The sequence below is a fragment of the Selenomonas sp. oral taxon 136 genome, assembly GCF_001554015.1.
In the GTDB taxonomy this organism is placed as follows: domain Bacteria; phylum Bacillota; class Negativicutes; order Selenomonadales; family Selenomonadaceae; genus Centipeda; species Centipeda felix.
On sequence record NZ_CP014239.1, the window covers coordinates 1,870,486 to 1,928,156 of the forward strand.

At 57.4% G+C, this 57,671-nt stretch carries 49 protein-coding genes and 3 pseudogenes (2 of these 52 only partly in view); 43 read left to right on the top strand and 9 right to left on the bottom strand.

Annotated features, from left to right (window positions below; translation table 11 throughout):
• Together gap and AXE86_RS08995 are read left to right on the top strand one after the other, a co-directional pair.
• Window positions 1–1,009, top strand: the 3' portion of a protein-coding gene (gene gap, locus AXE86_RS08990; protein ID WP_061946376.1) for a type I glyceraldehyde-3-phosphate dehydrogenase. The gene continues 5 nt to the left of window position 1, outside the view; the window shows 1,009 of its 1,014 coding nt (coding positions 6–1,014); the start codon falls outside the window, past its left edge; it ends in the stop codon at window positions 1,007–1,009.
• A 151-nt stretch (window positions 1,010–1,160) separates the two neighbouring features.
• The gene (locus AXE86_RS08995; RefSeq protein WP_061946377.1) at window positions 1,161–2,378 is read left to right on the top strand and encodes a phosphoglycerate kinase; all 1,218 of its coding nucleotides are present in this window, start codon (window positions 1,161–1,163) and stop codon (window positions 2,376–2,378) included.
• A gap of 5 nt (window positions 2,379–2,383) precedes the next feature.
• On the opposite strand, the pseudogene AXE86_RS13385 reads toward AXE86_RS08995, so the two are convergent.
• Window positions 2,384–2,534 (bottom strand): annotated as a pseudogene (locus AXE86_RS13385) (secretion protein HlyD).
• 42 nt (window positions 2,535–2,576) lie between these two features.
• Between AXE86_RS13385 and tpiA the strand changes: the two are divergent.
• The 7 genes from tpiA to AXE86_RS09030 all read left to right on the top strand — a co-directional run bounded on the left by tpiA (window position 2,577) and on the right by AXE86_RS09030 (window position 11,677).
• Window positions 2,577–3,326, top strand: coding sequence for a triose-phosphate isomerase (tpiA, locus tag AXE86_RS09000; protein WP_061946379.1), 750 nt, complete (start codon window positions 2,577–2,579; stop codon window positions 3,324–3,326).
• Between the two features lie 99 nt (window positions 3,327–3,425).
• The gene (gpmI, locus tag AXE86_RS09005) at window positions 3,426–4,982 is read left to right on the top strand and encodes a 2,3-bisphosphoglycerate-independent phosphoglycerate mutase (RefSeq protein ID WP_061946382.1); all 1,557 of its coding nucleotides are present in this window, start codon (window positions 3,426–3,428) and stop codon (window positions 4,980–4,982) included.
• A 269-nt stretch (window positions 4,983–5,251) separates the two neighbouring features.
• A complete protein-coding gene (locus AXE86_RS09010; RefSeq protein WP_061946384.1) occupies window positions 5,252–5,611 on the top strand; it encodes a YkvA family protein in 360 nt (119 codons plus the stop codon).
• Window positions 5,608–7,743 carry a DNA topoisomerase III gene (locus AXE86_RS09015; protein WP_061946387.1) on the top strand — a complete coding sequence of 712 codons (2,136 nt, stop codon included), beginning with the start codon at window positions 5,608–5,610 and terminating at the stop codon, window positions 7,741–7,743. The genes AXE86_RS09010 and AXE86_RS09015 overlap by 4 nt, the downstream gene beginning before the upstream one ends.
• Before the next feature lie 169 nt (window positions 7,744–7,912).
• The gene (locus AXE86_RS09020; protein WP_061946389.1) at window positions 7,913–9,007 is read left to right on the top strand and encodes a DEAD/DEAH box helicase; all 1,095 of its coding nucleotides are present in this window, start codon (window positions 7,913–7,915) and stop codon (window positions 9,005–9,007) included.
• Window positions 9,008–9,035: 28 nt separating this feature from the next.
• On the top strand, window positions 9,036–10,379 hold the full coding sequence (locus tag AXE86_RS09025) for a hemolysin family protein (RefSeq protein WP_061946391.1): 1,344 nt from the start codon (window positions 9,036–9,038) through the stop codon (window positions 10,377–10,379).
• Between the two features lie 2 nt (window positions 10,380–10,381).
• Window positions 10,382–11,677: a hexokinase gene (locus tag AXE86_RS09030; protein WP_198145313.1), complete on the top strand. Its 1,296-nt coding sequence runs from the start codon at window positions 10,382–10,384 to the stop codon at window positions 11,675–11,677.
• Window positions 11,678–11,756: 79 nt separating this feature from the next.
• Here the strand turns inward: AXE86_RS09030 and AXE86_RS09035 are convergent, their stop codons facing one another.
• Window positions 11,757–12,827: an IS30 family transposase gene (locus tag AXE86_RS09035; RefSeq protein ID WP_061946395.1), complete on the bottom strand. Its 1,071-nt coding sequence runs from the start codon at window positions 12,825–12,827 to the stop codon at window positions 11,757–11,759.
• 230 nt (window positions 12,828–13,057) lie between these two features.
• Between AXE86_RS09035 and AXE86_RS09040 the strand changes: the two genes are divergently transcribed.
• From AXE86_RS09040 to AXE86_RS09105, 14 genes are all read left to right on the top strand, one after another.
• Window positions 13,058–14,095 carry an IS30 family transposase gene (locus AXE86_RS09040; protein ID WP_061946397.1) on the top strand — a complete coding sequence of 346 codons (1,038 nt, stop codon included), beginning with the start codon at window positions 13,058–13,060 and terminating at the stop codon, window positions 14,093–14,095.
• Between the two features lie 283 nt (window positions 14,096–14,378).
• On the top strand, window positions 14,379–14,642 hold the full coding sequence (locus tag AXE86_RS09045) for an HPr family phosphocarrier protein (protein WP_061946399.1): 264 nt from the start codon (window positions 14,379–14,381) through the stop codon (window positions 14,640–14,642).
• 46 nt (window positions 14,643–14,688) lie between these two features.
• The gene (locus AXE86_RS09050; protein ID WP_061946401.1) at window positions 14,689–15,951 is read left to right on the top strand and encodes a PTS galactitol transporter subunit IIC; all 1,263 of its coding nucleotides are present in this window, start codon (window positions 14,689–14,691) and stop codon (window positions 15,949–15,951) included.
• A gap of 16 nt (window positions 15,952–15,967) precedes the next feature.
• Window positions 15,968–16,999, top strand: a complete 1,032-nt coding sequence (locus tag AXE86_RS09055; protein WP_061946404.1) for a 2-hydroxyacid dehydrogenase — start codon at window positions 15,968–15,970, stop codon at window positions 16,997–16,999.
• A gap of 8 nt (window positions 17,000–17,007) precedes the next feature.
• A complete protein-coding gene (locus AXE86_RS09060) occupies window positions 17,008–17,763 on the top strand; it encodes an SDR family NAD(P)-dependent oxidoreductase (protein WP_061946406.1) in 756 nt (251 codons plus the stop codon).
• Between the two features lie 22 nt (window positions 17,764–17,785).
• Window positions 17,786–19,315, top strand: a complete 1,530-nt coding sequence (locus tag AXE86_RS09065; protein ID WP_061946409.1) for an FGGY-family carbohydrate kinase — start codon at window positions 17,786–17,788, stop codon at window positions 19,313–19,315.
• On the top strand, window positions 19,308–19,871 hold the full coding sequence (locus AXE86_RS09070; protein WP_061946411.1) for a glycerol-3-phosphate responsive antiterminator: 564 nt from the start codon (window positions 19,308–19,310) through the stop codon (window positions 19,869–19,871). Before AXE86_RS09065 ends, AXE86_RS09070 begins: the two co-directional genes overlap by 8 nt.
• A gap of 23 nt (window positions 19,872–19,894) precedes the next feature.
• On the top strand, window positions 19,895–20,779 hold the full coding sequence (locus AXE86_RS09075) for a class II fructose-bisphosphate aldolase (RefSeq protein WP_061946413.1): 885 nt from the start codon (window positions 19,895–19,897) through the stop codon (window positions 20,777–20,779).
• 64 nt (window positions 20,780–20,843) lie between these two features.
• Entirely contained in the window at window positions 20,844–21,884 is a 1,041-nt protein-coding gene (locus AXE86_RS09080) for a 2-hydroxyacid dehydrogenase (RefSeq protein ID WP_061946415.1), read from the top strand.
• A gap of 196 nt (window positions 21,885–22,080) precedes the next feature.
• Complete coding sequence (gene secG, locus AXE86_RS09085; RefSeq protein ID WP_006691031.1) at window positions 22,081–22,293, top strand: preprotein translocase subunit SecG; 213 nt, start codon at window positions 22,081–22,083, stop codon at window positions 22,291–22,293.
• A gap of 196 nt (window positions 22,294–22,489) precedes the next feature.
• Window positions 22,490–23,251 carry an alpha/beta hydrolase gene (locus AXE86_RS09090; protein WP_061946417.1) on the top strand — a complete coding sequence of 254 codons (762 nt, stop codon included), beginning with the start codon at window positions 22,490–22,492 and terminating at the stop codon, window positions 23,249–23,251.
• A 20-nt stretch (window positions 23,252–23,271) separates the two neighbouring features.
• Window positions 23,272–25,965: a ribonuclease R gene (gene rnr, locus AXE86_RS09095; protein WP_061946419.1), complete on the top strand. Its 2,694-nt coding sequence runs from the start codon at window positions 23,272–23,274 to the stop codon at window positions 25,963–25,965.
• 9 nt (window positions 25,966–25,974) lie between these two features.
• Window positions 25,975–26,448: an SsrA-binding protein SmpB gene (smpB, locus tag AXE86_RS09100; protein WP_050341290.1), complete on the top strand. Its 474-nt coding sequence runs from the start codon at window positions 25,975–25,977 to the stop codon at window positions 26,446–26,448.
• Between the two features lie 23 nt (window positions 26,449–26,471).
• Window positions 26,472–27,827 (top strand): amino acid permease, encoded by a 1,356-nt coding sequence (locus AXE86_RS09105; protein ID WP_061946421.1) that lies wholly within the window; start codon window positions 26,472–26,474, stop codon window positions 27,825–27,827.
• Window positions 27,828–28,075: 248 nt separating this feature from the next.
• Here the strand turns inward: AXE86_RS09105 and AXE86_RS09110 are convergent, their stop codons facing one another.
• Window positions 28,076–28,726, bottom strand: coding sequence for a Crp/Fnr family transcriptional regulator (locus AXE86_RS09110; RefSeq protein ID WP_061946422.1), 651 nt, complete (start codon window positions 28,724–28,726; stop codon window positions 28,076–28,078).
• 142 nt (window positions 28,727–28,868) lie between these two features.
• Between AXE86_RS09110 and AXE86_RS09115 the strand changes: the two genes are divergently transcribed.
• The 9 genes and pseudogenes from AXE86_RS09115 to AXE86_RS09155 form a co-directional block, all read left to right on the top strand.
• Window positions 28,869–30,131: an NCS2 family permease gene (locus AXE86_RS09115; protein ID WP_061946423.1), complete on the top strand. Its 1,263-nt coding sequence runs from the start codon at window positions 28,869–28,871 to the stop codon at window positions 30,129–30,131.
• A gap of 63 nt (window positions 30,132–30,194) precedes the next feature.
• Window positions 30,195–30,905 (top strand): purine-nucleoside phosphorylase, encoded by a 711-nt coding sequence (gene deoD, locus AXE86_RS09120; protein ID WP_009754101.1) that lies wholly within the window; start codon window positions 30,195–30,197, stop codon window positions 30,903–30,905.
• A gap of 18 nt (window positions 30,906–30,923) precedes the next feature.
• The gene (locus tag AXE86_RS09125) at window positions 30,924–32,108 is read left to right on the top strand and encodes a phosphopentomutase (protein WP_061946424.1); all 1,185 of its coding nucleotides are present in this window, start codon (window positions 30,924–30,926) and stop codon (window positions 32,106–32,108) included.
• Window positions 32,109–32,121: 13 nt separating this feature from the next.
• Window positions 32,122–33,444, top strand: a complete 1,323-nt coding sequence (locus tag AXE86_RS09130) for a pyrimidine-nucleoside phosphorylase (protein ID WP_061946425.1) — start codon at window positions 32,122–32,124, stop codon at window positions 33,442–33,444.
• Window positions 33,445–33,552: 108 nt separating this feature from the next.
• The gene (locus AXE86_RS09135) at window positions 33,553–34,671 is read left to right on the top strand and encodes a NupC/NupG family nucleoside CNT transporter (protein ID WP_257721075.1); all 1,119 of its coding nucleotides are present in this window, start codon (window positions 33,553–33,555) and stop codon (window positions 34,669–34,671) included.
• Window positions 34,672–34,957: 286 nt separating this feature from the next.
• On the top strand, window positions 34,958–35,626 hold the full coding sequence (locus tag AXE86_RS09140) for a hypothetical protein (RefSeq protein ID WP_061946426.1): 669 nt from the start codon (window positions 34,958–34,960) through the stop codon (window positions 35,624–35,626).
• Between the two features lie 116 nt (window positions 35,627–35,742).
• Window positions 35,743–36,114 carry a DUF488 domain-containing protein gene (locus tag AXE86_RS09145; protein WP_061946428.1) on the top strand — a complete coding sequence of 124 codons (372 nt, stop codon included), beginning with the start codon at window positions 35,743–35,745 and terminating at the stop codon, window positions 36,112–36,114.
• Window positions 36,115–36,305: 191 nt separating this feature from the next.
• Window positions 36,306–37,232 carry a sugar-binding domain-containing protein gene (locus tag AXE86_RS09150; protein WP_232294870.1) on the top strand — a complete coding sequence of 309 codons (927 nt, stop codon included), beginning with the start codon at window positions 36,306–36,308 and terminating at the stop codon, window positions 37,230–37,232.
• A pseudogene (locus AXE86_RS09155) lies at window positions 37,153–37,458 on the top strand (SDR family oxidoreductase); the annotation flags it as partial. The gene AXE86_RS09150 and the pseudogene AXE86_RS09155, both read left to right, overlap by 80 nt.
• Before the next feature lie 87 nt (window positions 37,459–37,545).
• Here AXE86_RS09155 and AXE86_RS09160 read toward each other — a convergent pair.
• Window positions 37,546–39,057 (bottom strand): Na+/H+ antiporter NhaC family protein, encoded by a 1,512-nt coding sequence (locus tag AXE86_RS09160; RefSeq protein ID WP_061946430.1) that lies wholly within the window; start codon window positions 39,055–39,057, stop codon window positions 37,546–37,548.
• A 481-nt stretch (window positions 39,058–39,538) separates the two neighbouring features.
• Here AXE86_RS09160 and AXE86_RS09165 point away from each other — a divergent pair, with 481 nt between their 5' ends.
• On the top strand, window positions 39,539–41,674 hold the full coding sequence (locus tag AXE86_RS09165; protein ID WP_071884722.1) for a methyl-accepting chemotaxis protein: 2,136 nt from the start codon (window positions 39,539–39,541) through the stop codon (window positions 41,672–41,674).
• An 84-nt stretch (window positions 41,675–41,758) separates the two neighbouring features.
• Here AXE86_RS09165 and AXE86_RS09170 read toward each other — a convergent pair whose 3' ends face one another.
• Window positions 41,759–42,712, bottom strand: coding sequence for an AEC family transporter (locus AXE86_RS09170; RefSeq protein ID WP_061946432.1), 954 nt, complete (start codon window positions 42,710–42,712; stop codon window positions 41,759–41,761).
• 244 nt (window positions 42,713–42,956) lie between these two features.
• Complete coding sequence (locus AXE86_RS09175; protein WP_061946434.1) at window positions 42,957–43,913, bottom strand: AEC family transporter; 957 nt, start codon at window positions 43,911–43,913, stop codon at window positions 42,957–42,959.
• Between the two features lie 250 nt (window positions 43,914–44,163).
• Between AXE86_RS09175 and AXE86_RS09180 the strand changes: the two genes are divergently transcribed.
• The 8 genes from AXE86_RS09180 to eno all read left to right on the top strand — a co-directional run bounded on the left by AXE86_RS09180 (window position 44,164) and on the right by eno (window position 52,654).
• Window positions 44,164–45,519 carry a phosphomannomutase/phosphoglucomutase gene (locus tag AXE86_RS09180; RefSeq protein WP_061946436.1) on the top strand — a complete coding sequence of 452 codons (1,356 nt, stop codon included), beginning with the start codon at window positions 44,164–44,166 and terminating at the stop codon, window positions 45,517–45,519.
• A 17-nt stretch (window positions 45,520–45,536) separates the two neighbouring features.
• Complete coding sequence (locus AXE86_RS09185; RefSeq protein WP_061946438.1) at window positions 45,537–46,991, top strand: glucose-6-phosphate isomerase; 1,455 nt, start codon at window positions 45,537–45,539, stop codon at window positions 46,989–46,991.
• A 113-nt stretch (window positions 46,992–47,104) separates the two neighbouring features.
• Window positions 47,105–47,644: a hypothetical protein gene (locus AXE86_RS09190; RefSeq protein ID WP_061946440.1), complete on the top strand. Its 540-nt coding sequence runs from the start codon at window positions 47,105–47,107 to the stop codon at window positions 47,642–47,644.
• A gap of 5 nt (window positions 47,645–47,649) precedes the next feature.
• Window positions 47,650–48,936: a type II secretion system protein GspD gene (locus AXE86_RS09195; protein WP_061946442.1), complete on the top strand. Its 1,287-nt coding sequence runs from the start codon at window positions 47,650–47,652 to the stop codon at window positions 48,934–48,936.
• A 29-nt stretch (window positions 48,937–48,965) separates the two neighbouring features.
• Window positions 48,966–49,637, top strand: coding sequence for a response regulator (locus AXE86_RS09200; RefSeq protein WP_039981432.1), 672 nt, complete (start codon window positions 48,966–48,968; stop codon window positions 49,635–49,637).
• Between the two features lie 67 nt (window positions 49,638–49,704).
• Window positions 49,705–50,016 (top strand): immunity protein Tsi6 family protein, encoded by a 312-nt coding sequence (locus AXE86_RS09205; RefSeq protein WP_061946444.1) that lies wholly within the window; start codon window positions 49,705–49,707, stop codon window positions 50,014–50,016.
• Window positions 50,017–50,084: 68 nt separating this feature from the next.
• Window positions 50,085–50,864 carry a ZIP family metal transporter gene (locus AXE86_RS09210; protein WP_061946446.1) on the top strand — a complete coding sequence of 260 codons (780 nt, stop codon included), beginning with the start codon at window positions 50,085–50,087 and terminating at the stop codon, window positions 50,862–50,864.
• Between the two features lie 485 nt (window positions 50,865–51,349).
• Window positions 51,350–52,654: a phosphopyruvate hydratase gene (gene eno / locus AXE86_RS09215; protein WP_009754124.1), complete on the top strand. Its 1,305-nt coding sequence runs from the start codon at window positions 51,350–51,352 to the stop codon at window positions 52,652–52,654.
• A gap of 72 nt (window positions 52,655–52,726) precedes the next feature.
• On the opposite strand, the gene AXE86_RS09220 is transcribed toward eno, so the two are convergent.
• On the bottom strand, window positions 52,727–53,239 hold the full coding sequence (locus tag AXE86_RS09220; protein ID WP_061946447.1) for a nitroreductase family protein: 513 nt from the start codon (window positions 53,237–53,239) through the stop codon (window positions 52,727–52,729).
• A gap of 173 nt (window positions 53,240–53,412) precedes the next feature.
• Here AXE86_RS09220 and AXE86_RS09225 point away from each other — a divergent pair, with 173 nt between their 5' ends.
• Complete coding sequence (locus AXE86_RS09225) at window positions 53,413–55,200, top strand: M48 family metallopeptidase (RefSeq protein WP_061946982.1); 1,788 nt, start codon at window positions 53,413–53,415, stop codon at window positions 55,198–55,200.
• Here AXE86_RS09225 and AXE86_RS13395 read toward each other — a convergent pair.
• Together AXE86_RS13395 and AXE86_RS09230 are read right to left on the bottom strand one after the other, a co-directional pair.
• A pseudogene (locus AXE86_RS13395) lies at window positions 55,201–55,323 on the bottom strand (secretion protein HlyD); the annotation flags it as partial.
• A 95-nt stretch (window positions 55,324–55,418) separates the two neighbouring features.
• Window positions 55,419–56,597: an MFS transporter gene (locus AXE86_RS09230; protein ID WP_061946449.1), complete on the bottom strand. Its 1,179-nt coding sequence runs from the start codon at window positions 56,595–56,597 to the stop codon at window positions 55,419–55,421.
• Window positions 56,598–56,732: 135 nt separating this feature from the next.
• On the opposite strand from AXE86_RS09230, the gene AXE86_RS09235 reads away from it, so the two are divergent.
• Window positions 56,733–57,671, top strand: partial view of an MFS transporter gene (locus tag AXE86_RS09235; RefSeq protein WP_198145258.1) — the 5' portion only. It continues 225 nt past the right edge of the window; only the first 939 of its 1,164 coding nucleotides appear in the window; it begins with the start codon at window positions 56,733–56,735; its stop codon lies off the right edge, out of view.

Genomic DNA, 57,671 nt, shown 5'->3' on the forward strand with positions numbered 1-57,671 from the left:
AGTAAAAGTTGCTATCAATGGATTCGGTCGTATCGGTCGTCTCGCCTTCCGTCAGATGTTCGATGCGCCCGGCTATGAGGTCGTCGCAATCAACGATCTGACGAGCCCGAAGATGCTCGCCCATCTCCTGAAGTATGACTCCACGCAGGGTCGTTATAAGTATGCAGATTCCGTTGAGGCCGGTGAGGACTCCATCACGGTCAACGGCAAGAAGATCAATATCTATGCACAGGCGGATGCTTCGCAGATCCCCTGGGGCAAGCATGACGTCGATGTCGTCCTCGAGTGCACGGGATTCTATACGGCAAAGGCAAAGGCTGAGGCACATCTCAAGGCCGGCGCAAAGAAGGTCGTCATCTCTGCTCCTGCGGGCAACGATCTCCCGACGATTGTCTTCAACGTCAACCACAAGACGCTGACGAAGGCGGACAAGGTCATCTCGGCGGCATCCTGCACGACGAACTGCCTTGCACCGATGGCAAAGGCACTGAACGATCTCGCTCCGATCAAGAGCGGCATCATGACGACGATCCATGCCTATACGGGCGATCAGATGCCGCTTGACGGCCCGCAGCGCAAGGGTGACCTGCGCCGCAGCCGTGCAGCAGCAGTCAACATCGTCCCGAACTCGACGGGTGCAGCAAAGGCGATCGGTCTTGTCATCCCTGAGCTCAACGGCAAGCTCATCGGCTCGGCACAGCGCGTTCCGACCCCGACGGGCTCGACGACGCTCCTCTACGCAGTGGTCGAGGGCAAGGTCACAGTCGATCAGGTCAACGCACAGATGAAGAAAGAGGCGACGGAGTCGTTCGGCTACAATACGGACGAGATCGTCTCCAGCGACATCATCGGCACGACCTATGGCTCGATCTTCGATGCGACGCAGACGATGGTCAGCGATACGGGCGACGGCAATACGCTCGTCCAGGTTGTCTCCTGGTATGACAACGAGAACAGCTACACGAGCCAGATGGTTCGCACGATCAAGTACTTTGCTGAACTCGGCTGATAAGTAAACATTGTTTTCTTGGGTGGGCAGAGGTCTTTTCTGCACTCTCTCAGCATACGATCTTTCGAGGTCCGGCCGATGTTTGGGCCGGACCTCGTTTCTTTTTAGGGAGCACTGATCCATTCAGCGATTCCTTTATGGAGGAGACAGCATGAACAAAAAGACAATCAAGGATATCGACGTCAAGGGGAAGAAAGTATTTGTCCGCGTGGACTACAACGTCCCGTTCGATGCCGAGATGAACATCACGAATGATACGCGCATGGTGCGTACGCTGCCGACGCTGAACTATCTCCTCGACGGCGGTGCGGCACTCATCATCGCCTGCCACATCGGCCGCCCAACCGAGGCACGCGAGGATAAGTTCAGCACGAAGCATCTCGTGAAGCATCTCGCGGAGCTCCTTGGCCGCGAGGTCAAGTGGGCATCCGACTGCGTCGGCCCCGCGGCGGAAAAGCTCGCGGCGGCACTGAAGCCGGGGGAGGTGCTGCTTCTCGAGAACCTGCGCTATCACAAGGAAGAGAAGAAGAATGACCCTGCCTTCGCAAAGCAGCTCGCGTCACTCGCCGATGTCGCTGTGGACGATGCGTTCGGTGTCTCGCATCGTGCGCATGCCTCGAATGCAGGCGTGCCAAAGTACATCGAGACGGTCGCGGGATTCCTGATGGAGAAGGAGATCAACTACATCGGCAAGACGCTTGAGACGCCGCAGCATCCGTTCGTTGCGATCATCGGCGGGGCGAAGGTCTCCGACAAGATCGGTGTCATCAGCAATATGATCGAGAAGGTCGACACGATCATCATCGGCGGCGGCATGGCCCATACCTTTGATGCGGCGAAGGGACTGCCGATCGGCGACTCCCTCTGTGAGCCGGACAAGATGGATCTCGCCCGTGACCTCCTCAAGAAGGCGGAGGCAAAGGGGGTCAAGGTTGTCCTTCCGCTCGACGTTGCCGTTGCAAATATGTTCCCGCTTGCCGACGAGGCGAAGTGGAAGGCCGAGGGCAAGGTCAAGATCGTCGATGTCGACAAGGTCGAAAATGGCTGGCAGGCACTCGACAGCGGTCCGAAGACCTCCGAGGAATACGTCAATGCGCTGAAGGGGGCAAAGACGATCATCTGGAACGGGCCAATGGGTGTCTTTGAGTGCGACGAGTTCGCAAAGGGCACGCTGGCAGTGGCCAAGGCGGTTGCGGATGCGACTGAGGCCGGCGCGACGAGCATCGTCGGCGGCGGCGACTCCATCGCGGCGCTCAAGAAGACGGGGCTGACGGACAAGATCTCCCACGTCTCGACGGGCGGCGGCGCGACGCTTGAGTTCCTTGAGGGCAAGGAGATGCCGGGCATCGCGGCCATCGCAGACAAGTAAGACATTTACGGAAGCACTGATAAATTCAGCCACGCCATCTTAGCGCATCTTTTTTGCCCGTACTTCGTCGGCAAATCCTCCACATAGCCTCTGCTATGTGTCCGGTTTGCCTCCTCGTTCGGACGAAAAAATCTACGCCAATCTGACGGACTTCATTTTATCAGCGATTCCTTACGTTTGATACAGAAGGAGAAAACTATGGCACGGACTCCGATTATCGCCGGAAACTGGAAAATGAACAATACGATCGCCGCAGGCGTTTCACTCGTCAAGGAGCTGATCCCGCTCGTCAAGGATGCAAAGGTCACGGTCGTCGCCTGCCCGACAGCAACGGCACTCGCCGCTGTCGCCGATGCGGTCAAGGGAACGAACATCCACATTGGTGCGCAGAATGTGCACTGGGAGAAGAGCGGCGCCTATACGGGCGAGATCTCGACAGATATGCTGAAGGAGATCGGCGCAGACTACGTCATCCTCGGACACAGCGAGCGCCGCGACTACTTCGGTGAGACGGATGAGGGCGTCAACAAGCGTGCCCGTGCTGCATACGCGGCAGGCATCACGCCGATCATCTGCTGCGGCGAGTCGCTTGCCATCCGCGAGGCGGGTACGTATATCGCGCACGTCGTTGCGCAGATTAACGCCGCGCTTGAGGGCTTTACGGCGGACGAGGCAGGCAAGCTCGTCATCGCCTACGAGCCGATTTGGGCGATCGGTACGGGCAAGACGGCAACGTTCGAGCAGGCAGAGGAGGTCTGCAAGGCGATCCGCGAGGCCGTCGCGAAGAAGTTCAATGCGCAGGCAGCCGACGCGATCCGCATCCAGTACGGCGGCAGCGTCAAGCCGGCGACGATCAAGGATCTCATGCAGCAGCCGAATGTCGACGGTGCACTCGTCGGCGGCGCCTCGCTGAAGGCACAGGATTTCGCGGCAATCGTGAATTTCTGATGAACGTACCCTCATTTTGTATGGCGTGGATTTTCCGCTCAGCGGAAATGAAGCGCCATACGAGTTTTGAGCGAAAGCTCTTAGAAAGATGTCAATATTATGGCAAAACTTAAGAACGCGCCTATTGCGCTCATTATCATGGACGGATTCGGCGATGGCGATCCAAACGATCTGAAGTACAATGCCATTGCGATAGCAAAGACGCCTGTGCTCGATGGCCTGATGAAGGAGTTCCAGCATACGGAAATCCAGGCATCTGGTGAGTACGTCGGTCTGCCGGACGGGCAGATGGGCAACTCCGAGGTCGGACATACGAACATCGGCGCAGGGCGCATCGTCTATCAGCAGCTTACGCGCATCACGCGTGACATCAAGAACGGCGACTTCTTCAAGAACAAGGCGCTGCTCACCATCATGCACGGGGTCAAGGAGCACGGCGGTGCACTGCACGTCATGGGGCTGGTCTCCCCGGGCGGCGTGCACAGTCACGACGATCATCTCTTTGCCGTGCTCGAGCTCGCGAAGCGCGAGGGGCTGACCAAGGTCTGGATTCATGCCTTCCTCGATGGGCGCGACGTGCCGCCCAAGAGTGCGCAGGAGTACCTCGAGGCAGTCGAGAAAAAGGCGGCGGAGATCGGCGTCGGCAAGATCGCTACCGTCAGCGGGCGTTACTACGCTATGGATCGCGATAAGCGCTGGGAGCGCGAGCAGCTCGACTATGAGGCAATTGCCCACGCGAAGGCAAAGACGGTGGCGAAGTCCGCTGTGGCAGGGCTGCTTGCATCGTATGCGGATACGAGCGAGAAGCCGGAGGGCGTGACGGATGAGTTCGTCGTGCCGTTCGTGGTCGAGGGCTATCATGGCATGAAGAACGGCGACGGTGCGATTTTCTACAACTTCCGTCCCGACCGTGCGCGTCAGCTCACACATGCCTTTGTCGATGCAAAGTTCGACGGCTTTGCACGCGACGAGTCGCTGAAGATCCCCTTTGCAACGTTCTCGGAGTACGAGGCAGGGATGAACGCACTCGTGGCGTTCCCGCCCGAGGAGATCGACAATACGTTTGGACAGTACGTGCAGGATCTCGGCTATACCCAGCTGCGTATCGCGGAGACGGAGAAGTACGCACACGTCACATTCTTCTTCAACGGCGGTGTCGAGCAGCCGTACAAGGGGGAGGATCGCATTCTCGTGCATTCGCCGAAGGTGGCGACCTATGATCTGCAGCCCGAGATGAGTGCGATCGAGGTCACGGACAAGGTCGTCGAGGCGATCAAGTCCCGCAAGTATGACTTCATCATCCTCAACTATGCCAACTGCGACATGGTCGGACATACGGGGGTTGTCCCGGCAGTTGTCAAGGCGGTCGAGACGGTGGATACCTGCGTCGGACGGTTCGTTGATGCCATCCGCGAGGTCGGCGGTGAGGTCTGTATTACCGCGGATCATGGCAATGCAGACAAGATGTGGGACTACGACAACAATCAGCCGTTTACGAAGCACACGACGAACCCCGTACCGTTCATCGTCGTTTCTGACCGCGTGAAGGATATCCACACGGGTGCGCTCTGCGACATCGCGCCGACACTCCTCACACTCGCAGGTCTTGCGATTCCGAAGGAGATGACGGGCAAACCGCTCGTGACGCTGAAGTAAGACCATTTTGTTTCGTCGGTAGGGGCGCTGTGCGAAGTGTTTGCTTCGTACAGTGCCTTTCTTTGTGCGCCCCTTCCGCCGCTTGCGCGGTTCCCTTCCCCGTGACCACGGGGAAGGCGTTAGATCATCATTGCATCGCCGCTTCCTCCGCTTACGGGGAGGCGGCGAGCGCAGCGAGTCGATCGGGGGCGTACAATAAGCTTTTTCGTTTGAAAGAGAGCGGGCGGAATGGTATACTAAATCTATTCATTTCATGATCGGAGGTCTTTATGCTGCGCTTTCTCGTTCTCCTGCGCGCCATGCGGCACAACATCGCCCTGTTGCTCTACGCAATGCTGCAGCGCGATACGCCGCGTGTCGTGAAATTTCTCTTTCCACTCTCGCTGCTCTATCTCATCAGTCCGGTGGACATCATCCCCGATACGATTCCGTTCGTGGGGGCGGTGGATGATATGGTGATCCTCCCTGTGGCGACGTCGCTGCTGATCCGCATGCTGCCTGCGCATACGCGCACGGAGGGCGAGCGTCGCGTGGAGCGTTACGGCACGTGGCTGCTCATTGGCGCATCCATTCTGATGGTGCTGTGGATGGTCATTTTCATCTGGGCGCTCATCAAGGTGTTTTCATGAGGCTCTACATCGCGGAGAAGCCGAGCGTCGGCCGCGCGCTTGCCGCGTGTCTGCCTGCGCCGCATCGCAAGGGGGCGGGATGGATCGAGACGGGCGGCGGCGTGGTGACGTGGCTCTTTGGTCACGTCCTGCGTCAGGCGGAGCCGGAGGAGTATAACCCTGCGCTGAAACGCTGGCGTGCAGAGGATCTGCCGATCCTGCCGAAGGAGTGGCATCTCGTTGTCAATGAGAGCGCGGCGCAGCAGTTCGCGGTGGTGAAAGGGCTGATCGCGCGTGCCGATGAGATCGTGCATGCCGGCGACCCTGATCGAGAGGGCCAGCTCTTGGTGGATGAGGTGCTGGACTTCCTCGGCAACGAAAAGCCCGTGCGCCGTATTCTCATCAATGCACTTGACGATAAGAGCATTCACGATGCGCTGAATGATCTGCGCGACAACGAGGATTTCCTTCCGCTGAAGCTCTCGGCACTCGCACGGGCGCGTGCGGACTGGCTCATCGGGATGAATCTCTCACGCGCCTATACGCTCGCGGCGCGGCGGACCGGGCATGCGCGGCTCGTCCTGCCCATCGGGAGGGTCAAGACGCCGACGCTGGCACTCGTGGTGCGGCGGGAGCGCGAGATCGAGCACTTTACGCCCGCGACCTACTATCTTGTCGATGCACTGTTCCGCACAGAGGCAGGGGAGCCCTTTCGTGCGCGGTGGAAACCGTCGGAGGAGCGTACGCCGCTCGATCCTGAGGGGCGCCTCGTGGATCGGGCAGCAGCAGATGCTGCTGCTGCGTCATTCGGCGAGCCGCCCGCAGACGGCGTGGTGACAAAGTATGAGCGCAAGAAAAAGGAGGAGCCGCCGCCGCTGCCCTTTTCGCTCTCGGCACTGCAGGTGCTCGCAGGCAAACGCTACGGCTATGAACCGCAGCAGGTGCTCGATACGGTACAGAAGCTGTACGAGGAAAAACTGACCAGCTATCCGCGCTCGGATGCAGAGTATCTGCCCGTGAGTCAGCACAAGGATGCGGCAAAGATTCTCGGCAATCTCGCCGCGCTCCCCGATACGCCGCTTGCGGCGTGGGCACAGGCGGCAGATTCTGCGAAGAAGTCGCGTGCGTGGAACGACGCAAAGATTTCGGCACATCATGCGATCATCCCGACAACCGTGCCCGTGAACCTCGCGCGGCTCACGGCGGTGGAGCGCAATATCTACGAGCTGATCGCGCGTGCCTACATTGCGCAGTTCTGTCCGAACTATGTCTACGATCAGACAAAGGCGGAGGTGACGCATCACGGTGAGACGTTCACGGCGCGCGGACGTACGGAACGTACGGCGGGATGGCGCACGATGTACCGTGCGGGGAAGAATGAGTCCGAGGATGCGGAGAAGGAGGACGAGGAGAGTACGGTACTCCCGCCGATGAAAAAGGGCGACGCGGCGGCGTTCGTCTCGGCAGAGACGAAGGAGCGGCAGACAAAGCCGCCCGCACGGTTTACGCCCGCGACGCTCCTCCAGGGGATGAAGGAGATTCACAAGTACGTCAAGGACGAGGCGGCGAAAAAGATGCTGCGCGATGTGTCCGGCATTGGGACGGAGGCGACGCGTGCGAGCATCATCGAGGATCTCATCCGCCGCAAATTCCTCCATGCTGCGGGAAAGAAGAAGGTGCTGACGCCGACGGCGGAGGCATATCTCCTTATCGATGCGCTGCCCGATACGATGACGTATCCCGATGCGACGGCGATCTGGGAGGATCAGCTGCACGCGATGGCGGACGGCGTGGGGACGCCCGAGGAATTCCTCGCGGGGCAGGCGGCATTCGCACGTGATCTCTGCGAAGCGGCACGGACGGCGCAGATCACGGGAAGCGAGGGGATACCCTGTCCTGCCTGCGGGCGCGGCGTCATGCTGAAACGCAAGGGAAAGCACGGCGATTTTTGGGGCTGCTCGGCGTTCCCGCAGTGCCGCATGACGGCGGATGATGCGGGCGGCAAGCCGAACTTTGCGGGACGGCGTGTGCCACGCGGTTCTGCGGACGGGATGGGGGCACATCCCCCTGCCGCCGCGATGACGGCGCGCCGCAGCTACACACCGACGGCAGATGAGCAGGCGGAGATGGATGCGCTGTTTTTTGACCAGTAAGGTGAGCCTCCTCTGTCGCTCATGTCGCCCCCACCACCGCAAGCGGTCCCCCCCGCAGCGGCGGGGGAGGCTTTGGGAAACGCGGACTGCCAAGCGAATGCGCTAAGATGGCTGTGTCGAATTTATCCGTGTTTCCCTAACATTTAGATCTGGTTTGCAGGAGGATACGATGGACTTTACATTACTTGGCGTGCCCGAGCCGCTCGCGGCGGCACTGGCTGCGCGCGGCATCACGGAGCCGACGGAGATCCAGCGGGAGGTGATTCCTGCCGCGTGCACAGGCGAGAACCTGATCGGCGAGGCTCCGACGGGGACGGGCAAGACGCTCGCCTACCTCCTGCCCGCACTCATGCGCATTGACCCCGCCGTGCGCGCGGCACAGGTACTCGTCCTCGCACCGACGCATGAGCTCGCGATGCAGATCGCGGGCGCCGCGCGGGATCTCATTCAGGCGGCAGGGCTCTCTGTCAGCGTGCAGGCCCTTATCGGCGGGGCAAATGTACAGCGGCAGATCGACGCGCTGAAGAAAAAGCCGGCGCTCATCGTCGGCTCTGCGCCGCGCATCGTGGAGCTGCACCGCCTCCGCAAACTGAAACTGCAGGAAGTGCGCCTTTGTGTGCTCGATGAGTTCGACCGCCTCCTCGACAAGCAGCACAGTGCGGAGGTGCGTACGGTCCTGCACCTCCTGCCCCGTGAGCGGCAGATGCTCTTCCTCTCGGCGACAGCGGCTGCGGCGGCTGTGCATGCGGCAGAGGAACTCTGCGTCCTGCGCATCATCCGTGTGGCAGTGCAGGAGACGACGTGTGAAAACTACTATCATATTGTGCCGTCTCGTGATAAAATAAAGGCTGTGCAGAAATTGACGCGCCGCCTGCCGATTCGGCGGGGACTGGTCTTTGTCGGGCGCAGCTTTGACGCAGGAAAAGCGGCAGAGAAGCTGCAGTACGAAGGCATTCGTGTTGCCGCCCTGCTCGGCGGCGAGCGGCGCGATCAGCGGCGCGCGGCTCTCAATGCAATCCGCACGGGGCGTGTACAGCTTCTCATCTCCACCGATCTTGCTGCGCGCGGCCTGGATATCGCGGATGTGGACTATGTCGTTCAGGTCGATTTGCCCGAGGACGTGCGCACCTATCGTCACCGTGCGGGGCGGACGGCACGCGCGGGCAAGGAGGGCACAGTCATTTCGCTTGTCGATGCGAAGGAAGTGGAGCGGCTGAAAGCCCTCGCTGTCCGCATGAAACTTGATTTGAAAAAGATCAATTGATGTTCCTTCCCAAAGGAGGCCTTGATTCGTGGACATATTGCCCACACTACTCGATTTACTGCTCGTTGTTTTTCTGATTTTCATGAATGGGTTCTTCGTCGCGGCAGAGTTCTGCTGTGTCAAAATCCGTCCGTCACGTCTGGAGACCCTGATCGCCGAGGGTGTCAGCCGCGCGAAATACGCCAAACAGCTGACCGATCATCTCGATTCCTCGCTGTCTGTGACACAGCTTGGCATCACGCTTGCTTCACTTGGCCTCGGCTGGGTGGGTGAGCCGGCGATTGCCGTGCTGATCCTGCCTGTCACGCAGAGCGTCGGACTCCCTGATGAGGTCGGGCACACGGTCGCGCTCGCGATCGCCTTTACCCTCATCACCTCGCTCCACATCGTGCTCGGCGAGCTGACGCCGAAGTCGATGGCGATTGCCAACGTGGAGCGCATCCTTCTCGCGATTTCCTTTCCCATGGTACTTTTTGGCCGCGTGATGCGCCCCTTTGTCTGGGTGCTCAACACGGTGGCCAATCATATCAGCCGCAAGCTCGGCTACGAGGCCAAAGGCGAAAACGAGGATGCCCATACGGAGGAGGAGATTCGCCTCCTGATGAAGGAGAGTTATCGTCAGGGACTCATCAACAGCACGGAGGCGGACTTTGTTGACAAGGTGTTCTCCTTTACGGAACTGAATGCACGTGAAATCATGGTGCCGCGCACGGATATGATCTGTCTCTATCTGGATGACTCGCCCGCGGAGCGCATCAAGACCATCCTCGAGGAGCAGCAGACACGCTACCCGGTCTGCTATGAGGATAAAGATCATATCATCGGATTTATTCATGTCAAGGATCTCTTGGCACCGCTCATGCGCGGTGAGCAGCTGAACCTGCGCCGCTATATTCGCAAGGCGCTCATCGTGCCAGAGAGCATGGACGGGAGTATCCTTCTGCGCACGATGCAGGAGCAGGGCTCGCAGCTTGCCATCGTGGTCGATGAGTATGGCGGGACGGCGGGTATGGTGACCGTCGAGGATATCATCGAGCAGATTGTCGGCGACATCCGTGATGAATTCGATGTCGAGCGTGAGAGTGTCGAGTGGCGTGATCTCGATATCTGCTCCATCGATGCGAAGCTGCTCCTTGAGGAGGTCAACGATCTTCTCGGCATACGCATCGAGGACGAGGATGTGGACAGCATCGGCGGCTGGCTGTATGACCAGCTCGGTGAGGCACCGCGCGTCGGGCAAATGGCGGCACACGAGGGTGCACTGCTCTATGTGGAGGAGGTAGACGGCATCCGCATCACGCGCGTACTCGTTCGCCTTTCCCATACGATGCTTGTGGTGCAGGAGCTGCCGGCCGCACATGGAGGAAAATGACAGTGGCGTTTGACCGTGCACAGTATGATGGGATTGTCAATGCCTTTACGATTGACGCAGAGGAACTGCGTGAAGTGGCGGCAGATTTTCGGCAGGATATGCGGCTTGGGCTCATGGGCTCCCCTGACTCCTCCCTGCGGATGCTGCCGTCCTATCTTGGACTGCCGACAGGAGAGGAGCGCGGCGACTATCTCGCACTGGACTTCGGCGGGACCAATGTGCGCGTTGTGCTCTACCGTCTCCTGGGAAATGGAAAGTACGACGTCCTTTCCCAGGCGGCAAAACCCCTGAAGGTGGACGGCATCTATGACTTCATCGGTCCAGAGGCGACGGGGAAGGAGATGTTCGATTTCATCGCGGCACTCGTTGATGAGACGGTCGGCGGCGATCACGAGACGCCGTATTTGCTTGGGCATACCTTCTCCTTTCCGTCGCGGCAGACGAACATCAACGATGCACGCCTCGTCATCTGGACAAAGGGGTTCGCGGCGCGCGGCGTGGAGGGCGAGGCGGTCAACGATCTTCTATGGGAGGCACTCGTGCGGCAGGGGCTGACGAACGTCACGCCGATCGCCGTCATCAACGATACGGTCGCTGTCCTGCTCGCCGCCGCCTACGTAAAGGGTGATACCGCCATCGGCGCAGTCTATGCGGCGGGGTACAACACGTGCTATTTGGAACCATATACAGGGACGGCACAGCCGCCGATGATCCTCAATATGGAGTCGGGAGGCTTCCGCAAGCTTGTGCCGAACCGCTTTGACGCAGCACTTGATGCGGCATCGGAAAAGCCCGGCGAGCAGCGCCTTGAGAAGATGGCTGCCGGACGCTGCATGGGCGTGCTTTTTGCCATGGCTCTCGCGGAGCTCTTGGGCGAGGAGGGATGCACGTATGGCTTTACCAGCATCGACCTCAGTCGGATGCTGGCAGATACGGGCGGGGAGACTGCCACTGCCCTTGTTCGTACGCGGACGGGAGTGGAGCTCTCCGTGCAGGATGCCGTATGCGTGCGTGACCTTGCACATGCCGTCGTTGCCCGTTCTGTGCGGCTCATCGCAGCGACATTCGTCGGAACGCTGTGGCAGATCACGGGAAGCGGAGAAATGCGTCCGCAGCACATTGCCGTGGATGGCTCGATATATGAGAAGATGCCGCTCGTGCAGCAGAACATGATGCGCGCCTTCTCCGAGCTTCTCGGTGAGGACGCAGCAAAGGCAGACACCTTCCTCTCGTGCGGCGGCTCGGGACTCGGCGCGGCACTCGCGGCGGCGATGACGGAGCACGGAGAGAAGAGATAACAAGATATTTGTCATCACGTGTTAGTTTTGGCAAATTGCAAGTTTAATTGTCGCGAGGTCCCGTTAAACTTTTAGCGAGTTATATCATCGCAGCATACATATCATTTGCTGACTTATATCCGAAAATTTTGCGCGGATAGTTGTTAACCCAATCTTCGATCCGCTGCAGTTCCTTCGGCTTCAATTTGCTGAAGTCCGTTCCCTTGGGAAGAAACCTGCGCAGCATCCGATTTCCGTTTTCGTTGCTTCCACGCTCCCAGCTGCTGTACGGATGCGCGTAATATACCTCGCCGCATTTGGCGGCACGCTTCATTCCTTCGCCATCCAAAAACTCTGACCCGTTGTCTGCCGTGATACTCTTGAATACGTGCGTAAAGTCTCCTTTGACGCGCCGCTGCAACCGACGAAGTGCTTGCAGCACCTCTTTTTGGCTCTTGTTCTTTATCAGAACATAGAGTGATTTCCTCGTCTGCCGTTCGACCAATGTTAAAATTACCGGCTTTGTCCCTTTGCGACCGACGACCAAGTCAATCTCCCAATGTCCGAACTCCTCTCTCCGATTCACCGGCTCAGGGCGCTCGTCGATGCTTTTCCCGTCCCGGTTATTCCACGCAACGCCGCGCCTGCTGTTTTCTGTCTGTTTGTCTCGATTCTTTTTGCAGAGGAGGTCGTCGTTTGTGAGTTCGAGAAACAGCTGCTGATCGATATAGTTATACAGGGTCTTGACACAAATGCGGACATCATAGCTCCAGCCGCGTTGACAGAGCTCACCGATAACTGCCGCAGGAGACCATTTTTCTGTTTTGATCTTATGTTCAATGTGTCGAGCAAGCGCGTGGTCTTTATCGATTTTCAGCCCCCGCCCTTTACGAGCAGCGTTTTCCTCGTGTCGTCTTTGTGCTACATCGGCAAGATACACCCACTGCACCTGCAGGTCTCCGCAGGTCTTGATATTCTTTGTCGCAGGTTTGAGCTGTGCTGTCATTCCAAGACGCCGCTCCCTCTCAATCGTACGCTTGGAGCAGCCAATGTACGCGGCGATTTCCTGCGGCTTTAACCCGGCCTGGAAATAGGCTTCGATTTTGTACCGATCCCGCTCCGTCAGCTGTTTCCATTTCCCTGTTTTTGTAGTACAATGATTCTGTTCCATTTTGCAGTCTCACTTTCAGTTTCTTTTTGTGTTGTGACTAAAAGTTTAACTGAACCGTTTGCAAAATGGAACTTTTTGCGTCAATTTATTTTACAACTTACGCAATACAGCAATATCATCAAAATATTAGCGAGGTTCATTGTGAAATGAAATTGGACACATAAAAAAGCAGAACATACAGAATCAATCCGGTAAAATATCTTTGCACAAACACTACCAGGAGGTTCTGTATGTCCCACACTCATTCTACCACAAAACGCCGCACATTCAAGCACTTAAACGCCTATCAGCGCGGGCAGATCGAAGCGATGCTGCGTCTCGGTGTCCCCAAGGTGAAAATCGCCAAAGACCTTGGCATCGCCCGCTCCACCTTGTACGAGGAAATAAAGCGCGGCACGGTAGCGCAGAAGCGTTCCGATTGGACGTACTATGAGCAGTATTTTGCACAGTCCGGTCAAATGCGCTATGAGCGCAATCGTGAGAACTCCGGAAAACCGTCCAAATTTAATGCTGCACAGGACTTCATCCGGTATGTAGAAAACGCCATTCTCAAAGACAAACACTCTCCTGATGCAATCTGCGGGCGTGCCAAGCGTATGAATCTGTTCGAGGTGTCTGTCTGCACAAAGACCATCTACAACTACATTGCGATGGGGCTGCTCAAGGTCAAAAACATCGACCTGCGACAGAAGGTACGCCGTCGTAAGCGCAAAGAGAAAAAGAACCATGACGACGGCAGGACGCTCGGTGAGAGTATTGACCGCCGTGACCCTCTTGTTGACGAACGCTCCACCTTTGGAAATTGGGAACTTGACACCATCGTCGGGAAAAAGGGAACGGATCCTGTTCTGCTTGCCGCAGATGAACGTAAGAAGCGAAAGAGACACCTTATAAAGATTCGTGCAAAGACCGCAGAGGCGGTTGCCGAGGGGATTGCCAAACTAAGAGAGCTCTATGGGGCACAATTTTCACAGGTATTTCGTACGATCACCTGCGACAATGGGAGCGAGTTCGCTCGTCTGCAAGAAGCTGTTCCAGAGGCGAAGGTGTACTATGCTCATCCTTACGCACCTTGGGAACGTGGAACGAACGAGAAGCAGAATGCCCTCGTTCGGTATTTCATTCCGAAGGGCATGGATATGACGAACTTGAGCGAGGAAGAAGTGCAGCGCGTAGAGGGTTGGATCAATTCACTGCCACGTAAAATTCTAGGTTATGAGACGCCACAAGAGCGCTTCGATGCCGCGCTAAAAAATCTTCACCCATAATTTTTGATTCTGTTATGCTCTACTGTCCGATTTGATATTGCAATTTAGGCGTGTTAGTTTTTATGCGATTTGTAAAAATTCTTCTTGCGTATTTTTTAGAGATGTGATAAAATTATAGCAATTAAGAAAAGGGAGTATTCTTGACAACAAAATAGTTTAATTACTGAAGTATGTAGACGAATTCGGTATTATGAGATAAGGTGCAAGCCTGTCTCTTAATACCGTTTTTTATTTGTCGGGAGACCGTAGGGTTGCGTGCTCCCATCGGAAAGGAGGGAAAAATATGAAAGTGACCATCACCTTGGAAAATGCCTCCGGTCTCCACGCCCGTCCGGCTGTATTGATTGCCGAAAAAGCATCGAAGTTTCACGCGGACATCCTTCTTCATGCGAACGGCAAGACGGCAAAGGCGACGGATGTGCTACAGATCATGGGTCTTGGCATCACATGTGGTACTGAAGTCACGGTTGAGGCTTCCGGCGAAGAGGAAAACGCAGCAGTATACACCTTGGCCGGAATGATGGCTGCGAAGGAGATTTATCAGTGAGAACTGACAAATCGGGTAAAAAGAATCTGATATCGAGGTGACAATCATGGAGTTTTTGAATCAAATTTTGGCGTTGGGACCGACTGTCATGATGCCCGTGATCTTCTTTATCTTGGGGATCTGTTTCCGATTGTCCGTCGGCAGAGCCTTTGAAGCGGGCATGTTAGTCGGCGTGGGCTTCACTGGTATTAACCTGATTGTATCCATGCTTCTGAACAGTCTGGGACCTGCATCGGAGGACATGGTCGAACGGTTTGGTGCGAGTCTGACAGTCATCGATGCCGGATGGGCGACGAGCGCCGCGATCGGATGGTCTTCGCCTCTGATCCCGATGGTCGTTCCGGGCGCTATTATTTTGAACATGGTGCTACTAGCGTTGAAGAGAACGCAGATCTTAAACATTGATATTTTCAACTATTGGCTGATTCTTCTGCCGGGCTCCATGGTCTACTATGAAACGGGAAGTCTGGCTCTAGGAACGGCAGCTGCCCTGACGCTCTATCTGATTGCTTTTATCATTGCGGATAAAACAGCTCCGGCAATTCAGAAAATGTACAACATCAAGGGCGTTGCCTTCGTTCATGCCACCTGCGGCATCTATGTTCCCATCGGAATTTTGGTCAACGCTGTTATTGAACGGATACCGGGGCTCAACAAGATCAATCTGAGTCCGGAGGGCGTCATCCAAAAACTCGGCGTTCTCGGAAAACCGATCACGCTCGCCACGATTCTCGGCGCGGGCATGGGCATTCTTGCCGGCTGGGGCATCGGACAGTGCGCATTCCTTGCGGTTCAAGTGGCTGCCGTCATGATCCTGTTGCCGAAGATGGTCGAGATCACCGTGGAGGGTGTTATGATCGTACGGGATCAGGCGGAGACGGTGTTGAAGAAGATTTTCCCCGGACGGGAATTCAACATTGGCATGGATACGGCGCTCCTGATCGGTGAGCCGTGCATTATCGCGACGGGGCTGCTGCTCATTCCTGCGGCGCTTTTTATCTCGATCATTCTGCCGGGAAATCGTATGCTGCCGTTTGTCGATCTTGCATCCATCGTGTTCGTTATCTCCATGGTGGCACCGTTTTGCAAGCGCAATATGTTCCGCATCTTTATCACGGGACTTTTTATTGTGACGATTGCGCTCTATGCGGGCAGTAATCTGTCGGGCATCTATGGTGTGGCGGCAGATCAGGCGAATGTGAGGCTGCCGAGCAATGTAACGTCAACGGAGCTGGGCAATCTGGTATCGTCCTACAACACGCCCGCAGGATGGGCGCTGGTCAAGTTGGGCGAGTTGATCGGGAAATAAAGGAGATGTTGAGTCTATGAAACTCATTGGGATTGGCGACCTCTTAATACCGGCGTCGTATATAGAATCAGGTTTCTCGGGCTATCGAGAGAAGGGTGTACAGATCGAGGTCGTTGACTGGCCGCTGAAGGACTATGAGGAGCTGCAGGGAATCAATCTGCAGGTGGAAACGCATGGCAGCGAGGTCTATGATGTGCCAGATGCGCTCATCGAGAAGCTGCGCGACGCGGAGATTCTCATTACGCAGTTCTGTCCGATTACAAAGAAGGTTCTCGATGCCTGTACGAAGCTCCGGTTCATCGGCGTTCTGCGCGGCGGCTATGAAAATGTAAATGTATTATATGCGGCGCAGAAAGGCATCACCGTTTACCATACGCCGGGGCGCAATGCGACCGCTGTCGCCGATTTCACCGTCGGCATGATTCTGAGCGAGTGCCGCAATATTGCGCGAGCCCATGCAAATCTGAAGGAGGGGCGTTGGGTTCGCGACTATGCGAACGCCGCGACGGTTCCCGATCTGGAGGACAAGACGATCGGCATCATCGGCATGGGGCAGATTGGCCGAAAGGTTGCAAAGAGGCTGTATGGCTTCGATGTGCATCTGCTCGGTTACGATCCGTATGCGGACAAATTGCCGGACTATGTTGCGCGCGTTTCACTGGATGAGCTGCTGGAAAAGTCGGATTTTGTGACCATACATGGCCGCCTCACCGACGAAACAAAGGGGATGATGAACGCGCGCGCCTTCTCCCTGATGAGGCCAACGGCATATTTCATCAACACGGCGCGCGCCGGACTCGTTGACGAAGCGGCTCTGTATGCGGCGCTGAAGGAGAGGCGGATTCAGGGCGCGGCGCTCGATGTCTTTGAGCATGAGCCGCTCCCAAGCGATGATCCCCTCGTCGGCCTTGACAATGTTACCATCACGCCGCATTTGGCGGGAGGCACGGTGGATGCCTTCCTGCATTCGCCCGTATTGCTCGCGCGTGAGATGGAGGGTGCACTCTCCGGCGATCTGACATCGCGCTGCATTGTGCAGCAGAAATGAGGTGTACTATGGATTTCGGATTACAGGGTAGGAATGCGCTCGTAATCGGAGGTACGAAGGGGCTCGGGCGGGCGACATGCGAGCTCTTTGCACAGGAGGGGACGAATGTCATCGCAGTCAGTCGACATGGGGATGACTGCGCCGCACTCGCATCTGAACTGCAAGACAGATACGGAATACGAGCCGCAGGAATTGCCTGTGATCTGAGCGGTAGCGACCGCAGCAATGTTGTGCGTGAGGCGCTTGCGGCATTCGGCTCGCTGGATATACTCGTCAATGCCGCAGGAATCTGGCCGCAGGCCTATGTTCTCGATATGGAGGAGGAGGCCTTTCGGCACACCATAGAGGTCAATTTGATTAGTCCATTCGTCCTGTGCCGTGATTTTGCGAGGTATCTGACGGCGCAGAAGAAGCCGGGGAAAATCGTGAATGTCGTATCGCAGGCAGCGTTCGCCGGGTCGACCACGGGACACGCGCACTATGCAGCGTCCAAAGGAGGTCTGGTATCCTTCACAGTGTCGCTTGCCCGCGAGCTTGCGTCGCATGGCATCAACGTCAATGCGGTTGCGCCCGGGATCATGGATACGCCCATGATTCACGAGGCGCTGAAAACGCGTAGAGAGTATTACTGCAAGCGAATTCCGCTGGGAAGAGTCGCAGAGCCGGAGGAGGTTGCGTACAGCATCCTGTTCCTGTGCTCGAACAAAGCGGATTATCTGACAGGAATCACGTTGGACGCTACAGGCGGTATGCTGATGCGGTAGATGATCGAAAGGAGGGGTTGTCATGGCAAAGTATTTAATCGGAATCGACGCCGGAAACACATCGAGCAAGGCGGTCATTTTTGACGAGGCAGGAAAGGTGGTCGCTTCGTCGTCGACAAAAAGTTCTGAGCGTATGCATCTGGCCCCGCGCGGCAGAGGATTTGAGGAATTCGACGTCGATGAGCTCTGGCGCATGGTATCTCAGTGTATTAAGCGGGCGATTGAGAAGGCGGGCGTTTCGGCAGAGGATATCGCCGGGATAGGAATTACTTCTTTTGGCAACGGCATTGTATTTCTCGATGAAAAAGGCTGGTCGATCGCACCGGGATGCTTCTCGCAGGACTATCGTGCCAACGATATCCTCGCACTGTATCAGCGGGAGGGAACCTATGAGAAGATCAACCGCATGGTGCACGGAACCTTATTTGCGGGAGAGCCGGGGCCGATCCTGCGTTGGTACAAAGAGCACGAGCGCGCCGTTTATGACAGAATCGGCAGCGTACTGATGTTCAAGGACTATCTGATGTACCGCCTGTCCGGCAAGTTCGCTACGGATCTCAACATCATCGGCGGCTCATTCATGGTCGATATGGATACGATGGAGTACTCGGAAGAACTGATGGAGCTCTACGGTATTCCGGAGATGTTTGATAAACTGCCGACACTGTATTCAAGTCCCGAGCAGATTGTCGGCACTGTGACGGAGGAGGCCGCCGAGCTGACCGGACTCAAAGCGGGAACGCCGATCGCCGCAGGCATGATGGATATTCTGGCAAGTCTTGTCGGAGCAGGTGCAACGGGAGAGGGCGTGATTACATCCATTGCCGGCTCGTGGTGTATCAACGAAACGCATTCAAGTCGCGTCATACCGAATGCATCGAGCAATATGCCCTACATTCACAAGAACGAATATCTGAACTGCTCGTATACGGGGGCATCTGCGACGAACTATGAATGGTTCCATCATGTGCTCGGGGATAAGGCGAGGCTGACAGCCGTCTATGAGCAGCGCGACTATTATGACGTGCTGAACGAGTGGATTCGGAAGGCGGAGCCGACGATGGACACGCCGTATTTCCAGCCGTTTGTTGCATCGCCCAGCATTCACGTGAATGCGCGTGCGGGATTCAGTAATGTCAATACGCATACGTCCTACGGCGAACTGTGCTATGCGGTGGTCGAGGGAATTGCGTTCATTCACAAACATCACATTGACTTCCTCATTGCTGCCGGTTTGCCTGCAACTCTCATCCGATTGACGGGAGGAATGGCAAAAAGCCCTGTGTGGACGCAGATCTTTGCCGATACGATGGGGCTTCCTGTCGAAATCGTGGAATGCGACGAAACGGGGGCGCATGGCGTTGCCATCGTGGCCGGCATCGGCGCAGGCGTCTACAAGAGCTATGAAGAAGCCTTCGCCCGTTCGGTCAAGCTGAAGCCGCCGGTCGTTCCAAATCCGGAAAAAGCGGCATTCTATCAAAAAAGGTATGCGGAGTGGCAGCGCTTGAACCGTCATTTACTGCAATATTGGGGTGAACAGCAGGATGGCTAGGTCATTTGTGCTGATCCCGTCCGTGCGGGACATACGGAATCTGGATAAGGCGCTGAAGTCGGGGCGGGACGAGATTCTGCTGAGTACGGTATCTCATATCGGTAACCTCGCCGAGCTGACGACACTATGCCATAAACACGGAAAGGAAGTTGTTGTCAACCATGAGCTCATCGGCGGCCTCGCGACGGATACGATCGCCTTTGAGATGCTGAAGAAGGCCTATAAGGTGGATGCCGTCATCGGCTCGAATGTATATCAGGTCAGTAGAGCAAAGGCTGTCGGCATAAAGACCATTTGGCGGATTGCACTTCTGGACTCTCTGTCTTTGGAGATGGCTTTCCGCTCCATTGAAGTGACAAAGCCCGATGCCATCGAGCTCAGACCTGCAGTCTGTGCATACGATTTCATTGACGAGTTTCGAAAGGCGTTTTCCGGCAAGATTTTTGCGAGTGGGTTCGTCAATCGGGCTGATTTTGCACAGAGGCTTTATCAGCGAGGGTTCGACGGCATTATGACGAGTACGCAGGCGATGTGGGATTGGAATGCAGATGACTGAAGCGGGGCAAGAGGAGGATCTATATGTCTTTGGTAAACATGAAGAAAATGCTGGCAGATGCGCGAACGGGCAAATATGCCGTCGGCGCGTTTGATGTGAGCAACCTTGATATGGCAATGGCTGTCACTGAGGCCGCAGAAGAAAAGAAATCGCCGGTCATTCTGATGGGTCTGACCGTCGATCTTGCGGGGGGGCGGCTTCCCTACTGGCTCGGCTATCTGCGGAGAATTGCAGAAAACGCATCGGTGCCCGTCGCCATCCATCTTGACCATGCGGTAGATATTCCGTTCATCAAACAGTGCATTGACGGCGGCTTTTCCTCGGTAATGTTTGACGGCTCTGTGCTTCCTCTGGAGGAAAACGTTCAGAAGACAAGCGAAGTAGTCGCCTATGCGCATCGCTTTGATGTGACGGTGGAGGCAGAGCTTGGACATGTGGGGGACGGTATTGTCGGCAGCAGCGAGATCGGCGCCGCGAAAAAGGACACGTTCGACAATCCCGACGATTATCTGACGCAGCCCGGCGAGCTGGCGGATTTCATTGACCGTACGCAGGTGGACTGCATCGCCGTCGCTGTGGGAACTGCGCACGGACTCTATGTGCATAAGCCAAAGATTCACTTTGAGCGCCTGCAGGAACTCAATGCAATATCGACTGTACCCATGGTTATGCACGGAGGTTCGGGAACGCCGGACGAGCTGATTCGCAAATCTGTCGCAAATGGTATATGCAAGCTGAACATCTTCTCCGAGATGCTGACGGCGTTCAACGGCACGCTCAAGGAGGAACTGCAGACCGCAGAGCATCTGGCGATTTGGCCACATCAGCTTTATCAGAAACCGCTCGCCGCATTGCAGGAGGTCGTGCGCCAGAAGATTGATCTGGTCGGCTCGGCAGGAAAGGCTTGAGAGCACGCGGAGGACACTGCCACAATATTGGCAGGGAGCCTGTCAGAAATCGGGGGTGTCGATTATGAAGAAAACAAAGATTCTTTGCGTTGCGGACGGCGGTATTACCGTGGAGATGATGGAAGAGCTGCGCGCATTGGAAGCGTATGGAGCGGAGCTCACCATTGTCGAGGATAGAGATATGTATGCGATGGGGCCGATTACAGATCGCATGACGCTCATCGAGCATAAGGGGATCGATGCCGCTCCCACCTGCGACGCTCTGTTGGAAAACTGTGCAGATAAGGATATTCTGGTCGTGCACGTCGCGTCCATCAACAAGGAGGTGATTGCAAAGGCGAAGAATCTCAAGGTGGCCGCTGTTCTGCGTGGCGGGTATGAGAATGCCGACGTTCCTCTGCTTACAGAGAAGGGGGTAAAGCTCATCAATGCGCCGTGGCGCAGCGCGAATGCGGTCGCCGATTTCACCGTCGGCATGATGATTGCGGAGAACAAGAATATTGCGCGCAGTCATCATCTGCTCATGGAAGGAAAATGGTGCAAGAAGTACGATAACCAGAGCTACATTCACGATATGCGCAAGATGACGGTCGGGATTATCGGCTTTGGCTATATCGGTCAGCGCGTGCGAATGCGCCTGCAGGGATTTGAATGCAGGGTGATTGTTCATGACCCGTATGCTGATCCGAAGAAGTTTGCCGACCATAATGTTGAATTTGTATCATTGGATGAGTTGTTGCGGCAGTCAGATATAGTGACGCTTCATCTGAGGCTCTCGGAAAAGACGGAGCACTTCATCGGCAAGGATGAACTGTCCAAGATGAAGACGACGGCATACCTCATCAATACGGCGCGTGCTGGTCTGGTCGATACGACGGCTCTGGCAGAGGCGTTGAGGGATCATGTAATCGGCGGCGCGGCGATCGACGTATATGATGAAGAGCCTCTGGCTAAAGACCACCCGTATTTGCAGCTCTCCAACATTACGCTTACAAGTCATCTCGCAGGGACCTCCTGCGATACGATGATGACCTCTGTGGAGATCGGATTGGAAGATCTGAAACGGTATCTGACCGGAGAAGAGATGGTGAATATCCGCAATTAAGGCATCCCGACTACTGCCGATAAGCAAGATATGTTTATCGGCAGTAGTTTTGTGTTTTACTGAATTTATGTAGAGTCTTTTGGTGGTGAAAACGCCTGCGTCCGATACATTTCGCTTGCCACTGCTGGGCTCTCTGTGCTATGATAACAAAATACAAATATTGGAAGGAAGGGGCTTTTTCTTGCTCACACTTTTAATGGTACTTGATGCAATTGTTGCGATCATTCTCATTGCGTCTGTGCTCGGACAGGAGGCAAAGTCTGCCGGTATGGGCGGACTGGACGGCGGCGAGGATACGGTGTTTTCGGGCAAGGCGCGCGGCATGGATGCGCTGCTCGCACGCGTGACGGTCGTGTTTGCCATTCTGTTCGGGGTGATTACGATCATCATTGCGCGGATGTCGAGTTAGGGAATCGCTGATCAGATGAAGTCCGCCAGGTTGGCGTAGATTTTCCGTCGGCGTACGGGAAAAAGATCCATCAAGACGGTGGTGCTGAATTTATCGTGTTCTCTGACCATATCAGTGAATGAACCCTGCTGCCGCTCTGCGGGGCAGGGCTTTATTTTGGGATGCATGGAATCATTTTGTGAAAGGGGGATACGTCATGCATTTACTGGGCGCAGAGCCTTTTTTTCTGCCGGGCGGACGGCATGGGGTCCTCCTCATTCACGGATTCACTGGGCTTCCCGCTGAGCTGCGACTCATGGGGGAGTACCTTCATGCGCGCGGCTTTACGGTGCTCGCCATACGACTTGCGGGGCACGGGACAACCGCAGAGGATCTCAGCCGTACGGAGCATGAGGACTGGATGGACTCTGTGCGTGACGGCTACGCGATTCTGCGTGGTGCGTGTGACGACATCGCCGTCGTGGGGCACTCGATGGGGGCGATCTTTGCCCTGCTGCTTTCGGTCGAGGCGGAGGTCACCTGTGTTGTGAGCCTCGGTGCGCCACTGATCATTGCGCGTGAGCAGGGGATCGAGCATCTGCCGACGCGCGCGGCGAGCGTCGGTCGCTATGTGCCGAAGGCGCGCCGCAAACTGGAGAACGTCCCGCAGGGAGCGAACAACACCTATCGGCGTATGCCGCTCGTCTCCGTCCATGAGATGATGGATGTGATCGCCGCTGCCCGCAGCGAGCTGGGCAAGGTGCGCACGCCGCTCCTGATCGTCCACGGAGCGCGTGACCATACGGCGGATCCAAAGAGTGCCGAGGAGCTGCGCGCACACGTGGCAAGCACGGACTGTGAGACGGTGATTCTCCCTGATGCGGGGCATCTGCTTCCGCTCGACGAGGGGGTCAGGGAGCGCGTATTTGAGCACACGGCAGATTTTTTGGAGAAGGCTGTGCAGGGAAGAAGATCGTAGAAACGAAAAAAGAGGAAAATATGGAACAGGAACAAATGGATACGCTCAAGGAGAGGGTCTACGCCTTTATGCGGGAGGACGCCTATCGCCCGCTGCCTGAGGCGGAGCTGCGTACGGGGCTGGGGCTCCCGGAGAGCGAAGGGAAGGAGCTCTCCGATGCTCTTGCCGCGCTTGAGGCCGAGGGTGCGGTCATCCGCAACCGCAGCGGCCTTTACGGGCTGCCGAGCCGCATGAATCTCGTGGTGGGGCGGCTCTCCATGTCGCCGAAGGGGTTCGGCTTCATTATCCCCGATGTGCGTGAGACGGAGGAGGAGACGGATGTCTTTGTCCCCGGCAGTGCGATGGGGACGGCGATGCACGGCGACCGTGTGGTCGCACGCGTCACGCCGTCCGAGCAGCCTGGACGCGCGCGCGAGGGGGAGATCATCCGCATCCTCGAGCGCGTCAATACGCATATCGTCGGCACATTCGAGCGCAGCAAGGCGTTCGGGTTCGTCACGCCCGACAGCACGAAGATCGGGCGCGATGTCTTTGTGCTGAAAAAGGACTTCGGCGGGGCAAAGACGGGCAGCAAGGTCGTCGTCGAGATCACGAAGTGGCCCGAGCAGCGCAGGAGCGCCGAGGGGCGCGTCGTCGAGGTGCTCGGAAAGACGGGCGACCCCGGCGTGGACGTACTCGCCGTCATGCGCGCCTACGATCTCGATGAGAAGTTCCCGCCCGATGTTGCAGAGGCGGCAGCGCGCTGCCCGAAGGATCCGCTTCCCGAGGAGTATGCAGGGCGGCGTGATCGGCGTGATTTCCCCATCGTCACGATTGACGGCGAGGATACGAAGGACATTGACGACGGTGTCTACGCCTATGAGAAGGACGGCGTTTTCTTTCTCGGCGTCTATATCGCCGATGTCAGTCACTATGTCCGTGCGGGCGAGCCGCTCGATCGTGAGGCAGCGCGGCGCGGGACGAGCGTCTATCTCGTCGACCGCGTGATTCCGATGCTCCCGAAGGAACTGTCGAACGGAATCTGCAGCCTGAACGAGGGCGTAGATCGTCTCTCGATGGCGTGCGAGATGGAGATCGGCATGGACGGCGAGGTCAAGAACTATGAGATCGTGCCGTGCGTGATCCATGTTGCGCGTCGCCTAACCTATACGCTCGTCAACCGCGTCCTTGCCGGTGATGAGCCGTTCGTCTCGGACAACGGCGACATCCGCCCGATGCTTGAGACGCTTCGCCGTCTGCGCGAGGTGCTGCGTGCCAAGCGTCATCGGCGCGGCTCGATTGACTTTGAGCTGCCCGAGGTCAAGGTAAAGCTCGATGCCGATGGACATCCTGTCGCGCTCGAAAAGCGTACAGGCTCGATTGGCGAGTCCATCATCGAGGAGTGCATGCTCGCGGCAAATGAGACAGTGGCGCGTCACATGGAGCTGAAGGAAGAGCCGTTCGTCTACCGCGTGCATGAGACGCCCACCTCTGAGAAGATCGAGCGTCTGCAGAGTCTCCTCGCCGCGCTCGGCCTGCGCCTCCATGTCGATGAGGACGGCAAGGTGCGCCCCTCCGACATCCAGCAGGTGCTCGACCGCGTTAAGGGACAGCCCGAGGAGCGCATCATCGGGGCGGTCGCCCTGCGTTCGATGCAGCAGGCGCGCTATTCGACGGCGAGCCTTGGGCACTTTGGCCTTGCGGCGCGCTACTATACGCATTTTACCTCGCCGATCCGACGCTATCCCGACCTCCTCGTGCATCGTCTCCTCCGCGAGACGTTTGCCACGGGACATATCGCGGCGGAGAAACGCGAGCGTCTGCGTGCGCTCCTCCCCGAGGCGGCGGAGCACTCCTCAGCGCGTGAGCGCATTGCCATCGAGGCGGAGCGCGAGACGACCGATATGAAAAAGATCGAGTACATGGCGCAGTTCGTAGGCGAGACCTACGAGGGTGTCATCAGCGGCGTGACGGCGTTCGGCATCTTCGTCGAGCTCGAGAATGGCGTCGAGGGGCTGGTCCACGTCTCGACCATGGTCAACGATTACTATACCTACGTCGAGGATCAGTATGCGATGGTGGGCGAGCGCACGGGCACGCGCTACCGCCTCGGCGATACGGTGACCATCATCATCACGCGCGCCGACGTACAGGCGCGGACGCTCGACTTCGTCCTGAAGAACAACGGCGTCTACGACCCGAACGCGGCCGCTCCTGCGAAACGCGGCGCTGCCCCGCGCCCCGCGAAGAAGGATGCGGGGGCAGAGCAGACGCGCAGCCCGCGCCGCAGGAAGGGCGAGCGCCGCGACGTTCCCGCCGCTGCAGCCGGCGAAAGCCATGGCGAACGGCGCAGGAAAACGCGCGGCGCACATGGTACGAGCGGCAGCCACGCCCAGAAGGGCGACCGCGCCGCCCATGCGGCGGCGGAGAGCGTGCCGCGCAAGGCACGGACGGACGGCAAGCCGGCCTCGTGGCGCAGTGAGCGCGGCGGAAAGCCAAACGCAGACCGCCCGCCACGCGGCGGGCGCAGCGAGAGCCGTCGTGACGATGAGCGCAGTGGACGCGACTATCACCGCGTCAAGGTGACGGGGCTCAACAGTGCGGTCTGGCCCGATCCGCCGGGCTATCGCAGCCGGAGTGAGGAGCTGGAGCGGACGGAGAAGCCGCGCCGTGCGCCGCGCCCCGCACGCCGCATGAACCGCAAGACGGAGGGCGGCACGCGAGGCACCGAATGAGGAACATCAATGGGAAAGAAAAACGATGGCGTACGGATCGCCTGTGAGAACCGCAAGGCGCGGCACGACTACTTCATCCACGAGACCTATGAGGCGGGAATGGAGCTGGTCGGTACGGAGGTCAAGTCCCTGCGCGCCGGCAAGGCAAATCTGCGCGACAGCTACGCCTACATCAAGAACGGGGAAGTATTCCTCGACCACATGCACATCAGCCCCTACGATCAGGGCAATCAGTTCAACCATGACCCGTTGCGCGTGCGCCGTCTGCTCATGCACAAGGCGGAGATTCTGAAGCTCTTTGGCAAGACGCAGGAAAAGGGCATGACGCTCATCCCGCTGAAGGTCTATTTCAAGCACGGACGTGCAAAGCTCGAGCTGGCACTCGCGAGCGGCAAGCATAACTACGACAAGCGTCAGTCGTTGAAGGAAAAGGCGGCAAAACGCGAGGTGGAACAGGCACTAAAATCACGTCAGCGCGGATAGCAGTATTTTTGGACGGAGGATTTATGCAGGAAAAGGAAGCATCGCCCGCCCTTCGGCGCGGGCTCAAGAACAGGCATCTCCAGATGATCGCCCTCGGCGGCGCAATCGGTACGGGGCTTTTCTACGGCTCTGTCTCGACGATCGCGCTCGCGGGGCCGGCGGTCATGCTCGCATATCTGCTCGGCGGCATCATGATTTTCTTCATCATGCGGATGCTCGGCGAGATGGCAGTGGATGAACCGGTCTCCGGCTCGTTTAGTCACTATGCGGGAAAGTACTGGGGCGACTTTCCGGGCTTCCTCTCCGGCTGGAACTACTGGTTCAATTACATCATTGTTTCCATGGCGGAGCTGGCGGCGGTCGGCATCTATATGAATTTTTGGCTGCCCGATCTGCCACAGTGGCTCTCTGCGCTCGTCTGTCTCACGGTCATCACCATCCTCAATCTCACGAATGTGCGTGCCTATGGCGAGATGGAGTTCTGGATGGCACTCGTCAAGATTACGGCGATTGTGCTCATGATCGGGCTCGGCGGCTGGCTGCTCGTGACGGGCGCACCGTTCCCCGAGAACATCAGCAACCTCTGGGCGCATGGGGGCTTCCTGCCGAATGGCTGGTGGGGCTTCCTCCTCGCGACGGCGGTCGTCATGTTCTCGTTCGGCGGCATCGAGCTCATCGGCATCACGGCAGGCGAGGCAGAGGATCCCGACCGTACCATCCCGCAGGCGATCAATCAGGTCATCTGGCGTATCCTCATCTTCTACGTCGGTACCATGGCGATCCTCATGGCACTCTGGCCGTGGAACGAGGTCGGCGCGGATGCGAGCCCCTTTGTCCAGATTTTCCGCAACGTCGGCATCCCTGCGGCGGCGCATATCCTGAATTTCGTCGTGCTCACGGCGGCGGTCTCGGTCTACAACTCCGCGATCTACAGCAACAGCCGTATGCTCTACGGACTCGCACAGCGCGGCGATGCACCGCAGGCACTCTGCCAGCTCTCGCACCGCGGGGTGCCCGTGCGCGGCATCCTCATTTCCTCGGGGATGACGCTCATTGTCGTCTTCCTCAACTACTTCTTCCCGGGGGACGCATTTCTCTACCTGATCGCGATTGCGACCTGTGCGGCGGTCATTAGCTGGGCGACCATCGTCGTCACGCATCTGAAATTCCGCAGACAGTGCGCGCGTGAGGGCAAGCCAATCAAATTTCGCACGCCGTTCTATCCATGGATCAACTACCTCTGCCTCATTTTCCTCGCAGGGGTTGTCATCATGATGGCACAGATCCCCGGGATGCAGATTGCCGTGCCGATCCTGCCCGTATGGCTGATCGTGCTCTGGCTCGGCTATCGGTCGAAGCGAAAGAGTGAAAAAGCATAATCGCCTTCCCCGCTATGACGGGGAAGGTGGACCGCGAGCGGTCAACGTCAACCAATCACACGTCGCTAACGCTCGTGTTCTTGGGACGTTTTCGCATACGACCTGTTTCCCAATCAGCTGCGCCCTATGGGCTTGCTTCTTGGACAGGTCAGCAAGCGGTGGAAGGGGCACACAAAAGGCGCTGCACGAAGTCTTTGGCTTCGTGCAGCGCCCTTTTCATGTGGTGCAGTGATTGTGTCGCAGCATCTCTATGTTTTTTGGTGCACATCCATTGTCCGCATCTTTGCGCATTGGTCAGGCGTGAGGGCGATCTTGCCGCGGTCGAGGGAGAGTATCCCCTCTGCACGGAGGCGTTCGACGCTGCGGTTGACCGTCTTCAGGCTCGTACCGATGGCATCGGCGATGTCTTGCCGCCGCATGGGGAGACGCACGGCGGCATCGGTCGCAGGCAGCTGCTTTTGCAGGTAGGCGAGGAGACGCGACTGCACCGTTAGGTATTTGATCTGACCGTATTCGTCCGAGATGGGCCAGGATTTTCGTGCGATCATGCAGGCAACGGAAAACGCTGCTGCCGCGTCGTGCTGGAGCCATGCGCCAAACGCGTCGATACTGATGGCGAGCAGATCGCATACCGTCTCTGCCTCACACGTTGCGGCATAGTACGGCGTACCCGCGAGAGCCTCGTACTCACCGAGGAATGTGGGCGGGTCGGCGATGGCGAACACATAGCGGTCACCGCTTGCGAACTCGTTGATGATGCGCACGCGTCCTGCGAGGAGGATGTAGACCGTGTCGGCATGCGTTCCCTTGCAGCGGATGATCTCGTCGGGCTGGAATGTGAGCGGACGTGCCGTGCGCAGGAGGTGCGGCGGCACTTCGGGAAATGACGGCAAAAGCATGGTGATGCTCCTCTTTGTATGGAAATCGCTGGATGTATCATTTCTCCACTATTTTAACGAAAAAATTTCGTGCTGAAAAGTCACATGTCCTTTTTTTTCGCTTATTTTATTTGATATACTCGGATTAAAGGGGGGATGAGATATGAGTTCGAACAACGTGCCCAATAGGCGCGTGGAGGTGATGGCGGGGCTGACATCGTTCTTTGCCATCTCGTACATCGTCATCGTCAACCCGCTGATCCTCGCGGACGGGGGCATTCCGGCGGAGCTGAGCGTGTTCGCGACGATCTTTGCCTCGGCGATCGGGTGCTTGCTGATGGCCTTCTGGGCGGATGCACCGATCATTCTGACGCCCGGCATGGGGATCAATGCATTCTTTACGTATACCGTCGTGGTGAACATGGGATTCCGCTGGCAGGAGGCCCTTGCCATTTCGCTCGTCTCAGCACTCATCTTCTTTGCGCTAGCGGTGACGCGTGCGGGCAGGATCCTGGCGGATGCCGTGCCGAAATCGCTGAAATACGCTGTGACGGCGGGCATCGGACTGTTCCTCGTGGAGATTGGCCTAGAGAAGGCTGAGCTGATCCGCGCCGGCGAGAACTCGATTCTCGCGCTCGGCGATCTGCGGAATCCTTCTGCGTTGCTCGCGCTCCTCGGCCTCGTGCTGAGTTTGCTGTTTTACCAGCGGCGGGTGAAGGGCGGATTTTTCATCGCCATCCTCATCGTGACAATCATTGCCAATGCGCTCGGTCTGGTTCAAGCCAATACGATTGAGATCAATATGACGCGGCTCGGTGAGTACGGTGCACTGCTCTTTGCAGAGGACTTCTCCTCCATGCTGACCGTTTCGTTCTGGCTCGCGGTCTTCTCGATGACGATGATCCTCGTCTTTGAGTCCATCGGCCTGCTCGAAGGACTGCTGCCCGATACGGCAAAGTTCCGCAATGCGTTCCGCGCCTCGTCCCTGACGGCAGTGCTGTCCTCGGTGCTCGGAACGAGCCCGACCGTCGCTGCCGCAGAGAGTGCGGCGGGCATTGTCGAAGGAGGGCGAAGCGGGCTGACGGCACTCATCGGCGGCGCATTGTTCCTGCTCACACTCGTCTTTATTCCGCTGCTCGCCTACGTTCCACAGGCGACTGTCGCGCCCGTCATCATCATCACGGGTGCACTGATGATGCAGCATCTCGAAAACATCCAGTTTCAGGATTTCTCCGAGTGGTTCCCTGCGTTCCTTATCATTGTGCTCATCCCTCTGACGAACAGCATCTCAACGGGGCTCGCGTTTGGCTTTGCCGCACACCCCATGATGAAAGTGTTCACGGGACGCCGCCATGAGCTAGGAACGCCCTCCTACGTCCTCGGCGTACTGTTTCTCCTGCAGCTCGTCTTTGAGGCAGCACAGTGACATAGACCGCTATGGCGGTTTACGATAAAAATTTTCTATCATGACGAAAGAGAGGTACACATTATGCCAACCCCACACATTGCCGCAGCGAAGGGTGAAATCGCCGAGCGCATTCTCCTGCCGGGCGACCCGCTCCGCGCCAAGTACATCGCCGAGAACTTCCTCGAGGGCGCGAAGGAGTACACGAACATCCGCAATATCCTCGGCTACACCGGCACGTACAAGGGGCATCCCATCTCCGTGCAGGGGACAGGCATGGGGATGCCCTCGATCTCTATCTACGTCAACGAGCTCATCCGTGAGTATGGCTGCAAGACGCTGATTCGTATCGGCAGCTGCGGCGCGTGCCACAAGGATATCCACATCCGCGACGTCCTCATTGCGCAGGCGACGACGACCGACTCCTCCATGCCGCGCAACATCTTCGGCGCTTCGGTCAACTTTGCACCGGTGGCGGATTTTGACCTGCTGCGTCACGCCTATCAGGCAGCGGCGGACAAGGGCATCTCCGTGCGCGTCGGCAACGTGATGTCGCAGGATCGTTTCTACGATGACGAAATGGACATCCAGAAGCTCGCGCGCTACGGCGTCCTCGGCCTCGAGATGGAGGCTGCGGCACTCTACCTCATCGCGGCGAAGTTCGGCGTGCGTGCGCTCGCGCTCTTTACCGTCAGCGACCACCTCGTCAGCGACGAGCCGCCCTCCACGGCGGAGGAACGTCAGACCTCGTTCAGCGAGATGATCGAGATTGCACTGGAGGCGTCCATCGCCTAACGGAGGGAGGAGACAGCAATGGCTGGTATCAAACGCGTATTCATCATTGTGCTCGACAGTTTCGGCATCGGGAATGAGCCGGACGCAGCGGATTTTGGCGACGGGAAATGCAATACGCTCGCGTCGCTGACGACCTCGCCGGAGCTGCACGCGCCGAATCTCACGAAGCTGGGGCTCTTCAATATCGACGGTGTCGGCTGCGGTACGCCGGCAGACAGCCCCATCGGCGCTTTTGCCCGCCTGCGGGAGCTCTCGCGCGGCAAGGATACGACGATCGGACACTGGGAGATCGCGGGCATCGTCTCCGAGCAGCCCATGCCGACCTATCCGAATGGATTCCCGCCCGAGATCCTCGCGCGTCTCTCGGCGGCATGTGATGGAAAGAAGATCCTCTGCAACAAGCCCTACTCCGGCACACAGGTGATCCACGACTATGGGCGCGAGCAGGAGGAGACGGGCGGTCTCATCGTCTACACGTCGGCGGACAGCGTCCTGCAGATCGCGGCGAACGAAGCCGATGTGCCCGTCGAGCGCCTCTATGACTACTGCCGTGCGGCGCGCGAGATCATGCAGGGCGAGCACGGCGTCGGGCGCATCATTGCACGCCCGTATGTCGGCAGCTATCCGAACTACAAGCGCACCGCGCATCGTCATGACTTCTCCCTCGATCCGATGGGCGATACGATGATGGATGCGCTCGTGCGGAAGGGCTATGATGTCATCGGAGTCGGCAAGATCAGTGACATCTTTGCGGGGCGCGGCATCACGCGCAGCACGGGCGTCAACGAGAGCAACGCCGACGGTATGGAAAAGACGCTCCGCATCCAACAGGAGAACTTCACGGGGCTGTGCTTTGTCAACCTCGTCGATTTCGACATGGCGTATGGACATCGGCGCGACATCCCGGGCTATGCGCGGGCGACGACAGAGTTCGACGTGCAGCTCGGCACGTTCATGGAGAATATGCGCGAGGACGATGTGCTGATGATCACAGCGGATCACGGCTGCGACCCGGGCGCACCCGGAACTGACCACACGCGCGAATATGTGCCGCTTCTCGTCTACGGTGCGCGGATCCGCCCGAACACGAACCTCGGGACATATCCGACGTTCGCTATGATCGGCGCGACGGTGGCGGATATGTTCGATGCACCGCTGACGACAAAGGGCGAGAGCCTGCTGCCGCGCATTCTTGCCCGCTGAGGAGGATGTACCCATGCGCATGTATGACCTGATTACGAAGAAGAAGCACGGCGGCAAACTGACTGCCGAGGAACTGCGCTGTATGGTCGAGGGCTATGTCGTGGGGGAGATTCCGGACTACCAGATGTCCGCCATGCTGATGGCGATCTGGTTCAGCGGCATGACGGCGGAGGAGACGACCGCACTGACGATTGCCATGGCAGACTCGGGCGACCGTGTCGATCTTTCGGCGATTGCCGGCAAGAAGGTGGACAAGCACTCGACTGGCGGCGTCGGCGACAAGACGACGCTCATCTGCGCTCCGATTGTCGCCGCCTGCGGGGGACGCGTCGCAAAGATGAGCGGGCGCGGTCTCGGTCATACGGGCGGCACTGTGGACAAGCTGGAGGCAATCCCCGGCTATGAGACGGCGATCTCGCGGGAGAAATTCTTCTCCATCGTGAACGAGTGCGGCGTCTCGGTCATCGGACAGTCGGGCAATCTCGCGCCAGCGGATAAGAAGCTCTACGCATTGCGCGACGTGACGGCGACGGTTGACTCCATCCCGCTGATTGCGTCCTCGATTATGAGTAAGAAACTCGCCGCAGGCTCGGACTGTATTCTGCTCGATGTTAAGACGGGCTCGGGCGCGTTTATGAAGACGCTCGACGATGCCATCGCGCTCGCGCAGACGATGGTCGCCATCGGCGAGGGGGCAGGTCGGCGCACGGTTGCGCTGATCACGGATATGGATACGCCCCTCGGTCACGGCATCGGCAACAGCCTCGAGGTCGCAGAGTCGATGGACGTGCTGTGCGGCAAGGGGCCGCATGATCTGACGGAGGTGTCGCTCCAGCTCGCGGAGAACATGCTTTACCTCGTCGGCAAGGGGACGATCGAGGAATGTCGCCGCATGGCGGAGCAGTCGATTGCGGACAGATCGGCATTCGAGACGTTCTGTACGATGGTGCGGCGGCAGGGCGGCGACGATGCCGTGCTGCGCGACGCATCGAAGTTCCCGCAGGCGGCTGTGCAGATGGAGATTCGCGCGGGGGCGGACGGCTACATCACCGCCATGGATGCGGAGAAAATCGGTGAGACGAGCGTTGTGCTCGGCGCAGGACGTGAGACGAAGGACAGCCCGATCGATTTCGCCGCCGGGCTTATCCTACATAAGAAGTACGGCGATGCAGTGACGTCGGACGATGTCATCGCAACGCTCTATACCGAGAGCGCACAGCGCGGCGACAGCGCGGCACAGCTCTTCCGTGCGGCGATTACCATTGGAAAAGAGGTGCCGCCCAGCCGTCCGCTTGTCTATGCCCGCGTGGAAAAAGACAAGGTCGTACGGTACTAGCCAAAAAATTTTACGGGGGGAAGATTTCGTATGTTTTTCTTCGTCAACCTGCTCGGCCTTGTGGTGTTCCTCGGAATCGGCGTACTCGCCTCGTGAAACCGCAAGGAGATCCAGTGGCGCTCGGTTGCCTCGCTTCTCACGCTGAACCTCGTGCTCGCGTGGTTCCTGACATCGTTCCAGATTGGCCGCGATATGATTACGGCCGCCGCGAGCGGGTTCACAGAGCTGATCAACATCTCGTACGTCGGTATCGCGTTCGTGTTCCCTGACTGGGTCAACGTACCGCAGATGAACTTTTTTACGGCAGGGCTCCTGCCGATCCTCTTCGTCGTGCCGCTCTTTGACATCCTCACGTATTTCGGCATTTTGCCGTTCATCATCCGCTGGGTTGGCAAGCTGCTCACGTTCCTCACGCGTGCACCGAAGTTCGAGTCGTTCTTCGCCATCGAGATGATGTTCCTCGGCAACACGGAGGCACTCGCCGTGTCGAAGCTCCAGCTCATGCGGATGAGCAAGGAGCGCGTGCTGACCATCGGTCTCATGTCGATGAGCTGCGTGACGGCGGCACTCATCGCCGTCTATGTCAAGATGATGCCGGCAGAGTACGTCGTCACGGCGATCCCGCTGAACGTGATCAATGCGCTGCTCGTCTCCTCGATTCTCCATCCCGTGAAGGTTGCGCCGGAGGAGGACACGATTGCTACGCTGAGTGAGGGCGGGGAGCGCGAGCCATTCTTCTCCTACCTCGCGGAGTCGATTCTCGGTGCAGGGCGTCTCGTCCTTATCATCTGTGCGAACGTCATCGCCATCGTGGCACTGCTCAAGTGCGTCAATGTCCTGCTCGGTCTGCTGCATGCGTCGCTCTCGCTCGAGCTCATCCTCGGCGTCGTGCTGTTCCCGTTTGCGTGGCTGCTCGGCCTTGCGCCGGCAGAGGCATTCCAGATTGCCCAGTACATGGGCACAAAGCTCATCACGAACGAATTTGTCGTCATGCTGCAGATTCAGGAGGTGGTTCCGACGTGGCCGGCGCACATGCAGGCTGTGATGACCGTATTCATCACGTCATTCGCCAATCTCGGGACGGTTGGCATCATCCTCGGCTGCTTCAAGGGGCTGGTTGACCCTGAGCGCAATATGATCGTTGCGCGCAACGTCGTTTACATGATGCTGTCCGGACTGCTGGTTTCGCTGCTATCTGCCGCAATCTGTGGATTGTTTGTCTGGTAGGTACGATCCTCTGGGGGCTGCTGTACGAAATCAATGTACAGCAGCATCTTTTTATCATTGTTTTCCTTAGGGAAACAATGATAAAATCAGCTGTGCGAATCGGACGGGCTTCATTTTATCCGCGATTGCTAACGACGAACCTCCTATGAATACAATCTGTTTATTAGACAAAGATGATATTTTGTGATAGAATATCTTTAAAGTCCCACCTGATTAGCGACACAATAATTACAAACGATTCAGATATAACAACCAGCAAGTATTTTTTCAGAAAGGAGAAAGACGGATGATCTGCAAGGAATGCGGCGCGAAGATCGAGAATCTGACGCGCATCTGTCCGCATTGCGGTGGGCGTGCTCTTGTCGATGATGAGCTTGAGACATGGAGTTTTCTCGCCGATACGGCAGCCCGAAAACGCCATGAGATGCCGGCAGCAATCGCGCCGAATGAACCAACTGCGCCGCCGGCAGATACGGCGGAACAGCTGGCAGAACTCGAACGCCTGCGGGACTATTTTGTGAAGTACAGCAATCTCTATCAGGTGGCAGATGATCTGCGGTATATTGAGAGCGGCTTTTCGCATCCGTCTTTTCTGTTCTGGGGACTGGCAGGCGGGCTCGCTGCTGCGCTCGTCTATTTCCCGCTGTCGCCCTTTTTGCCGCATTTCGTCTGGACATATTACTTTGTCCTGTGGGCGGCGGTCAGCGCAATTGGTTATCTGCGTGCAGGCCGGCGATACGAGCATCGTGCGGCGGAGTATGCCATGTTGCGCCGACAGGCGGAGAATGATCTGCACGTCATGTATAATCACTGCGAGGGCTGTTTCCTCCCACTCGAGTGGACTCCGCCGCCGCGGATCAACCGCATGATTGCGGCACTGCGCACGGGCGAGGTGCGCTCCGTTCAGGACTATATCGGTATGGATGCACCGATGAGGGCTGCCCGTTCGGCGTGAGGCAGGGCTTATCGGTGAGAGATATGAGCAGATGCGAAAGATTTTCTGACGCAGCTGTAAAAATGTGCTAAGATAACAACGGTCGTATTTTCTATGCTATAGGAAGAAGCGTTATCATGGCAGAAATTCGTATCAAACGCGTTTATGGGGCACCGACAGAGGACGATGGGTTCCGCGTTCTTGTGGATCGTCTCTGGCCCCGCGGCATCTCGAAGGAGCATGCCGCCCTTGCGGACTGGTGGAAGGATATCGCACCGAGCCCCGAACTGCGCAAGTGGTTCGGCCACAAGGCGGAGAACTTTGCGGCGTTTACCGAAAAGTATCGGACGGAACTCTCGACAGGCAGTGCCGCACCTGCGCACATGAAAACGGCCGCTGAGCACCTTGCAAAGGGGGAGAACGTCACACTTCTCTACGGAGCGAAGGATCCGAAGCTCAATCAGGCAGTTGTTCTGCGCGACTGGATGAACGGAATGATGGATAAGTGATACATTGTCACTTTTGATATAGTGATGTCACTTATGTGACGATGTTTGATCAATCATCGGGAAAAGACTGTGATTATTTCAAATCACGGTCTTTTTTTCTTGCGATAAAGAATAAAACACGCTATATTCTATCTATAACAGCAACATATGAGCCGGTTCGTCACATATGTGAAAACTGATAGGAAAGGGGGATGATGATGCAGGCCGTTGATAAACGGATCCTTATCAAGGCGGCAAATCTATACTATACAGAAAGCTTGAAGCAGAGCGAGATTGCACAGCGGCTTGGCGTTGACCGCACGACGGTTAGCAAGTACCTGCGGCGTGCGCTTGTGTCGGGGATCGTTCGCATCACCGTTGAGATGGACAGCAACGAGGAACTCGAGAGTGCCTTGGAGCGCCGCTTCGGCCTGCGTGAGGCGTGCGTCGTCGCACACAGCATTGACCTCGAGCAGGTCAAGAAGCGCATGGGACAGGCGGGGCTCAGCCTGCTGCGCCGAATTGCGGCCGATGGACAGACCATCGGTCTGGCGTGGGGGACGAGCATCCGCGAGCTGACGCGCTGCGCGGCCGAGGAGCAAATTCGTGCGGTGCGTGCGGATTTTGTTCCGCTTGATGGAGGGCCTGAGAGCCTCGACAGCGAACTTCATGTGAATACGCTCTGCTATGAACTCGCAAACGCCTTTGGCGGGCGCAGTCATTATATCTATGCCCCTGCTATTGCGCGCACGGGCGAGATCGCAGAGGCGATTCGACAGGATATCAATTTCGAGCAGATTTCAAAACTTTGGGAAAAGCTCGATATTGGGATTGTCGGCATCGGCGCCCCCGTCAAATCCTCCAACTTGGTTTGGATGGGGAGTTTTGGTCGAGAGGGGATCGAGAGCCTCTTGCGCAGCGGTGCTGTGGGGGAGATCTGTTCCGTGTTTTACGATGCGGACGGCCGCCCCGTGACGAACGAGTTCCATGACCGCATCATCGCGGTGCAGCTTGAGCGCCTCCGCAGCCTGCCGTACTGCATCGGCATGGCGGCATCGCGTGAGAAGTACGCGTTCGTGGGCGAAGGAGTTCGGCAAGCTGGGCGTGCGCGTTGTTGCCGTTGCGCCCGGTATCCTTGAGGCGACGGGGCTGCGTACTCTGGCCTATGAGGAGGCTCTCGCCTACACGCGCGGCATCACCGTCGATGACCTGCGCAAGGGATATGCGAGCACCAAGACCACGCCGCTTGGGCGCAGCGGCAAGCTCTCTGAGGTCGCCGACCTCGTCGCCTATCTCGCCTCCGACCGCGCCTCCTATATCCACGGCGTCACATATAATGTGGCGGGAGGAAAGACGCGGGGCTGACAAGAAAACAGCATGTGACAAAACGCCGCCAACGAAGCATAGAGCCTGTTGGCGGCGTTTTCGTATACGATACAGTTTGTAGTTTGTTCACTGCTCTGCCGATGTGACGCGTGAGGAGAGCACGACCATGAATATGGCGAGGGCTGCGATGCCCACGGCGAGTCCAATATAGCCGTTTTCGGTCAGTCCGTCGGTGATGTAGCCGATGAGGGAGCAGGAAGCGACGACGGCAACGTAGGGCAGCTGGGTCGATACGTGGTCGAGATGGTGACACTGTGCCCCTGCCGAGGCGAGGATGGTGGTGTCGGAGATGGGTGAGGCGTGGTCGCCGCAGACCGCGCCCGAGAGGATAGCGGCGACAGAGACGACGAGAATGTCGGGCGCCGTCTGTCCGAGGACGGCGATGGCGATTGGGATGAGGATGCCGAATGTGCCCCAGCTCGTGCCCGTCGCGAAGGCAAGCCCTGCTGCAACGAGGAAGAAGAGCGGCGGCAGGAACATGACAACGCCCGCATTGGCGGTGACAATCGTGCCGACGAAGCCGCCGAGGTTGAGGTACTCCTTGCTGCAGATCCCCGAGAGCGTCCATGCAAGGCAGAGGATGAAGATGGCAGGGGTCATTGCCTTGAATCCCCAGCCGAAGCTGTCGCAGAACACGTTGAACGAGACGACGCGGCGCGGCAGGTAGAGCAGCCCCGTAAAGACGAAGGCGATGAACGACCCAAGCACGAGAGATTTTGACGAGTCGCAGTCGGCGAACGACTGTGCAACGCTCTTGCCTTCGTGAATGCCGCCCGTATACAGCATCCCGTAAATGCAGGCGGCGATGAGGACAAGCAGGGGGAGCACGAGATCGATCATTTTGCCGCGTCCTTCGCTCGCTGCACTTGCCGATGCCTCCGCCGTGTCCTGATACTCCTTCGGAATCTCGAACTCCACATTGGACTTCTCGACACTTCTGCGCATCGCTCCGAAGTCACGCCCCGTCCATATAATGTAGAGCATGAAGAGAATTGTCAGCCATGCGTATAGGTTGAATGGGATCGTCTGCAAAAAGAGCATAAAGCCGTCGATGGGCGAGTCCTCCGGCAGGGAGGAGCCGACTGCCGCAGCCCAGCTTGAGACGGGAGCGATGATGCAGATCGGCGCTGCCGTAGCATCGATGATGTAGGCGAGTTTTGTCCGCGCAATCTGAAACTTGTCCGTAACGGGGCGCATGACCGTGCCGACGGTGAGGCAGTTGAAATAGTCATCGATGAAGATGACGATGCCGAGGAGCACCGTGACGAGCGACGCGCTTCGCTTGCCGTGAATCGCCCGTGTCGCCCATTCGCCGTAAGCATTCATCGCGCCGGAGCGTGTGATGGCGGCAACGAGAATGCCGAGGATGACGAGAAAGACAAGAATGTTGACGTTGCCGCCCACCTTGTCTGCCATGACCTGAAACATCGTGAGAGTCGCCTGCAGAAAATTCCCTCCTGCAAAGAGCATTGCCCCCGAGAAGATACCGATGATGAGCGACATATAGACTTCTTTTGTCCAGAGTGCGAGGACGATGGTGATGATTGGCGGCAGAATCGACCATGCGGTTGCTGTCATGAGTTAGATACACTCCCTAAGATAGTATTTAAGAAAGTACGGATAAATTCAGCACCGCCGTCTCATCGCATCTTTTTGCCCGTATTTTGTCAGCAAATCCCGCATAGCTTTGGCTATGCGTCTGGTTTGCCACCATAACCGGATGAAACAATCTGCGCCAATCTGACAGACTTTATTTTATCAGCGACTCCCTTACGAAATTGCTTACCATTATAGCAAAAAATCAGGATTTGGCAAAAGGTTCGGATGAAAAATTACGGCGTTAAATTATTGTGCCAGGAGCACATGCATAAAAAATATATTTTGCCAAGGCAGGAAAAATATATTTATGCGGCGAATTAGTCGTCTTAGAGAGAATTTAGAAGACCATGACAAAAGCTACTGTTAATGGCAGTGGATACTGTTGCTTTTGCGTGCGGTTATGGCAGGGGATGGCTGTTCTGCATTGAAACGGCCGAGCGCAGGGAAAGGAGAGAATATTTTGCAGGAACAAGGGCAAAAGAAGGGAAGGGGGATCGGCTTTCAGCTGAACGCGATCACGCTCGTCGGGATTGTCGTGATGGTGACGATCCTTGTCTCGTTCGTTGGCTACAGAGCTTATGATGAGCTGCTCAGGATGGGGACGGTGGCGCAGTACAACGAATTGGGCGAGCGTTCAAAGGCGGTCATCAGCCGCTATGAGTCTGTCCAACAGTCGGGAGAGGATGTGCGCCAGCGCATCTATACGTACATGCAGCAGCATCCGCCCGCAGCACGCAGCCGCGAGGCGCTGAACGAGATGCTTGCCGATGCGGCTGCTTCGAATGACAATCTCGCGGGAATTGGTGTTGTGTTTGAGCCGAACGCTTTCGACGGGCAGGATGCGGCGCATGTTGGAGATCCGCTTTCGGATGAGTCCGGGCGTGTGATGCCGTATGCGAACCGTGAGGGGAACGCGATAGAGTTTGAGGGCTGTACGGGCTATGAGACGGAGACGTGGTATCAGAAGCCGAAGTCTACATCGAAGTTGGTCCTCTCGGAGGCGTACTATGGCGAAGTGGCCGGGAAAAAAGCACTGCTCGTCGCCATTGGCATGCCGATCATCGTGGATGGACATTTCGTCGGTGCGCTTTCTCTCGATTTTGATGTAAGTCATATTCAGGAAGACTTCGCAAAGGCGAGTTCGGCTGATAACACCTATCTCCTCATCGACAATGAAGGTGATCTCGTGGCGCACGGGACGAGTCCCGAGTCGATCATGAAGAATGCGTTCACGATTATGCAGTCGACCGAGGAGGAGAAGAAGGAGATCTATTCGGAGTCTCCGTACAGCAAGGCACAGTATTCGACGACGACGGGGAAGGACTCGGTCTATGTCTTCCACCCTGTTAGGTTTGCAGGGGTGGATGCGAAGTGGTCGATCTTCTCCATCACGGATCAGGATAAGTTTACCGGCGCAGCGCGCGAGATGGTGATTTTCTCCGTTGTGCTTGCCGTGATCTGTACGGTGGTGCTCGTCATCGCCCTCGCCATGTTCATTCAGCGGCGCTTGATCGTTCCCATTGGGGATGTGACGGGGATTTTGACGCGTTTTTCCGATCTCGATCTGGATCACGAGAAGGGAAAGCATGCCGCGATCTATCTGGATCGTGCCGATGAGATCGGCGCGATGGTTCGCTCACTCGGGCGCATGGTGAACAGTCTGCGCGAGATCATCGGCAAGATCAACGGTGTCTCCCAGTCTGTTGCGGCAACGAGTGAGGAGCTGACGGCGACAGCGCAGAACACGGCGCACTCGGCGGAGACGGTGCGCAAGGGCATCCACGACATCGCCGAGAGTGCACGCGTGCAGGTTGCGGACACGCAGGACGCGGTCAATCATACAGACGAGATTCTCCATCTGCTCGATGACAACCGCAAGGTCATGGATGAGATGAACGAGGCGACGGAGAACATCCAAAAGCGCCAGACCGAGGGCGCGGAGATCCTCGCCGACCTCATGAAGAAGTCCGCCGAGACAGCCAATGCCACACAGGAGGTCTCGCGTGTGGTCGAGGAGACGAATGAGCGTGCGGAGCGCATCGAAGAGGCGAGCGCGATGATTCAGTCCATCTCCGAGCAGACGAACCTCCTCGCGCTCAACGCTGCCATCGAGGCGGCGCGTGCGGGCGAGGCGGGACGCGGATTCGCGGTCGTCGCCGAGGAGATCCGCAAGCTCGCGGAGCAGTCGCGCGGCTTTACGGATGAGATCAACGGCATCATCGGCGAGCTCAAGACGAAGTCGCAGCAGGCGGTCGATACGATGGAGGTCTCGAAGAAGCTGGTCGAGGAGAGCAACGTCAACCTCGAGCGTACGCAGCGTCGCTTCGACATGATTGCCGAGGCGGTCGAAGGCGCGAACAGCGTTGTCACGAAGCTGAACGAATCCTCCGAGAAGCTGACGGAGAAGAACAAGGCAATCGCTGCCGTCAGCAATAAGCTGATGGATATGGCAAAGGAGAACGATGCGACGACGAATGAATCGGAAGCCGCCGTCGACACGCAGACACAGGCACTCGCGGACATCGCCGAGGCGAGCGAGAGCCTTGCCCAGATCGCGACCGATCTGCAGAATGAGGTTGAGCGCTTCCGCCTCTGATCGTTATTTTGTACTTCTATCTGTATATTGACATTGAAAATCCCTGCCGCAGGATTGCGGCAGGGATTTTGCATACGTAGGGGCTTACCGCAGCAGGAGAAACAGCGCGGGATAGACGAGAAAGAAGAAGGCGATGCTTGTCGTGAGAAATCCAGAGATGGTAAAGTCCACGTTGAGATGATAGAGTTTTGCCGCTGTGACAGAGTTGATCGCACCCGGCGTGACGGAGAAGACGAGGATCGCGCCGAGGAGGACGGGATCGTGGACGAAGGGATAGCTGATCGCGAACATAAAGGCGGGCAGAATGAGGAAGCGCAGGATGAAGAGGTCGAGGGTGTAGGGCGCGTAGCGACGTGTGCGATGCAGGTTGATGAGCGCACCGACGGGCAGCATACCGAACCATGCACCGAAGTGAATCAGTCCCTCGAATGCCGTGCCCACAGCGGGCGGACGCGCAATGCCTGCCGCGTTGAGCAGGAGCCCCGCCGCCATGCCGAAGATGCTGAGTTGATTCCACGAGAGGAGGATATCGCGCACGCGTAGGCTGACCTTGCCCGTGTCGCCGTGATTTTCATGCTGGAGACAGTAGAACTGCGCCATCGGAAAGACGGCGAGGACGAGTAGGATCGTCTGAAAGATGCCCATAATCTGCGCGTAGCCGAAACCCTGCTCGCCGTAGATGATGTAGGCACAGACTCCGCCGAGGGTGGTGATGTTCGACATCATGGCGTTGCAGAGAAAGGCACCGCGGTCAAGCGGGTTGTGGTATTTGCGGATGAAGAATGCCCAGCCGATGAACCCCGGAAAGAGAACGATGAGGATGCCATAGACGGGGATGAGCGCGAGATCCCACGAGATCGGGAGTGTCCAGCAGCTCATGAGGGCAAGGATGGTGTAGATGACGATGACATTCAGGCGCAGGATGCGTCGGATGAGGTCGTCGGAGATCATGCCGCGCCGATAGAGAAGATAACCGACGATGAGCGGCGCGAGGAGGTCGGTAAATAGGTAGATGATGCGAAAATCCGAACTGTCCATGGGAAGAACCTCTTTCTAGGAATCACTGATAAAATGAAGTCCGTCGGATTGGTACAGATTTTTTGTCCTGTCAAGGAGACAAACCGGACGCATAGCAGAGGCTATGTGGAGGATTTGTCGACACAGACAGGGCGAAAAAGATGTACTAAGACGGCGGTGCTGAATTTATCAGTGCTTCCATGGTGTGATGGCTTGTTATGGTGGTGTTTGTGCAGGCACCTTCTCTCCAGAAAGTGCATTTCACTTATCGAAACAGGAAGAAGGTAATGGGGAAGAGAATGCAGAGGTAGAGAACGGTGGTGACGAGAAAGACGGCGATGGTGTAGTCGACGTTCAGATGGTAGAGACGGGCGGTGAGGGTGGCGTTGATCGCGGCGGGCACGCCCGCGAAGAGAACGAGGGAGTTCTGGATGATGGGGTCGTTGATGATGAGGCGTGCCACGGTAAAGGTGGCGGCGGGGACGAGCAGAAAGCGCAGGAGGATCATGTCGAGGGTCAGATAGATGAAGTGGCGCGCCCGTCGGAAGTTGATGAGTGAGCCGATTGGGAGCATTGCAATCCATGCGGAGACGTGGATGAGGTAGGAGAATGTCTCTGCGAGGACGGGCGGGCGCACGACACCGCCCGCATTGAGGGCGAGCCCCGCCGCCATCCCGAGGATGCTGAGCTGATTCCACGAGATGAGGAGCCCCAGAAAGCCGCGTGCGTCAAGGCGGGCGCGGCGCCCGTGGCTCTTGTGCAGGAGATAGTAGTACTGGGCGATGGGGAAGGTAAGCAGAACGAGCACGAGGTTCTGACAGGCGCTGCCGATCTGTGCATAGGCAAAGCCGCGCTCTCCGTAGATGATATAAGCGCAGATGCCGCCGAGCGTGCCGATGTTCGAGAGCAGCGCGGAGATGAGATGTGTACCGCGGTCGATGGAGCTGTGGAACCGCCGTCCGAGGAAACGCCAACTGATAAATCCCGGAAAGAGGATGATAAACGCAAAGAAAAAGGGCAGGACGAGCACCTCCTTGGTCAGCGGCAGAGCCCAGAAACTGAAGAGTGAGAGCAGCGTAAAAAACGCGACGATATTGATGCGGATGAGGCGGTTGAGCATCCCGTCGGAGAGCAGTCGGCGCTGGTAGAGAACGTAGCCGACGATGAGCGGCAGGATCAGATCGGTGACGAGGAAGATCAGCCGTGACATAACTTCGTCCATGCGGACACCAGACTTTCATGAAGCAAATGATAACATTCTGTGATATTTTTATCCTAGCACAAGAGGTCATTGATGTAAACTTAGTTGCTCTTGTAAAACGTTCTCAAAATTTTGGGAAGTAAACAGGAAATGCGAAAAAAACGGCGAAATACTACTATATACGATTTTTTCATGCCTCTTCGGCACAGTTTATGTGGCTGCCGAGAGGGGAGCGGGGGGCGCGTGGGCACCCCATGAGGAGGGGACGTTTATGGCAGTGACAGACAAGGGATTTGGCGCATACGATGTGCGTGGCGTCTATCCAGACGAGGTGAATGAAGAACTGGCGTATCGTGTCGGACGCAGCTTCCCGACGCTGTTTGGGGCGAAGTCGGTTGCCATTGGGCATGATATACGACTGTCGGGACCTTCGCTGCGCGATGCACTCGCGAAGGGGCTGACGGAGGCGGGCTGCAGCGTCGTTGACATCGGCCAGTGCGGCACGGAGATGATCTACTTCGCGACGGCACATCTGGGACTCGACGGCGGCATCATGATTACAGCGAGCCATAACCCGAAGCAGTACAACGGAATGAAGTTCGTCCGCGCGGAGTCGCGCCCCATCTCCAGCGATACGGGACTCAAGGATATCGCGGCGATGGCGGTCGGCGGCACCTATCCCGACCCCGCACCTTCGGCGGGACATATCGAGAAGAAGGATATATTGGATGAATATGTCAAGCATATCCTCTCCTATGTCGATGTGAGCAAGCTGAAACCGTATAAGATCGTCGTCAATACGGGTAACGGCGCGGCAGGCCCGATCATTAATGCGATGGAGAAGTTCCTGCCCTTCGAGCTGGTCAAGGTCTACAACGAGCCAGACGGCAATTTCCCGAACGGCGTGCCGAACCCCATCCTGCAGGAGAACCGTGAGGCGACGGCAAAGGTCGTGCGCGAGACAGGCGCAGACTTTGGTGTGGCGTGGGACGGCGACTTTGACCGCTGTTTCCTCTTTGATGAAAAGGGCGGCTTCATCGAGGGATACTACATGGTCGGCTTCCTCGCCGAGGCGTTCCTGAAAAAGAATAAGGGCGCGAGCATCATCTATGATCCGCGTCTGACATGGAATACGCTTGAGATTGCAGAGCAGCTGGGCGGCAAGGCAGTCATGTGCAAGAGCGGCCACGCCTTCATTAAGGACAAGATGCGCGAGGTCAACGCGATCTATGGCGGCGAGATGAGCGCACATCATTATTTCCGTGAGTTCTCCTACTGCGACAGCGGACAGATTCCGTGGCTGCTCGTCGCGGAGCTGATGAGTGCGGCGGGCGGCAAGACGCTGTCGGAGCTCATGCAGGCACGTATGGATCGTTATCCGACTTCGGGTGAGATCAACAGCAAGGTTGCCGACGCCAAGGCGGTCATGGATCGCATCGAAGCAAAGTACGGTCCGGGCGGTAAGGTGACGAAGGTGGATGGTCTCTCCATCGAGTTTGACAAGTGGCGCTTCAATCTGCGTATGTCGAATACAGAGCCTGTGATTCGTCTCAATGTGGAGACGCGTCAGGACAAAGCCCTGTTAAAGGAGAAGACGGACGAACTGCTCACGGAGATCCGCGCATAAAGAAAGGGGCTTTTGGGATGAGTCTTGTACTGAAGTCAGGGTTTACGTTTGACTATGACAACCTCTACGGCGAGGGGAAAGTGACGGATGCCGATCTTGCCTCCTATGCAGAAGATCTGAAGAAGGCACATGCCGCAATGAAGATCATGCGCGAGACGGGCTTTATCCGCGCACATCTTTCGAAGGATGGGGAGCCGGAGAAGGTGCTGTTCTCGCAGACGCCATACATCAAGGAAGGAAATATCAACTCTCCTGCATCCCTTGCACGGCTGAAAGAGCTTGGAAAGCACGCACAGGAGAATACGGATGTCGTGATCTCCCTTGGCATCGGCGGCTCGTACCTCGGGAACAAGGTACTGTTTGATGTGCACTGCGGCGAGCTCTGGAATTCGCTCTCGAATGAGCAGCGCAGCAACTATCCGCGTATCTACTTCAGCGGCAACAACATCGATCCGCGCCGCACGGGTGACATTATCAATCACATGAAGGATGTCGCGCAGATCAAGAAAACGCATGGCGGACAGCCGCTGCGTATCATGCTGCTCGTCATCTCGAAGTCGGGCGGCACGCTCGATACGATGTCGAACTTCATGGTGATGTACGATGCGTTCATGAAGGCGGACAATATCGAGGTTGAGGTGGTCGCGGTCACCGACCCGAACGAGGAGAAGCCAACTCTGCTGAAGAAGCTCGCCATTGAGAAGGGGTGGAAGCAGTTCGCCGTGCCGGATGGCGTAGGCGGACGATTCACTGTCTTTACCGAGGTCGGGCTGACGCTTGCCGCGTGCATTGGCTTTGATATTGAGAGTTTCCTTGCGGGTGCACGCGATATGGACAAGGCGTGTCAGAATGACGATCTCTGGCAGAATCCCGCGATGCTCAATGCGGCACTGAAGTTTGCCGCATCCGAAAAGCACGGCCGCGATATCGAGGTCATGATGCCGTACGGCGACTATCTGAAGTCCGTCTCCGAGTGGTACATTCAGCTGCTTGCCGAATCGCTCGGCAAGCAGTTCAACAAGGAGGGCAAGGAAGTCTGCTACGGTCGTACCCCTGTCGTTGCGGTCGGTACGACGGATATGCACGCGCAGACGCAGCAGCATCAGCAGGGCAAGCTCAATAAAGTCGTGCAGTTTATTCGCATCGACAAGTGGGCGGATGATCTTGTCATTCCGAACGTATTCCCTGAGGTCAGGAAGCTCGCCGATATTGCGGGTGTGACAATGGGGGAAGCCCTCGAGGTTGCACGTCAGTCAAATGCAGATGCACTCGCCTCAAACAAGCGTTACAGCGCAGTGTTTGGACTGCCGGAACTGACGCCATATCATCTCGGTGAGCTGCTCTATATGCTCGCGATGTCCATCGCCTACGAGGGGGAACTGGCGGATGTCGATGCATTTGATCAGCCGGGTGTCGAGGCGTATAAGCGCATCATGGGACCGAAGCTGCAGGAGCTGAAGAAAAAGGGCTAAGCGGCGATGAAAAAATGCTTAGGCATGCGGTATGGGAACCGCACGTCTGAGCGTGTGGATGGTTTTTGGGGGGGACTGCAGCAGCAGTCCCTCTTTGCTTATCGGAGGTATGCGTGCTCGAACGCTGGAAAGATTATCTCAGTGCGCGGTATCGGCGTCAGCAGGCAGCGGTCGGCGCGGGACTGCTCCTGCTCCTTTCCCTCGGAGCCATGCTCCATGAGGAACCTCCACCGGTGTCTGTGCCGCCCACGGTCAGCCGTTCTGATGTGTCCGTGACAGAGGTGCAGGGGCTTTCTGCTGCGGCGGAGGGCAGGGCTCTGCACAACCCCTTTACCATGGCGCATGCAGCGGAGGGGGAGACGGGTGCTGTGCCGCTCTCGGCAAAGCCGCACGAGGAAAAGCTGCCGTCGCAGCCCACTCCTGCCGCTCTGCCGATGACGCCGCAGGCGCAGCCCAAGGCAGATACGCTGCTCGTGCTGCGCGGCATTGTGACGGGGACAGATGGACGGAGGATCGCCATCCTTGCTAGAGGGAAGGACAGCGCAGCACTTGCTGTGGGCGATACATGGCACGGGTATACACTTGACGCACTAACCGAGCGAACGGCGACAATGCGCACGGCGCATGGCGTCATTACGCTTACGAGGGAGTAAATAGGATGAAGCGATGGATCATCAGGACTGCGTTCTTTGGACTGCTGCTCTTTGCTGCACCGGTTTCTGCTGCATCCGTGACCGTTGATGTGACGGGCGGCGATGTGCGGTCTGTCCTCCTCGCGGCGGCGCGCATGGGGAATCTGCCGCTCATCGTCGATGACAGTGTGACAGGGACGGTAACGGCGCATCTCACAGGAGAGGCGGAGGAGGTGCTGCACCTCATTGCTGCCGCTCGCGGGATCCACCTGGAACGGCATGGGGAGGTGTGGCTGGCCGTCGGCACAGAGGTGCGCGATGCACAGCGGAGCGTTCATACCTATGTCGTCCGCTATGCCGATCCCGAGGAACTCGCCCATGCGGCAAATTTATCCCTCACGGGTGAAGGAAAACGCGCGATTGTGTCGAAAAGTAATAAAGATACAAGCGAAAATGAGGACTCGGATTCCAATGTGCCGCAGCGCGTCCTTGTGGATACGGCGACGAATACGCTTCTCTTTTACGGTACGGAGTCGGAGGCTCGTGCCGTACGTGAGATTGTTTCTGCACTCGACACGGCCCCGCGTCAGGTGTCGCTTGAGGCGCGCGTTGTTGCCGTCTCCAAGCGGGCGGCAAAGGAACTCGGCATCGACTGGTCATGGTCGCCTCTGCCGCAGTACCCGGACGTCTCACGCGATGCGTCAGGCAGCTGGCACGTCAGCGGACGCAATGCGGGGATGGACGGCGCGAGTGCTCCTGGGATCATACGCTTTGGGCGCGGACCTGAGGGCATGCCGTATGAGTTCTACTACACGGCAGCGATCCGCGCACTCGTCTCGGAGGGCAAGGCAAAGATGCTTGCCCGTCCGAACGTGACGACCGTGCAGGGGCGTGAAGCACTGATCAATATCGGTGCGGAGGTGCCCGTGCCGGTTGTGACGACATCGAATAATGTCACGACGACCGGCATCGAGTACCGCGAGGCAGGGATCATCCTGCGCTATACGCCGCGCGTCACGGCAGATGGCAACATCGTCGCGCGTGTGCACACGGAGGTCAGTACGCCCGTTTTCGTTGACGATCTGAAAGCGTACCGTTTCCAAAAGCGGAGTGCGGACACCACGGTCCGCCTGAAAAACGGCGAGACGATGGTGATCGGCGGGCTCATTGACAGCGATGAGTCGCGTACGCTCGCGAAGATTCCGTTTCTCGGCGACCTGCCGCTCTTAGGAGCATTCTTCCGTACGGTACGGACGAGCAGAAATGAGACGGAACTGATGATTTTTCTCACAGCACATGTGTTGGACGAGTGATGAAATACGACGGAAAGAGGAGATCAAGGGTGGCAATCAGAATACTCTTAGCAGACGACCACGCGCTCTTGCGGCAGGGGATCAAGCGCGTACTGAATTTTGAAGACGATCTCGAGGTCGTCGGCGAAGCAGAGGACGGGCAGGAAGCACTGGCGCGCACGCTCATGCTTAAACCCGACATCCTCCTGCTCGATATCAATATGCCGGGGCTGACGGGGCTGGACGTGACGAAGCAGCTGAAGCAGGCGCGCTCACGCGTGAAGATCATCGCGCTCACGATCCACGACAGCGATAACTATGTGCTCGAAATGCTGAAGAACGGGGCACTCGGCTACCTGCTCAAGGACGTCGAACCGAATGTGCTCATCAAGGCGATCCACATGGTCAACGAGGGCAATCCCTTCGTCTATCCGAAGCTCGCCGAGCGTCTCTTTGGCACGCCTGCGATCTCGGGCGACGTTGGGCGCATGGCGAAGGAAATCTGGGACGAGAGCCGCGGGGAACGCCTCACTCCGCGCGAGATGGACGTGCTCGGCTGCATCGCAAAGGGGCTGTCGAATCAGGACATTGGCAAGGCACTAGGGCTCTCCGAAAAGACGGTCAAGAACCATCTCACCAGCGTCTTTCACAAGTTGAAGGTGAATGACCGCACGCAGGCACTCGTCTACGTACTGAAGAATAAAATTGTTTCGTTGGAGTAAAGGAAACGGCACGCACGCACAGGAGCAGCGTGCCTTTTTTTGCCTGTTCGATGGAGAGTAAGGAACTATGTATATCAGACTCAGTGCGCGGAGAACCAAGGCATATTATCAGGAGATCATGGCACAGGCGATGGCAGAAACAGATCAGCTGCGGAGGATGTCTCCTGACGTTGCCATGTATGAGGTGATTTATGCGCAGCTGATGGATCTAAAAGAACAGGTGATTGACCGCGGCATGGTGATTCCCAGATCTGTTCTCTACAAACGATATTCCTTGGGCACAATCGCCGTAAAAAATTTCGACGAGGAACATGATCCATACGCACAGAGACTCTGCGATTGCTATGGCGGGGCCATAGACTATCATAAGATGCCGTAATAAATGAGAAGAATTATCATTGATATCAACCTAATCATCTGATATACTTTTCATAAAGAGGTGATGCTATGTCAGATGTTTTTGAGGGACTCATGATCCCCTTTCTCGGGACGGCACTCGGTGCCGGCTGTGTCTTCTTTCTGAAGGATACGCTTAACCGCAGTGTGCAGCGCGGGCTGACGGGCTTTGCCGCAGGCGTCATGGTGGCGGCATCGGTCTGGAGCCTCCTCATCCCTGCGATGGAGGGCTCTGCCGATCTCGGGCAGTTCGCTTTTGTTCCTGCCGTCGTTGGTTTCTGGGCGGGGACGCTCTTTCTCCTCGTACTCGATCACATTATCCCGCATCTGCATATGAATGCGCAGCAGGCGGAAGGACCGCACAGCCGCCTTTCGCGGACGACGATGCTTGTCCTTGCCGTGACCCTGCACAACATCCCCGAGGGAATGGCGGTCGGCGCAATCTACGCGGGCTGGCTGAGCGGCAGCGAGGGTATTACGCTTGGTGCCGCGCTCGCGCTCTCGCTCGGCATTGCCATCCAGAACTTTCCCGAGGGCGCGATCATCTCGATGCCGCTGCGTGCAGCGGGGATGGGAAAGTGGCGCGCTTTTGCGGGCGGCGTCCTCTCGGGGGCGGTCGAGCCGATCGGCGGCGTGCTGACAGTACTTGCAACGGCACTCATCGTGCCCGTTCTGCCCTATGCGCTTTCCTTTGCGGCGGGCGCGATGATCTACGTCGTGGTGGAGGAATTGATCCCGGAGATGAGCGAGGGAGAGCACTCGAACATCGGCGTACTCTCGTTTGCGGTTGGCTTTACGCTCATGATGATGCTCGATGTTGCGCTCGGATAAATACGCATAGAAAAAGAGCCGACAGGATGGTCGGCTCTTTTTCCTGGAAAGGGATGCTCGCAGGTTGGGAATACCTGCGGCTTGAGAAATGGGATGTAAGGATTTTGCCTTACAATAGGAACGCAGGGAAACGTTCCCATAGAGGGATGATCAACGGGGGGGAAAGATGTCGGGGAGGACGTTTCGTATTCCCCGTTGATACTTCGTATTTTATCATATTTTGTTTGAAAATTTTGTAACCCAAGTCACACAATAGAAAAAAATATACACTAATAATGTCGAATACGGGTTGTTTATTCTTGTATCAAGGTTCTTCTGAGTGATTTCGTGCTTTCCTAAAAAGTTTTAAGGAAGTTCCGGCATGAGGTGTTGCCACATTGATTTTTGGCAAGAAAGAACGTATAATATCACAGAGAAGGATGCGCCTGGGAATTGGCGTATTCGGAAGGGGCACCCTTTCGTTATGGTGATGAGGAGGAATTTTCATGCGTGATTATTTAAGAATCGCTCAGGTCATCGGTCGTGAGATCATCGATTCACGCGGCAATCCGACAGTAGAGGCGGAGGTCGTTCTCGAGGACGGCACGATTGGCCGTGGTGCTTCTCCCTCGGGTGCATCCACGGGCGAGTTCGAGGCACTGGAGCTGCGTGACGGCGACAAGTCGAAGTTCGGCGGCAAGGGCGTCTCAAAGGCGGTTAACAACGTCAACAAGAAGATCGCTCCTGCACTCCTCGGCCTTGAGGCGAGCGACATCTATGCCGTCGACCAGGCGATGTTCGATGTGGACGGCACGAAAGACAAGTCGAAACTTGGTGCAAACGCGATTCTTGCTGTTTCGATTGCAGCATCAGATGCGGCGGCAAAGTCCGAGGATATTCCGCTCTATCGCTTCTTCGGCGGTCTGCAGGCGAACGTCCTGCCCGTTCCGATGATGAACATTCTGAACGGCGGTGCACATGCGACGAACTCCGTCGATACGCAGGAGTTCATGATTATGCCGGCAGGCGCACCGACGTTCCGCGAGGCACTGCGCTGGTCGACGGAGGTGTTCCATGCGCTGCAGGCACTCCTCAAGAAGGAAGGCAAGACGACGGCAGTCGGCGACGAGGGCGGCTTTGCGCCGGATCTCGATTCCGATGAGGACACGATCGAGCACATCCTGAAGGCGATTGAGAACGCCGGCTACAAGCCCGGACAGGATTTCGTCCTCGCGATGGATGCAGCTTCCTCCGAGTGGAAGGACAAGGAGAAGGGAAAGGGCTTCTATCATCAGCCAAAGTCCGGCAAGAAGTTCACATCCGATGATCTCATCAAGCATTGGGAGTCGCTCATCGCCCAGTTCCCGATCTACTCGATTGAGGACGGTCTCGACGAGGAGGACTGGGACGGCTGGAAGGCGATGACAAAGGCACTCGGGCACAAGGTTCAGCTCGTCGGCGACGATCTCTTCGTCACGAATACGGAGCGCCTGAAGAAGGGTATCGAGCTCGGTGCGGCGAACTCCATCCTCATCAAGCTGAACCAGATCGGCTCGGTTTCCGAGACGCTTGAGGCAATCAAGATGGCGCATAAGGCGGGCTATACGGCGGTCACGTCGCATCGCTCGGGCGAGACCGAGGACACGACGATTGCCGATCTCGCTGTTGCACTCAACACGGCGCAGATCAAGACGGGGGCTCCGTCCCGTTCCGAGCGCGTTGCGAAGTACAACCAGCTTCTGCGCATCGAGGAACAGCTCGGCGCAAGTGCGGTCTATCCGGGCAAGCGCGCGTTCAACTTCACAAAGTAATATCTTTCGTTTCGGATAGAAAAATCCCCCGCTGCTGCGGGGGATTTTTCTATCCGAGGACGCCGGTGTCACTCAGAGGACCTCCACGATCTCTGTTGCGCTCTTGCGCTGCGGATGACGCGGAGAGGGGAGCCCCTTCTCGGTCGGGTAGCCGACGGGGAAGAGCGCGATGAGATCATAGTCCGCCATTGCGGGGAATGCTTTCTTCAGCTTCGGTGCGTCGAAGTGTCCGACCCATGTCGAGCGGAGGCCTTCGTTGTGGATGGCGAGCATGATGTGCGTCGCGACGATGGAGGCGTCGACATCAGCGAAGTTGCGTTCATCATAGGAGCGCACCCATGCTTCATTTGCTTTTCCTCCGACGACGAGAAAGACGCCGGCACCGAAGGTATAGTTCGTTGCCTCCGCGAGTTTTGCACGGGCGGCGGGGCTCTGGATCGCCCAGACCTTAAACGGCTGTTTGTTGACAGCCGTCGGCGCAAGGCGTGCTGCTTCGAAGATACGCCCTAAGACATCGTGCGGAATATCCCGATCTGAAAGCGCGCGGCAGGAGAAACGATCACGAATAAGCTCTTTGAATTCCATAATGCTTCCTCCTTCATTTACTCATTCATTACTGATATTAGTATATCACATATGGCAAGAGGAATATGTTTCCGCAGAACGGGAAATCACGGATATGAAGTTCATTTTACCAGTGATTCCTTAAGAAAGATGTGCTATGATAACAAACAATATCATGGAGAATGAGGTGGATGATGCGAAAGAAATTATGTGCGGTACTTGCCGCGCTTACCATAACGACGGGAATTTTTTTCCCGCCCGCGCGTGTGGAGGCAATCGACGCATGGGGAATTGCCGCACAGGCACTCGGCGTGCTCGGCGCGTACCACTCGGCACTCGGTGCGGTACTCGCGCTCGGCAACGATGTTCACGCGCAGCATGAGAGCGAGCGACAGGATATAGAGGAAAACGGACGCGCACGAAATGCACGCGATATTGCGCTTGTCGATTATGTGATGCAGCGGCTCGTGCGGGACGGAGACTATGTGCTCCGCGTGAACTCCCTTCCCTTTGTCTGGGCGGTGAACGACAGCCCCATCTTCAATGCGGCGTGCTATCCAACGGACTATGTGAGCATCAACCGCGGGCTGATCCGCGGGCTGAACGGCAGCGAGGATGAGCTCGCGGCGGTGCTCGGGCATGAGATGACGCACGGCATCCGCCAGCACAGCGCACACAACTACGCGAAGGCGGCAGCACAGTACTACGGGCTGAGTTTTCTCAACATGGATGCGGGGTTGATGGACTGGAACAAGCTCAACGCACTGGCGGGCTACTCCATTGCTAAAAATATCACACTTCCCACAGAGTACGAGGCCGACGAGGGCGGCTTCCACATCATGACGAGTGCGGGATTCAACCCCGGCGGCGGAGCGGCGGCGATGGCACGCATGGGCTACTATCTGACGTATGTGACCCAGGATCTGCGTGAGTACCAGAACCCAAAGGACAAGGACCTCCCGCAGGACGATTTCTCCGATCATCCTGCGACAGAGCGGCGTGAGGCAAAGCTCGCGGAGATGCTTACGGCATACAGTGCGGGGCACGTGACGGTGACGGATCGGCGGACGGTCTGCATCGACGGCACGCCGCTCCTCACGGCGACGCAGACGGATGAGGACTACGACAACAGTCCCGAGAACGCCTATCTCGCTGCAGGCGCATTGGCCCGTGCCTTCCACGACTATGATACGGCAGCGGACTGGGGGCTCGCTCTGACGCGCGGCGGCGGCGTATCGATGCGCGGCGACGCCCGGATCAATGCGGCACTCTTGCCCCTGGTGGAAAAAGCCAAGGCGGGGGCACAGCTCATCTCTCTCGTTGGGGATGCGTACGTCGGGGAGACGGCGAGCGTCGCGCGGGAGAGGCTGCGCAGCGAGGAGCAGGCGCGTGCCGCCGAACGTGAGGCGGAGCATGCGGCGGTTGAGAGCGCCGATGCGAAGGCGATGGATAAAATACGCGAGAACAGCGACGCCTACAGTGACTATGGCGACGGAACGCGTGCCCTCATTCTGATGGCGCGTGTCTTTGGTGCGGCGCACGACGACAAGCCTGCCCTCAGCTATGTCATTCGTGCACGTGCCTATGCTGTGCTGGGCGACGCTGACCGCGCCCACGCCGACGCCGACCGCGGTGTCGCCGATGCTCCGACGGACGTCCTCACGTGGGTCAACCGCGCGGATGTACGGCGCATGCTCGGTGAGCGTGACGGCGCACTTGCCGACGCATTGAAGGCGATCGAGGTGGATGCAAAGAGCCCCTATGGGTATCTGATCGCCGCAGAGATCTACGATGAGATGGGCAACGGTGATGCGGCAGAGGACTATTACAAAAAACTCTATGCGGTCGAACCGAAGGCGGTCGCCCGCATCCCCGACAGCTATTTGGAAAAAATCGATGCGCGTGCCTACAAGGAACGCAAAAAGGCAGAGAAGAAGGCGAGGGAAGCAGAGGAGGAGCAGAAAAAGGAGAGCGGAATGTAAAGGAAGCACTGATAAATTCGGCACAACCATCTTGACGCATCTTTTTCGCCCGCTTTTCGTTAGCAAATCCTCCACATAGCCTCTGCTATGCGTCCGGTTTGCTGCCTCAATCGGACAAAAAATCTACGCCAATCTGGCAGACCTCATTTTATCAGTGCTTCCTAAAAAGCGGCTGCTGTATGTATGATTTCTTCGTACAGCAGCCGATTTGACGATCCCTATTCCTTTTTCTCCATGCGCCGCCAGATGGTGTAGCAGAGTGCGGCGACGATGATGACGACAACATCCACGATGCGGTAGGTGAACGCATAGCCGTACGTGACGGCGACGATGCCGAGCCCTGCGGCGGCAAGCCCGACGCTGATGTCGAGGGACCAGAAGTAGGTCGCCGTAGCGACGCCGGCACGCGATGCGGGGACACTGCGCACGGCGAGCGTCTGCAGCGCAGGCGTGACCGCGCCGAACCCTGCGCCGAGGAGCAGGGCGGCGCCGATCAGTCCCGTGAGCCCCGTGATGCTGCCGAGGAGCGCCATGCCCACGGCAAAGAGAAGTACTCCGGGGTAGACCGTATAGTCCGGCCCCATGCGGTCAAAGATGCGTCCAACGAAGGGGCGTGTCACGAGAATCGCTCCCGCATAGCAGGCGTAGAAGAGGCTCGTCTCTGCCGACAGCCCGAGACTGCGCGTATAGAGCGGGATAAAGGTGAGCACGCTGCCGTAGGCGAAGAAGAGAATCCCCGCGATAAGGGCGGGCGCGAGCGCGCGTCGCTCGATAAACGTCTGGACGGAGAGGCGGCGTCGTGCACCCTGCGGCAGAATGACGGCATCGGGCAGACGCATCGTGCTCATCACGATGGAGAGCGCGGCGAGTATGCTGAGTGCAGTGAAGAGCGCCGTGCTAGAAAAATGCTCCATGATGAGCAGGCCAACCATGGGGCCGACGACCATCGCGAGGTTGGTGGAGAGAGCAAAGTAGCCGATGCCCTCACCCTTGCGCGATGGAGGGAGAATCAGCGCCGCGAGTGCCGCCGCTGTCGTTGTCGCCACGGCAAAGATGACGCCGTGGAGGAGGCGCAGGCCGTAGAGCATGGAGATCGCCGAGGCGACGAGGAAGAGTGCCATAACGATGAAGAACAGGACACTGATGACGATCATGAGCTGCCGCTTGTTGACGGCGTCGATGAGAATGCCCGCACAGGGACGCGCAGCGACCGTACCGATCTGGAAGAAGGTCATGGCGAGGCCTGCCTCGACGTCACCGCCTCCGTACTCCTGCATCATGACAATGGGGAGTGCTGCGATCATTGCGTATTGGGTCAGATAGATGAGGAAGCTGACGAGGCTCATGCCGAGAAATTCGTGCGTCCAGAGTGTTTCCTTTACTGCCGGTTCGTTCATGCCATCATCCTCTTTATCCGTGAGATACTATATCTATTGTAATCCTACAGTGCAATACCATATCTGTCCAGAAACGCAGCTTGCTTTTTTCTATTTCTATGGTAGAATGGCGTGAGTTTTGGACGGTGCAGCGAAATGGGGAGCATCATGGGGGATACGAGGAAAAAAGAAATTGGGATGTGCGAGGTTCACGCGGCACGTGCCTTCTTCTTCATCGGAGGCTTTGGCACAGCGACGTGGGCGCCGCTCGTCCCGCTCCTGCGCGAGCGGCTGATGGTGGGGGACGATGTGCTCGGGATGCTGCTGCTCTGCATCGGGGTCGGCTCTCTCCTGACGATGCCGCTCTCGGGTGCACTCGCCATGCGGCTCGGGTGTCGCCGCGTCGTCATGACGGCCTCGATCCTCTTTGCGGCAACTCTTCTGCTCGTCTCATGCGTGGACGCACTTTCGCTCGCCGTGCCGATCGTACTTATCTTCGGTGCGGTGATGGGCTGCATCGACGTCGTGGTCAACATCGTCGCCGTACTGGTGGAAAAGGGCATTGGGCGGCGCATCATGAGCGGAATGCACGCCTTCTGGAGCCTCGGCGGCTTCGCCGGTGCGGGACTTTACGGCGTATGGGTCGGGCTGCTCGGTCTCACGCCATTTCAGTCGACGGCGATTGCGGCGGGGCTCATCCTCCTCTTGACGGTAGTGTTCGGACGTCATCTGATTCCGTACGGTGGGGGCGGCGGCGCACTGCTCGCACTGCCGCGCGGCATCATCGTCTTTGTCGGCATGACGGCGTTCATCGCCTTCCTCAGCGAAGGAGCGGTCATGGATTGGGGCGGCGTCTACCTGACCACCGTGCGCGGCATGGATCTCGCGCTTGCGGGCACGGGCTATTCCGTTTTCTCTGCCGCGATGCTCACGATGCGTTTTCTCGGCGACCGCGTCGTCCAGCGCATCGGCGCGCTTTCCGTTGCCGTCGGTGGTGCACTGCTCGCGTTCGGCGGAATTCTGCTCGTCATGTTTGCACCCGTAGATGCGCTGCTCTACGTCGGCTTCTTTGCCATCGGCATCGGGAGCGCGAAC

What these genes read in the sequence shown, in the direction of transcription:
- AXE86_RS08995 (WP_061946377.1), top strand. Translation starts at nt 1,161, where the DNA reads ATGAACAAAAAGACAATCAAGGATATCGACGTCAAGGGGAAGAAAGTA.
- tpiA (WP_061946379.1), top strand. Translation starts at nt 2,577, where the DNA reads ATGGCACGGACTCCGATTATCGCCGGAAACTGGAAAATGAACAATACG.
- gpmI (WP_061946382.1), top strand. Translation starts at nt 3,426, where the DNA reads ATGGCAAAACTTAAGAACGCGCCTATTGCGCTCATTATCATGGACGGA.
- AXE86_RS09010 (WP_061946384.1), top strand. Translation starts at nt 5,252, where the DNA reads ATGCTGCGCTTTCTCGTTCTCCTGCGCGCCATGCGGCACAACATCGCC.
- AXE86_RS09015 (WP_061946387.1), top strand. Translation starts at nt 5,608, where the DNA reads ATGAGGCTCTACATCGCGGAGAAGCCGAGCGTCGGCCGCGCGCTTGCC.
- AXE86_RS09020 (WP_061946389.1), top strand. Translation starts at nt 7,913, where the DNA reads ATGGACTTTACATTACTTGGCGTGCCCGAGCCGCTCGCGGCGGCACTG.
- AXE86_RS09035 (WP_061946395.1), bottom strand. Translation starts at nt 12,827, where the DNA reads ATGGAACAGAATCATTGTACTACAAAAACAGGGAAATGGAAACAGCTG.
- AXE86_RS09040 (WP_061946397.1), top strand. Translation starts at nt 13,058, where the DNA reads ATGTCCCACACTCATTCTACCACAAAACGCCGCACATTCAAGCACTTA.
- AXE86_RS09045 (WP_061946399.1), top strand. Translation starts at nt 14,379, where the DNA reads ATGAAAGTGACCATCACCTTGGAAAATGCCTCCGGTCTCCACGCCCGT.
- AXE86_RS09050 (WP_061946401.1), top strand. Translation starts at nt 14,689, where the DNA reads ATGGAGTTTTTGAATCAAATTTTGGCGTTGGGACCGACTGTCATGATG.
- AXE86_RS09055 (WP_061946404.1), top strand. Translation starts at nt 15,968, where the DNA reads ATGAAACTCATTGGGATTGGCGACCTCTTAATACCGGCGTCGTATATA.
- AXE86_RS09060 (WP_061946406.1), top strand. Translation starts at nt 17,008, where the DNA reads ATGGATTTCGGATTACAGGGTAGGAATGCGCTCGTAATCGGAGGTACG.
- AXE86_RS09065 (WP_061946409.1), top strand. Translation starts at nt 17,786, where the DNA reads ATGGCAAAGTATTTAATCGGAATCGACGCCGGAAACACATCGAGCAAG.
- AXE86_RS09070 (WP_061946411.1), top strand. Translation starts at nt 19,308, where the DNA reads ATGGCTAGGTCATTTGTGCTGATCCCGTCCGTGCGGGACATACGGAAT.
- AXE86_RS09075 (WP_061946413.1), top strand. Translation starts at nt 19,895, where the DNA reads ATGTCTTTGGTAAACATGAAGAAAATGCTGGCAGATGCGCGAACGGGC.
- AXE86_RS09080 (WP_061946415.1), top strand. Translation starts at nt 20,844, where the DNA reads ATGAAGAAAACAAAGATTCTTTGCGTTGCGGACGGCGGTATTACCGTG.
- secG (WP_006691031.1), top strand. Translation starts at nt 22,081, where the DNA reads ATGGTACTTGATGCAATTGTTGCGATCATTCTCATTGCGTCTGTGCTC.
- AXE86_RS09090 (WP_061946417.1), top strand. Translation starts at nt 22,490, where the DNA reads ATGCATTTACTGGGCGCAGAGCCTTTTTTTCTGCCGGGCGGACGGCAT.
- rnr (WP_061946419.1), top strand. Translation starts at nt 23,272, where the DNA reads ATGGAACAGGAACAAATGGATACGCTCAAGGAGAGGGTCTACGCCTTT.
- smpB (WP_050341290.1), top strand. Translation starts at nt 25,975, where the DNA reads ATGGGAAAGAAAAACGATGGCGTACGGATCGCCTGTGAGAACCGCAAG.
- AXE86_RS09105 (WP_061946421.1), top strand. Translation starts at nt 26,472, where the DNA reads ATGCAGGAAAAGGAAGCATCGCCCGCCCTTCGGCGCGGGCTCAAGAAC.
- AXE86_RS09110 (WP_061946422.1), bottom strand. Translation starts at nt 28,726, where the DNA reads ATGCTTTTGCCGTCATTTCCCGAAGTGCCGCCGCACCTCCTGCGCACG.
- AXE86_RS09115 (WP_061946423.1), top strand. Translation starts at nt 28,869, where the DNA reads ATGAGTTCGAACAACGTGCCCAATAGGCGCGTGGAGGTGATGGCGGGG.
- deoD (WP_009754101.1), top strand. Translation starts at nt 30,195, where the DNA reads ATGCCAACCCCACACATTGCCGCAGCGAAGGGTGAAATCGCCGAGCGC.
- AXE86_RS09125 (WP_061946424.1), top strand. Translation starts at nt 30,924, where the DNA reads ATGGCTGGTATCAAACGCGTATTCATCATTGTGCTCGACAGTTTCGGC.
- AXE86_RS09130 (WP_061946425.1), top strand. Translation starts at nt 32,122, where the DNA reads ATGCGCATGTATGACCTGATTACGAAGAAGAAGCACGGCGGCAAACTG.
- AXE86_RS09140 (WP_061946426.1), top strand. Translation starts at nt 34,958, where the DNA reads ATGATCTGCAAGGAATGCGGCGCGAAGATCGAGAATCTGACGCGCATC.
- AXE86_RS09145 (WP_061946428.1), top strand. Translation starts at nt 35,743, where the DNA reads ATGGCAGAAATTCGTATCAAACGCGTTTATGGGGCACCGACAGAGGAC.
- AXE86_RS09150 (WP_232294870.1), top strand. Translation starts at nt 36,306, where the DNA reads ATGATGATGCAGGCCGTTGATAAACGGATCCTTATCAAGGCGGCAAAT.
- AXE86_RS09160 (WP_061946430.1), bottom strand. Translation starts at nt 39,057, where the DNA reads ATGACAGCAACCGCATGGTCGATTCTGCCGCCAATCATCACCATCGTC.
- AXE86_RS09170 (WP_061946432.1), bottom strand. Translation starts at nt 42,712, where the DNA reads ATGGACAGTTCGGATTTTCGCATCATCTACCTATTTACCGACCTCCTC.
- AXE86_RS09175 (WP_061946434.1), bottom strand. Translation starts at nt 43,913, where the DNA reads ATGGACGAAGTTATGTCACGGCTGATCTTCCTCGTCACCGATCTGATC.
- AXE86_RS09180 (WP_061946436.1), top strand. Translation starts at nt 44,164, where the DNA reads ATGGCAGTGACAGACAAGGGATTTGGCGCATACGATGTGCGTGGCGTC.
- AXE86_RS09185 (WP_061946438.1), top strand. Translation starts at nt 45,537, where the DNA reads ATGAGTCTTGTACTGAAGTCAGGGTTTACGTTTGACTATGACAACCTC.
- AXE86_RS09195 (WP_061946442.1), top strand. Translation starts at nt 47,650, where the DNA reads ATGAAGCGATGGATCATCAGGACTGCGTTCTTTGGACTGCTGCTCTTT.
- AXE86_RS09205 (WP_061946444.1), top strand. Translation starts at nt 49,705, where the DNA reads ATGTATATCAGACTCAGTGCGCGGAGAACCAAGGCATATTATCAGGAG.
- AXE86_RS09210 (WP_061946446.1), top strand. Translation starts at nt 50,085, where the DNA reads ATGTCAGATGTTTTTGAGGGACTCATGATCCCCTTTCTCGGGACGGCA.
- eno (WP_009754124.1), top strand. Translation starts at nt 51,350, where the DNA reads ATGCGTGATTATTTAAGAATCGCTCAGGTCATCGGTCGTGAGATCATC.
- AXE86_RS09220 (WP_061946447.1), bottom strand. Translation starts at nt 53,239, where the DNA reads ATGGAATTCAAAGAGCTTATTCGTGATCGTTTCTCCTGCCGCGCGCTT.
- AXE86_RS09225 (WP_061946982.1), top strand. Translation starts at nt 53,413, where the DNA reads ATGCGAAAGAAATTATGTGCGGTACTTGCCGCGCTTACCATAACGACG.
- AXE86_RS09230 (WP_061946449.1), bottom strand. Translation starts at nt 56,597, where the DNA reads ATGAACGAACCGGCAGTAAAGGAAACACTCTGGACGCACGAATTTCTC.